The sequence below is a fragment of the Micromonospora sp. NPDC005171 genome, from assembly GCF_040608575.1.
Classification (GTDB): domain Bacteria; phylum Actinomycetota; class Actinomycetes; order Mycobacteriales; family Micromonosporaceae; genus Micromonospora.
Window position 1 is genome coordinate 1 of record NZ_JBEXIM010000032.1, and the last position, 57,179, is coordinate 57,179.

Here is a 57,179-nt window from a genome sequence, read left to right on the forward strand (position 1 = left end):
AGCTTCACGGCGGCGAGACGCTGCTCGAGGCGGTGCGCGGCCTCGAGCGCGGCGATCAGGTCCTGCTCCGCAAGGGCCCAGGCGGCGGCGTCGACACGGGCGGCGACCGCGTCGTCTGCCTGCGCCAACTCCTCGACCATACCCCGACACTAGAACAGGTGTACGACAATTTCGGTCACCATGATCGATTGAGCTGGCGGGGTCGATGGTCGGCTGCCGGGCCGTGCTGCGGCTGGAAATTCGCCGGCAGTTCCGCTTCGGAGAACGGGCGTAGGTGGATGTCGTGTCGCTCGGCCATGCCGCTGCGGCTCGGGCGGCCCCTGCGGCAAACGCTCGCGCAAGGCGGCGCAAGAAGCGCGGCCAGGAAGCGCGGCCAGGAAGGGCTGCCGGACCGGGGTTATCGCACGACCCGGGTGCCGCCCGGGTGCCGGCCCGGCCATGACCCGAGGTGTCAGTCGCGGCGGATGAGGCCGGGGCCGGCGGTGATGTCGATGTCGCCGTCCGCGATCTCGTGGCCGGCGGCGCAGCGGAGCACTGCGCGGATGGGCTCGCCGCAGTCGTGGTGGGTGGCGACGATGGACGGGCCGGTGTCGGTGGCGGCCCAGGTGTCGCCCCAGTTGCGCAGTGCGGTGATGACGGGGAGGAGTTCGCGGCCCTTGCGGGTGAGTTGGTACTCGTGGCGGGTGCGCTGCCCGGGCTCCCGGTAGGGGATTCGTTCGAGCAGTTCGGCGGTGACCATCTCCTTGAGGCGGGCGGCCATGGCGGGCTCGCCGACGCCGACCCGGCGGACGAAGTCGTCGAAGCGGCGCGTGCCGAGCAGGGCCTCGCGCATGATCAGGACCGTCGACCTGCTGCCCACGATGTCCATCGCCCGGGCCACCGAGCAGTTCTCGCTGGTCCAGGAGTCGCGATCGTCGCGTAGGTCCTTCATGCCGTCCAGCTTACCTGACTTGCGTTGAGGCTAGCCAGGTGCTTCACTGGGGCATGCTGACTTCAGCATACGCAAGTCAGACCACCAGCCTGAGGGATCTTCAGTGACCACCAGCACCGCAACACCGACCCCATCCGGGGCGGCAGCACCCGGGCCGGCGGCCACCGCCCGCTCATCCCTGCGCGGCTCCCGCCCGGTGACCCTGATCGCCATGTGTCTGGGCGCGATGATCACGTTCCTGCAGATCACCGCCACGGTTTCCGCGCTGACCACGATCCAGCGGGACCTGCGGGTCGACCCGACGACCGTGGTCTGGATCCCCAGCGCCTACACCCTGATGGTGGCGAGCGTGGTGTTGTCCGCGGCCACCCTGGGCAGCCGCTACGGGCGTAAGCGCATGTTCGGTGCCGGGGTCGTCGCGATGATCGTCGGCGCGGCCGTCGTGGCCGGCGCTCCAACCGTCGGGTGGGTGATCGTCGGGCAGTTGGTCGCCGGCCTCGGTGGGGCCCTGATCCTGCCGAACAGCCTGGCGATCCTGGGCGCGACATTCACCGACCCGCACCGACGGACCGAGGTCATCACCGCCTGGTCGGCGGCCTCCGGCATCGGGCTCGCCATCGGCCCGCTGATCGCCGGCTTCCTGCTGCGGCACTACCAGTGGCACAGCGTCTACCTGTCGACGATCGTGTTGGGCCTGGTCACTCTCGTCGTCGCCATCGTCGGGGTGGCCGAGTCCCGGCCGATCGCCGCCCGACTCGACGTACCCGGCCTGTTGCTGGGCACCGTCGCCATCGCGGCCGCCGTCTACGCGCTGATCCAGGGCGGCAAGGTCGGCTACACCAGCCCGGTGGTCTCGACGGCCTGGGTCGTCGCGGTCGTCGCACTTGTCGCGTTCGTCCTGGTCGAGCTGCGGACCAGCGCGCCAATGCTCGACGTGCGGCTGTTCCGGTCCGCGTCGTTCAGCGCCGTCATGGTCGTCGGCGCGGTGTCGCTGTTCGGTTTCACAGGCGTGGCGATCCTGCTGGTCCTCTTCCACGAACGCGCCCAGGCGCTCAGCCCGCTGGACACCGGCTGGCGGATGCTGGTGCTCTTCGGCGCCTACGTGCTGGTCGCCTTCGGTGCCGGGCGGGCGATCCGTCGTACCGGATTCAAAGCGCCGTTGACCCTCGGCCTGGTCCTCGGTGCGGTGGCGAGCTTCGCGCTGGCGAACCAGGGGCCGACCACGTCGTTCGGTCATCGCTGGGCGCTGTTCGCGTTGTTCGGCGCGGCCAGCGGTCTGGTGGTGGCCCCGGCGACGGCGGCGGCGTTGGCCAGCGTCGCGCCCGCCCAGGCGGGCATGGCCTCCGGGGCCGTCAACGCCGCCCGCCAGGTCGGCTCGGTGCTCGGCTCGTCCCTACTCGGCACGCTCCTCACCACCACGATGGTGGCCGACCTGCCGGGCCGGCTCGCCGCGCACCAGGTCGACGAACCCACCCGTACCGCTGTGCGGGCGGCGGTGGCCTCCGGTGTCAACGGCGACCAACCGCTGCCCGACCCGGTCCGGGCGGCGATCGCCGAGGCCCTGACCTCCGGCGTCCAGGCCGGGTTGCGGATCAACGGCGTCGTCTTCCTGGTCACCGCCGTGCTGGCGCTCACCCTCATCCGCAACCGGCCACATCAGCACTAGGAAGCCAAGGCGTTCAGCTCCTCGATGGCGTCGGCCGGTAGCTTCAGGTCGGCCGCCGCCATGTTCTCCCGCAGGTGCGCCACGCTGGAGGTGCCGGGGATCAGCACCGTGGTGGGGGAGCGCTGGAGCAGCCAGGCGAGGGCGACCTGCTGCGGCGAGGCGCCCAGCCGGGCGGCCACGCGGTCGAGCGTGTCGGACTGCAACGGCGTGAACCCGCCGAGCGGGAAGAACGCCGCGAACGCGATGTTCTCCGCCGCGCACCTGCCGACCAGGGCGTCGTCCTGCCGGTTGGCGACGTTGTAGAGGTTCTGCACCGTGACCACCGGCGCGATGGCCTGGGCCTCGGTGAGCTGGTCGAGCGTGACGTTGCTGAGCCCGAGGTGCCGGATCAGGCCCTCCTGCCGCAGCTCCGCCAGCGCGGCGAACTGCGCACTGAGCGGCTCGCCAGTGGTGCCCTCCGCGACGCCCACCCGCAGGTTGACCACGTCGAGCACGTCCAGGCCGAGGTGGTCCAGGTTGTCCCGGACCTGGGCCTTGAGGCTGTCCGGCTCGAGAGCCGGGAGCCAGGAGCCGTCGGCGCCGCGTCGCGCGCCGACCTTGGTGACCAGATGCAAACCCTGGGGGTACGGGTGGAGCGCCTCGCGGATCAGCTCGTTGACCACGACTGGCCCGTAGAAGTCGCTGGTGTCGATGTGCCGGACGCCCAGTTCGACGGCCTCGCGGAGCACGGCGAGTGCCTGCTCGTGGTCGCGGGGCGGGCCGAAGACACCTGGGCCGGCCAACTGCATCGCCCCGTAGCCCATCCGGCTCAGGGTGAGGCCGTCAGAAGGGGTGAGGGCACCGCCGGGAAGGTTCTCGCTCATGTCATCCTCTTGTCAGTCGTCGTCGTGACATCCGGGGCCGCGTGGAACCGGCCCTTCGACGACTCTCCGCCGGCATTCGCCCGGGCGGCAGGGCGAGCTGTTCCTGGTAGTGACACAGCCAGTCACCCGGCCGCCCGGCGATCTACCGTCGGTGTATGGACGCAACGAACCCGCTCGGCGACTTCCTGCGTGCCCGCCGGGAGCAGACCCGGCCCGAGGACGTCGGACTCGGCCCGGGCGTGGGCCTGCGCCGGGTGCCGGGGCTGCGGCGCGAGGAGGTGGCGATGTTGGCCGGCATCAGCGCCGACTACTACCTCCGGTTGGAGCAGGGTCGCGAGCGGCACCCGTCGGTGCAGGTCCTCGATGCCCTCGCCGGAGTGCTGCGGCTCGACCCGGAGGCGACCGCGTACATGATCGGGTTGAGCCGTGCGCGGTCACGCCGGGCGGCCCGACCGGCCGCCGAGCGGGTGCCGGCCAGCATCCTGCACCTGCTGCGGCAGCTCTCCATGCCGGCGTTCGTGCAGAATCGCTACCTCGACATCCTGGCCTCGAACCCGATGGCGAGGGCGCTGTCGCCCAATCTCGCCCCGGGTGCCAACCGGCTGCGCGCGGTGTTCCTGGACCCGGCGGAGCGGGAGCTGTTCCGTGACTGGCGGCAGGCGATGCAGAGCGTGGTGGGGCAGATGCGTGCCGACTCGGGCGGGGCCACCGACGACCCACGGTTGACGGCGCTGGTGGGGGAGTTGTCACTCAAGAGCGACTGCTTCCGGCAGCTGTGGGCGCGCCACGAGGTGCGCCGACGGGAGGGCGTGGTCAGCCGACTGCACCACCCCGAGGTGGGCGACCTCGACCTGTACTGCGACAAACTCGCGGTGGCGGGCGCCGACGGACAGCTTCTGGTGATCTACCACGCCGAGCCCGGTACGGAGTCCGCCCGCTCGTTGGCGCTGCTCGGCTCGATCGCCGTCAGCGCCGCGGACGACGCGCCGGACAGTCTCCGCCCCGGTGACCCGGCCCGCCTCTATCCGCTGGAGTGAGGCGGTCAGGGCCGCTGCGGGGTCGTCTGGGTGGGGATGTGTTCGTAGCGCTTGCGCATGGTCTCGCTGGCGGCTGGCCCGGCGGCGAAGACGAAGTCGGCGTCGTCGAGCGGGCGACCGGTGCTGCGGTCCACGATCACCGGGTCGGCCTCCACCCCGGTGGTCCGGTCGACGAGGATCATGCTGCGCTCGCTCGGGTCGAGGCGTGAGTTGCCCCAGGCGGCGAGGGCGACGACGACGGGCCGCAGGCTGCGGCCGAGGTCGGTGAGGACGTACTCGTAGCGGTCCGGCCTGGTTTGGTAGCGGCGGCGTTCGAGCAACCCCTGACCGGTGAGGGTCTTGAGCCGGCTGGTCAGGATGCTGGACGAGACGCCCAGGTTGGCCTGGAACTGGTCGAACCGGGTGTAGCCGTCGAAGGCGTCGTGCAGGATCAGCAGCGTCCACCACTCGCCCACGTGTCCCAGCGCGCTGGACAGCGGGCATTCGCGGTCCTCCAAGCGGATCTTCCCGGCCACAGCGGTGCCCTCTCCCGAGTAGGTGCTAGTGTCGAAGTTAGTAGGTGCTATTTCAGAAGTAACTATACGTCGAGGCGCTCAGCCACGTCCGGAAAGGGCTTCAGTCATGACCGCCACGCAGGCCGCACCGGCCATCATTCGCCGCTATTTCGAGCTGGCCGGCCAGCCCGACTCCGCGGACTACTTCGCCCTCTTCGCGGAGGACGCAGTGGTCGAGGACGAGTCCACCGAGTACCGGGGCATCGAGGCCATCCGCGAGTGGCGTCGGGCCGTGCCGCTGGTGTCGTACGAGATCACCGACATCGAGGACACTCCCGCCGGCACCGTCGTGACCGCGACGATCACCGGTGACTTCCCCGGTAGCCCGTTCGTCGGTCTCCGGTACCGCTTCAGCGACTACGACGACAGTGCGATCCGGCTGCTGCGCATCGCACCCTGACGATCAGCGCCGGCGGGCGCCGGCGGAGCGACGGAGTTGACGGCGCATGTTTGTGAGTGCACACTTACAAATATGCGATCCACCGCCGAGGCCCGCCGGGTCACTGTCCTGAACGCCGCCGTGTCGGTGTTCGCGCGCACCGGCTTCCATGCCACCCCGGTCACTGCCGTGGCCGCCGCCGCCGGCATCTCCGAGGCGTACGTCTTCCGGCTCTTCGCCGGCAAGCTCGGCTTGTTCGTGGCGGCGGCCGGGGCGTGTTTCGACCGGATCGCCCAGGCGATCGAGGCGGGTGCCGAACGCGCCGCGGGCGACAGCCCGGAGGAGATCCTCGACGCCATGGGCGGTGCCTACGCGGAGCTGATCGCCGACCGTGACCTGCTGCTCTTCCAGGTGCAGGCGCAGGCCGTCACGGACATCCCGGAGGTCGCCGAGGCGGTGCGGGCCGGCTACCGGCGGGTGGCGACCTTCGTGCAGAGTCGCGCCCAGGCCAGCGACGCGCAGGTTCAGCAGTTCTTCGCGTACGGCCAGCTGTGCCACCTGATCGTGACCGCCGGGTTGGAGCAGGTCCCGGAGCCCTGGGCTCGCGCCCTGACCGCCGGCATTCGCCACCCCTGACCGACCCCGATGCTGGGCCGCCTCGGCGGCCCACTTTTTGAGGCCAATAAGTATGTGAGTGCACACTTACAAACAAAGGAGAACCCCGATGACCACCGACACGACGATCACCGAAGTGGTGCTGCCCGGCGTGGTGGAGCCCGACGGCCTCCTGCTGCAGCAGCGAGCGATGCCCGTCCCCGCCGAGGGGCAGGCGCTCGTCCAGGTCGAGGCCACCGGCATCTCGTTCGCCGAGCAGCAGATGCGCCACGCGCTCTACCCCGGCCAGCCGAAGTTCCCGTTCGTGCCCGGCTACGACCTGGTCGGCACCGTCCGAGCGGTCGGTTTCGGCGGTGACGACGCGCTGGTCGGCACCCGGGTCGCGGCGGTCACGAAGACCGGCGCCTGGGCCACACACGCGCTTGTCGACGTCGACGCCCTGGCCCCCGTACCCGTGGGTCTGGACCCCGCCGCGGCCGAGACCGTCGTCGTGAACGGGGTGACCGCCTGGCAGATGCTGCGGGACGCCGACCTGACCGCCGGGCAGACCATCCTCGTGCACGGCGCGAACGGCGGCGTCGGGAGCGTGCTCGTCCAGCTCGGTCGACACCTCGGTCTGCGGGTCATCGGCACCGCCGCCGCGCGGCACCACGCCGGGCTGCGCGAGCTCGGCGTCGAACCGCTCGACTACCGCGACCCGGACATGGCCACCCGGGTCCGCGAGCTGTCGCCGAATGGCGTCGACGCCGTCTTCGACCCGGTCGCCGGCCCGGGCGTCCGCACCTCGTACGCCCTGCTCGCCCCCGGCGGCAAGCTGATCGTCTACGGCAACGCCGCCGCCGTCGGGACCGGCCAGTCGGTCGGGTGGGTCTTCGCGAAGCTGCTGACCCGCCTCTACACCTGGAACGCGCTGCCCAACGGCCACCGGGCCGGTTTCTACAACTTCTGGTCCGGTCGGCTCACCCGCCGCGCCGCTTTCCGCCGTCGCCTGCGTACCGACCTCGGTATCGTGCTCGATTTGCTGCGGCAGGGAGTAATCGTGCCGCAGATCGCCGCCCGCTATCCCCTCAGCGAGGTCTCCGCGGCGCTGGTGTTCGCCGAGAACCGCAGCCGGGCCGGCAAGGTGGTGCTGGAGCCCTGACCTCCGGCCGGTCCGGGGCGCTGGTGCGGCGGGCCGTGGCGAGGGCGTACGGTGAACCTGTCGCCCGGGGGACCCGGTGGCCGTCAGACGCGTCGCCACCAGCCCGCCACGGGCGTTACCGCTCATCTTCTCCATCGCCGCGACGTGCCGGTCGTGTCGGCTGATCGCGGACCGCATCCCGACCCGACCGGTCGCAGTGCCGTCGGCGTCTCGCGGTCGGTCGCCCGACGCGCGCACTCGGTTTCACCCTCCGTGCAACTTGTTCCGAACGCTCAATCAGGGGAGTAACCAGATGAGGATCGCCAGGGACCGGATCGTCGCCGCACTTCGCGACCGGGGCCAGCTGGCCCGGGCCGCCTGGGTCGAGCGTGAACTGCCCGAGCAGGTGGACCCGGCCAAGCACTCCGGGCTGCTCGCCACCCTGAACCTCAACCCGGCTGATCTCGTCGACGCGCCCACCTCGTGAGGTCGGCGCCGCTCGGGCCGGCCGCCCACGGCATGGTGATCACGACGGGCCCGGTCGCGGAGGCGACTCGGTGGACGCCGGGTGCGCGGCGGCCGAGGTAGCCTCACCGCTCGCACTACGTGCTCCCGCGAGCGGGGAGGACAGGGGGAGGTGGAGCGTGGCCGACGTCGGCGAGGTGGTGCGTTGGCTGCAGCTCAACGCGCCCAGGGGTGGGCCGGACGAGGTGTCGCAGTTGGTCGCCCGGGCGGCACCCGCGATCGGCGCCAGCGAGATCGTGATCTATCTGGCCGACTACACGCAGGCCCTGCTCGTGCCGCTGCTCGGCGCGGGTCTCGACCGGGAGCAGTTGCCGATCGAGACGACGCTCGCCGGCCGGGCCTTCACCACCCTCGACATCCAGCGCGCGCCTGACAATCCGGATCGGATATGGGTGCCACTGCTGCTCGGGTGCGAGCGGATGGGCGTACTGGAGATCGTCTCGCCGGCCGCCGCCGACCAGACGATGGACGGTCCGGCCTGGGAGGTGGCGGTCAACGTCGCCCAGATCCTGGTCAACCGCCGGCTCTACGGCGACGTGGTGGAGCGGATGCGGCGGCGGATGCCGATGCAGGTCGCGGCCGAAATCGTCTGGGGTCTGCTCCCGCCGCTGACCTTCGCCACGGACGACCTGGTGGTCACCGCCATCCTCGAACCGTGCTACGACGTCGGCGGGGACATCTTCGACTACGCGTTGAACGACGACGTGCTCAGCGTCGGGCTTTTCGACACCTGTGGGCACGGCATCAAGGCGAGCACCCTGGCCTCGCTGGTGGTCAGCGCGTACCGCAACGCCCGTCGGTGCGGCCTCGACCTGGTCGACACGGCGATCAGCATCGACCGCTGGGTGCGGTCCGAGCACCCGAACTTCTTCGCGACCGGGTTGCTGATCGAGTTGGACCGTCGGACCGGCCGGCTCAGCATGATCAACGCGGGGCATCCCGGCGCGATGTTGCTGCGTGACGGCAAGGCCGTGCGGGAGCTTCCGGGGCCGACCGTGTTGCCGCTCGGCCTGGGGCACCTGTCCCCTCGCCGACCGCGGGTGCACGTGGAGAATCTCCACCCGGGCGACCGCATCCTCGCCTACACCGATGGCATCACCGACGCCCGGAGCGCGGAGGGGGAGCAGTTCGGGCTGGACCGGCTCGTCGACTTCGTCAACCGCGCCCTCAACGACGGGTTGCCCAGCCCGGAGACGATGCGTCGGCTGGTCCGCGCGGTCGTCGGCTATCAGGACGACCAGCTCGAGGATGACGCCACTGCCCTCTTCGTGGAGTGGCGGCCACCGCACCTGCCGCTCGCGCACCTTCGCGCACTCGCCGCCGCCACCGGAGCCTGACCGCGCCGACGCGCGAACCCCGCAGTGGGATTTTGCACTCCCAGTGCACTTGTCTCCGATTGTCGGGCTGTCTAGCGTCACCTCATGGCTGACTCATGGACCTTCGCCGTGGCGCGTGACGACCTCGGGCAGACCACGATCGTCGATGGCCCCACTCCCGCCCTGGCCGACGGCGAGGCGTTGCTGCGGGTGGACCGCGTCGGCCTCACCGCCAACAACGTGACCTACGCGGTGCTCGGCGACTCGATGCGCTACTGGGAGTTCTTCCCGCCGGTGGCGGAGGGGCTCGGGCCACAGTGGGGCCTCCCGCCGCTCTGGGGCTTCGCCGAGGTGGTCGCCTCGACGGTGGCGGGGGTCGAGGTGGGGCAACGGATCTACGGTTACCTCCCGCCTGCCGGTCACCTCGTGGTGCGGCCGGACCGGGTGGACGCGTCCGGGTTCCGCGAGGCGAGCCCGCACCGGGCCGAGCTGCCGTCGCCGTACAACGCGTACCGGTCGACCAGCGGGGACCCGGCGTACCAGCGCGACCAGGAGGATCTGCTGATCCTGTTCCGGCCGCTGTTCTTCACCTCGTTCATGCTGGCCGACCAGATCGTCGACAACGACTTCTACGGTGCCGAGGCGTTGCTGATGTCGTCGGCGTCGAGCAAGACCGCGTACGCCGCCGCGTTCGAGCTGCACCGGCGCGGGCCGCGCCTCGTTGGTCTCACCTCACCGGGCAACCTGGCGTTCACCAGGTCGCTCGGCTGCTACGACGAGGTCGTGTCGTACGACGACATCGATTCCCTCGACGTGGTCCCGACCGTCTACCTCGACCTGTCCGGCGCGCCCTCCACCCGTGCCGCCCTGCGTGGGCGCCTCGGCGACCGGCTCGTCCGGGACATAGCGGTCGGGCTCACCAACCAGACGCCGAACGCCGAAGCCGCGGAGGAGGTGTTCTTCGCGCCGGTGCAGATGCGCAAGCGCAGCCACGACTGGGGCCGCGACGGCCTCGACCAGCGGTTCACCGAGGCCTGGCAACGTTTCGCCGCCGTGGTGAGCGGATGGCTCGACGTGCGGGTGGGTGCCGGGCCGGCGGCGCTGCAACACGCGTGGCTCGACGTTCTCGCCGGTCGTACGCCACCGCGGGTGGGCCACGTCGTCCAGCTCTGATCGGCGCTCAGGCGGCGATGTCTGGATTGAGCTGGAGGCGCAGCGCGGCCAGCGAGCGGGTGATCAGCCGGGACACGTGCATCTGCGAGACGCCGATCCGGTCGGCGATCTGGGCCTGGGTCAGGTTGCCGTGGAAGCGCAGGCTCAGGATCTGCTGCTCGCGTTCCGGCAGCGTGGCGAGGGCCGGCCCGAGGGCGACCCGGATCTCGACGAGATCGAACGCCCGGTCGTCGTCACCGAGAGTGTCCCCGAGCTCCCGGTTGCCGTCAGCCCCGGTCGGGGTGGACAGCGACGTGGCCCGGTAGGCGCGCGCACCCTCCAGCCCCTCCAGGACGGTCTCCTCGGACACGTCGAGGTGGGACGCGATGTCCGCGACTGTTGGCGAGCGGCCGAGGGCCTGGGTCAGGGCGCTGTTCGCCGCGCTGATCGACAGGCGCAGCTCCTGGAGGCGGCGGGGTACGCGCACCGCCCAGGTGCGGTCCCGGAAGTACCGCTTGATCTCGCCGATGATCGTGGGAATGGCGTACCCGCTGAAGTCGACACCTCGGCTGTGGTCGAAGTTGTCCACGGCCTTGATGAGCCCGACGAAGGCGGTCTGGGCCAGGTCGTCGTCGGGTGCGCCGCGTCCGCCGTAGCGGCGCGCCAGGTGTCGGGCGAGCGGCAACCACGCCTCGATGGCGCGGTCCCGCACTGCTGGGCGGCGCGGGTCGTCCGCCGGGGTCGCCGCCAGGGCGGCGAGGAGCTCATCCGGGCTCTGCTCGCTGCTCTGCTGATCGATGCGGCTGGTGGTGGCGTTGTCGACGATGGTGGCCATGTGGGTGGTCCTTCCCGCAGGCCCGTCGATCGAGTCGACCGGAAGAGTCTCCGAACCGGCTACCGCCGGGGCGCACGTACGGGCGAAGGTGCGCTGTCGCAGGGCCACGAGCACGGGCCTCGCCACCGCGTCATGTCGTTCACTTGACGACCCGGACACTACCCGAAAGACTGACTATTTACTAGCCGAAAGTATGAGGCCCGGCGTTCGGGAGGAGCGGCGCTGGGATCAGCCGCGCTGTTCCGCAGCGTCGACAGCAGCCGGTGTCGACGGGGCCGGCTTCACCGCGAACGGGTGGCGCAGTCGCCGCATCGCCTCCTCGCTGCTGTCGAAGGTCACCGCCGGTCCGTCCAGCCCGTCGCCGTTCGACGTGGCGAGGAAGAGGGCAGGTCGACCGTTGTCGTTCGATGTCATGCAGGGTTCCTGTCTCTACGAGAGGGGTGCGTCTGGGGCCTCGGCAACATCGGCCGTGCGACCCGGTGACGCTTCGGCGCACACTGGCGCCCGAATGCTGGTGTCCTGTGCACGGGCGAGCGCCCGGCGACACCGACACCCCGCACCATACCCGGCACGGTCGCTCCATATGCGTCGCCGACGGACCCGCCTCGCTTGTGGCGAGCCTGCGGCCCGGGAATTCTGTAATCCCACCCGCTGCCGCGAGTCTCCGATCTTGAGGGCGGTCAGCGCACGCAGCGTGGGCGCCGCGCGGATGAGCACACAAGGAGTGAAACCCATGTCGTCAGCCGGTCGAGCACTGCCCGATGTCGGGTTGGTCGTCGCGGCCAGGCAGGGCGACCAGCGCGCTCTCGACGACGTCGTCGCGGCCTCGCTCCCGCTGGTCTACAACATCGTCGGGCGTGCGCTGCGCGGGCACGCCGACGTCGACGACGTGGTCCAGGAGACATTGGTACGGGTGATCCGCCACCTGCCCGCGCTCAACGACCCGGCGGCATACCGGTCCTGGCTGGTGGCGATCACCATCCGCCAGGTGCGCGACTGGGAGACGCGCCGCCGCGTCGCGCTTAACCGCGACGCCGGGCTCGACGCGATCCACAACGTGCCCGACCCCGCCTCCGACTTCGCCGGGATGACGATTCTCCGACTCGGCCTCACCGACCAGCGACGGGAGGTCGCCGAGGCCACCCGCTGGCTCGACCCGGACGACCAGGAACTGCTCTCGCTGTGGTGGCTGGAGGAGACCGGCGAGATCACCCGGAACGAGGTCTCCGACGCGCTCGGCTTGTCACCCGGGCACGTCGCGGTGCGGATCCACCGGATGAAGGAACAGATCCAGAGCGCCCGCGGCGTCGTACGCGCGCTCCGCGCCCGCCCCGGCTGCCCCGACCTGGGCGCCGTGACCGCCGAGTGGGACGGCACGCCCAGCTCGTTGTGGCGCAAGCGACTGGCTCGACACGTCCGCGACTGCGCGTTCTGCGGACGGTTGGGGACCACGCTGCTGCCGATCGATCGGCTGCTCGCCGGCCTGCCACTGCTGCCGCTGCCGGCGGGTCTCGGCGCCCACCTGCCGAGCGCGACCGCGCCGGCGGCCGCCGCGCAGGCGGTCGTGCCGCCGAGCCCGACCGTCGGACCCGCCGCCGGGTCGACCCCACCCGGCGCGGTGTCCACCGATGCGGGTGGCGGCCAGAGCGTCGTCGACCTCGCGATGAACCGGCCCCGGGGTCTCGTGCCGTCCCTCGCCGCCGGTGTGGCCGCCGCCGTGCTGGCCATCACCATGGCGGTGGTGATCCTGCCGGACGATCCGGCCGCACCCTCGTGGGCGGCTCCGCCGTCCACGGCACCCAGCACCCTCGCCACCCCGAGCGTCGCGCCCTCGCCGAGCGCACGACCCTCGTCGAAAGCTCCGGTCGCGCCGGTGGTCAGCTCCGCGCGCAAGGGGGTCGGGGTGTGGAACTTCGCCGGGGCGAGTCAGGCATTGGCGAAGTCCAAGGCCAGCTGGTACTACACCTGGGGAACCCAGCACCCCGGAATCAGCACTCCGCGCGGCGCGACGTTCGTGCCGATGATCCGCAGCGCGGAGAACGTCACCGCCGCTGAGCTGACCCGGGCCAAGGCCGCCGGGCCGTACCTACTCACCTTCAACGAGCCGGACCTGCCCGAGCAGGCGAACATGACAGCCGAGCAGGCGCTGGACCTGTGGCCGCAGCTGATGGCGACGGGCAGCAAGCTGGGCAGCCCCGCGGTCGCCTGGGGCGGGCCGGACCCGCAGGGTTGGCTGGACAGGTTCATGACAGGTGCCCAGGCCCGCGGTCATCGGGTGGACTTCATCACGCTGCACTGGTTCGGCGCCGACTTCACCACCGCCAGCGCGGTGGCCCAACTTCGGCAGTACCTACAGGCGGTCCACCAGCGGTACCGGAAGCCGATCTGGCTGACCGAGTTCGCGTTGATCCGCTTCGGTGGGGGCGGTTCGCAGTTTCCCAGCCAGGAGCAGCAGGCGGCCTTCCTCACGGCGGCCACCGCGATGCTCGGCAAACTCCCCTACCTGCAGCGTTACGCCTGGTTCGGGCTACCCGCCACGGACAAGGACCGGTCCGGGTTGTTCAGCGACGGAGCCGAGGCGACAGTGGTCGGCCGCGCGTTCCAAGCCGCCCGTTGAGCGGGGACGAACGGATGGACGGGCCGCTGATGGCAGAGCGCCCCGGGTCTCGCGTGCGGGCTGGGCGGCTGGTCGGCGTCGTCGCGACCCTGGCCGCCACCGCGTTGGCCGTCGGTCTCGCCCAGGGTTGGGGTCGCTCCGACCAGGCCCTCACCGCCTCGTCGGCCACCGCGGTGCCGACCGCGCCGGTGGTGCTCAACGGCACCGACGACGCCTTCATCCAACTGCTGATTCCGATGAACGAGGGCGCGGTCGCGCTGATCGACCAGCTCGACACCCGGCCAACGGACGCGGATCCGTCGCTGTGGACCCTCCTCGGCGAACTCCGTAAGGCTCATCAGGCGGAGTTGCGGGACCTGCGTGGGCTGCTGGCCGCGGGCAACGTGCCGGAACTGAACATCCACGCGGGGCATCAGATGCCCGGCATGGTCACCGATGTCAGCCTCGCCGAGCTGCGTGCCGCGCCCGACGCCGAGGTGTCGTCCCGGGCAGCTGCCCTGATCCGGGCGCACCTCGCGCAGACAGTGGTGCTGTGCCGGGGTGAGCAGACCGCCGGGGGAAGCCCGGAGCTGAAAGCGCTCGCCGGCCGGATCCAGCAGGCGCGGGCCGCCGAGCTGAGCACGCTCGACAATCGGTTCGGCGCGCCCACCGCCGCGCCGGGCGGCTGACCTGCCGCCCAGAGGAACGGCCGATGCCCGGCCCAGCCACCGGGGAGGCAGGTCAGTCGCCGGACGCGTCGATGGTCAGGCCGGCGTCGGGTGTCGTGCCGCGAACCGGGCGCGGGTCAGGAACGCGAGTTGGGCCCGCTTGTCCGGCATGTCGATCTCCGAGTCGAAGGTGAAGCCCTCGATCTCCAGTCGGCGTAGGGCGAGGTGGTTGCGGACGTCCGGCTCGACCACGATCCGCTGGGCGGTCGGGTCGCGGAACAGGAAGCGGGCGATGGCGGGGCCGACCGCGTTGGTGAGGCTGCGGGCGAGGCGTCGGTCAGGGCTGAGCAGCAGGTGCATCCCCACGTCGCCGGGCTGGACGGGGTAGCGCTCGCCGACCGGATCCGCCTCGGGCTGATAGCTCTGGAATAGGCCGACCGGCTCCCCGTCAACCATGATCAGGTACGCGTGGTGTGTGGGCAGACTGTCCACAAAGGCGTAGATCTCGCGTACCTCGTCGAGGGTGTGCGAACCCATGCCCCAGAAGGAGTTGCGGGGGAGGGTCACCCAACCGTGCAGGAGGGCGGCGTCCCGGTTGGGGTCCACGGTCACCAACGACAGCTCGCCGAGGCCGGCGATCTTCTCCTGGTACGTCATCGGGCGCTGTCCTCTGTTCCATCCGGGGCGCAACTTAGGTTAACCTCGCCTAACCAAGGATGACCTTACCTGGAGGGGTGCGTGAAACGGAACTGGGAGGCCCTGGTCCTCAAGGCCATGGGAGGGCGGGACTTTCAGTTGACCGTCCTGAGCACCGAGTCGATCGACGGGCACTACCAGCGGCTCCTCCTGGACGGTGGCGGCCTGCTGGAGACGTGCGGGGTGCACCCCACGATGTGGATCCGGCTGTGGTTCGACAACGACGGCCGGGCACACCAGCGCGCGTACACGCTTGTCGACCCCGACCCGGCCACCGGCCGATTCACCCTCGAATTCGCCATCCACGACGGCTGTGCGGCCCGGTGGGCCACCACGGCCAAGGTCGGCGACACCATCGGCGCGACCATGCAGGGCAGCGCCTTCGAGCTGCCCGACCCCGCGCCCGAGCACCTCTACCTCGTCGGCGACGCGGCCTCCCTGCCCGCGGTGAACAGCCTGCTCGACGCCGGTGCCGACATCCCGGCGACGGTCTGGCTGGAGTACGCCCACGAGGGCGAGAAGGCGCTCGCGCTGCGGGCCCGGGCGCACCACGACGTCACCTGGGTGCCACGGCGCGACGCGGGTCAGCATCTCGTCGACACGGTCTGCGCGGCCCTGCCGACCAGCGGCACGGGCCACTACTGGGTGGCCTGCGAGGCGGCCACCACCCGGGGCATCACCCGACACCTCCGCAAGACGCTCGGCGTCGACAAGGACAGATTGACCTCCCTCGGCTACTGGAAAGCGGCATGAAGGGCCGGCTCGGCACCCTGACCGCGCTGTACGTCACCCAGTACCTCGGCGTCGGCTTCATCACCGTCGGGCTCACCGCCATCCTGCGCGACGGTGGCACCTCGCTGGACACGCTGGCCCTTCTGCAGATCGTCGGCCTGATCTGGCCCATCAAGTTCCTCTGGGCGCCGATCCTCGACAGGTACGGCTCACGGCACCGCGGCCACTACCGCTCCTGGCTGCTCGTGCTCCAGACCGCACTGGTGCTCGCCCTGCTGGCGTTGCTGCCGTTCGCCAGCCCGGCCGACGCGCTCGGCCCGATCATCGCGATCTGCGCCGCGTACGTGTTCTTCTCGGCCACCCAGGACATCGCGGTGGACGCCGTCGCGGTCCGGATGCTCGCCGACTCGGCCCGGGGGACCGGCAACGGCATCCAGGTCGCCGCGAGCTATCTCGGCAACCTGCTCGGTGGCGGCGCCTGCGTCCTGGTCTACGACCAGTTCGGCTGGGCGCCGGCGATCGGCCTGCTGGTCGCGATGACGGCGGTCGGCCTGCTGGTGGTGTGGCGGTTCCGGGAGCCTCCCCGTACCGATCGGGTGGAACGGGTCGGCACGGCCTACCGGGCACTGCTGTCGGTGTTCGGGCAACCGGGCTGCCGTCTGTGGACGTTCGGTGTGGTGCCGCTGGTCTATGTCGGCGCGGGGATGGCGTACGCCCTGGTCAGCCCGGCGCTGGTCGACGCCGGGTGGTCGTTGGGTCGGATCGGCGTCGTCACCGGGGTGGTGACGAGTGCCCCGGCCATCGTGGCGGGTCTGGTCGCGGGGCTCGGGATCGGGCGGTTCGGGCGCGGTGGCGTGCTCGTGGTCGGCGGCGTCGCGCTCACGGTGTCGACGTTGCTGCTGCTGCCGCTGATGAACGGCAGCGCGCCGCTGGGCGGGACCGTCGCCGCGCTCTGCTGCTTCATGGTGGCCTACACCATCGCCAACGTCGTGCTCTACACGGTCAACATGGACTACTCGCGGCCCGACACCGGCGGCACCGACTTCACGGTCCTGTCGTCGTTCGGCCTGCTCTGCTCGTTCGTGGCGGCGTCCATCGGTCTCGCGGCGGCCGACCGGGTCGGCTACCCGGCGGTCGCGGTCGCAGCCATCGTGCTGGTGGCCGCCGGCATCGCCGTCGGCCTCGCCCACCAGCGGCGGTTCCCGCACCGGCCCGGCCCCACCGTCGGCCCGACGGCCGAGCAGCCCACCGTCGGCTCGACGGCCGAGCAGCCCACGGTGGACGGCGTCAAGGCGGTGACGTGACCGCGGTCCAGCCGGCCACCGACACCGCGACATCGGCACGACTGCCACAGCGATGGCTCATCCTTGCCGTGCTGTGCGTCGCGCAGTTGGTGGTGGTGCTGGACAACACCGTGCTGACCGTGGCGGTGCCGGTGCTCACCACCGAGTTGGGCGCCAGCACCGCCGAGGTGCAATGGATGATCAACGCGTACGCATTGGTGCTGTCCGGGTTGTTGCTCACCGCCGGTGGCGCCGCCGACCGGTACGGTCGCCGCCGGATGCTGCTCGCCGGGCTCGTCCTGTTCGGGGTGGGCTCACTGGCCGCAGGGCTCGCCAGCACCAGCGGGCAGTTGATCGCCGCGCGGGCCGGGATGGGCGTCGGTGGCGCGCTGCTGGTCACCGCGACGCTCGCGGTGGCGATGCAGGTCTTCGACGCCGCCGAGCGGTCCCGGGCGATCGGCATCTGGGCGGCCACCAGCGCGTTGGGCTTCGCCATCGGGCCACCGATCGGCGGCACGATCCTCGCGCACCTGCCGTGGGGTGCGATCTTCCTGATGAACGTGCCGATCGTGCTGGTCTGCCTGCTCGTCGGTCGGGCGTTGGTCCCGGAGTCCCGCGGGCCGGCCGGCGGCCGACTCGACGTGCTGGGCGCTGTGCTCTCCACCGCCGGTCTGGCAGCTGTCGTCTGGGCGATCATCTCCGGGCCGGAGCGCGGATGGGTGTCGACCGAGGTGGTCGGAGCGGCGGTTGTCGGCGTACTCCTGCTCGGGATCTTCGTGTGGTGGGAGCGACGGATCGCGTACCCGATGCTGGACATGCGTCTCTTCCGGGACCGGCGCTTCGTCGGTGCGATCTCCGGCGTCGTGCTGATCACGTTCGGTGCCACCGGCGCGCTGTTCCTGCTCACCCAGCACCTCCAGTTCGTCCGTGGGTATCCCGCCTGGGAGGCCGGTCTGCGGATGGCGCCCTTCGCGCTCTCCATCGTGCTGCTCAACCTCAGTGGCGTGGTCGCGAGTGTGCTCCGTCGGCTCGGCCTGGCGGTCGCCATCGCCGTCGGCATGACGCTGCTCGCGGCGGGTCTCGCGCTTGTCACAGTCTTTCCGACCGACGGGTACGGGGTGCTGCTGGCCGGGCTGCTCGTCATGGGTGTCGGTTGCGCGCTGGCCAATCCGGCCATCGTCGAGGCGGTGATGGGCGCGATCCCGACCGCGAGGGCCGGCGCGGGTGCGGGTGTCGACGGCACCATGACCGAGGTGGGCAGCAGCCTCGGCATCGCGGTGCTGGGTGCCGTGCTGAACGCCCGGTTCGCGGCGCTGCTGCCGGCGGCCCTGGCCGGCGCCGGATCGTTTCCGGCGGCTCTCGCCGCCGCCCGCGAAGGGGCGGAACGGGAGGCCGTGACTGTCGCCTTCGCTTCGGCGCTGGAGACGGGGCAGTTGGTGGGCGCGGCCGCGGTGCTGATCGGCGGTCTGGTGGCCGCCGGGTTGCTACACCGGGCAGACCGCACCAAATCCGTTTAATTAGGATAGGCTATCCTAATAGGAACATCATGGTCGTCGACGGAGGCGGTATGCGGCTCTACCTGACCGCGCTCAACCCCACCGACGCCGTCCTGGACGGGTTCCTCCCGGCGGCGGCGTCGCTCGGGCTCCCGGCCACCGTGCTGACCGATCGGCCCGGCGAATGGCCGGCGGAGGTGCGGGTGGCGCGGTGCGCGGTCCGCGACCCGGCCGCTGTGGTCGCGGCGGCGGCACCGACCCGACCGGTGGCGCTACTGTCCAACAGCGACCATCTCCAGGAGGCCACCGCGATCGCCGCCCGAAAGCTCGGCCTGCCCGGCAAGGACCCCGACGCCGCCCGTCTCTGCAAGGACAAGGCCGCAGCCCGCCGGGCGATCGCCGCTGCGGGCCTCGATCTGGTACGCACCAGAACTGTCGACCCCGGCAACGCGCCGGAGGTGCCGACCGGGATGTTCCCGGCGGTGGTCAAACCCCGCGAGGGAGTAGCCAGTGAGGACGCCTACCTGGTGGCCGACCACGCCGAACTGGTCGCCCGGGTCGCCGAGATCCGGGGCCGGCGTCCCGACCTGGCCCTAGTGGTCGAGGAGTACCTCGACGGCGAGCTGCGCACCTTCGAGACCCTCGGCGACGGCACCGAACTGGCCTCCCTCGGCGGGTGGCGCACCGGCCTCGGCCCGCCGCCGACCTTCACCGAGGAGAGCCTCGCCTGGTCGCCCCCGGCGGAGCAGGCGCGCACCCAGCTGCGGACGCGGCTCGACGCGCTCGGGGTCGGCTTCGGCGCCTGCCACACCGAGTACGTCCTCTCCGACGGCCGGGTCCGGCTCATCGAGGTGAACTACCGCCTCATCGGCGACCGGATGGACCTGATCCTCGCCGAACTGTTCGGTGTGCCGCTGTTCGAGTACGTCATCCGGCTGCACCTCGGCGAGCCGCTGGCCGCCCTTCGCCTGCCCGACACCGTCGACCGCTACGCCCGGGTCGAGTACGTCTGCGCGGACCGGTCCGGCCGTCTCGTCGCCGCACCGGGCCCACTGGACACCGCCCACGGCGACGTCCGGCTGGGCTGCCATCCGCTGCGCGAGGTGGGCCGCACCGCCGAGCACACCGGCACCAACCGCGACTACCTCGCCGTGCTGCACGGGATCGGCCCCGACGAGGGCGCCGTCCGGCAGTCGCTGGCCGCCCTCCGCAGCGACCTTTCGTGGACCATCGTCGAGTGAGCGACGACTGCGAGCGGGAGGTCATCACCCGGGTGCTCGACGCCCTGCTGCGCGAGGATCACCTCGGTCTGCGCAGCGCCGGCCGACCGGACGGGCCCGACTGGTGGCAGGTGCCGCACCCCGCCGGCCTGCTGCGCATTCCGGTCCGGGCGGACGGGTTCCAGCAGGCCGTGCGCACCGCCGCACCGATGGTGCTGCTGGTGGTCGGCGGCGGAGACCCGCAGCGTACGGAGACCCTCGAAGGGCTGTTGACGCTGCTCGCCCCGCGCGACAACGCCGAGGCCGAGGCCGGCTGGCGGGACTTCGCCGTCGAGTGCCGCGCCGATCTGCGGGCCCGACGGCTCGCCGCCCGGAGCCGGACGCGGGTGCTCACCGAGGTGGCCGCCGAACGCGCGCTCACCCCGACCGGCCTGCCGGCGGCGCTCCTCGACGACGTGCTCGCCGCCCACCAGGGCCACCCCGTTTACCCCACCGACCGGTGCCGGCACGGTCTGCGCGACGACGAACTGCTCCGGTACGCCCCGGAGCACGCCCCACGTTTCGCGCTGCGCTGGTACGCCGCACAGGCCGAGGACGTCCGGCTCACCGGCGAACTCCCCTCGTGGTGGCCCCGCGCGGCGCGACCGGACCAACTGCTGCTGCCGGCGCATCCGATCACCGTGGCCCGCGACGTGCTCCCGGTGGTCGACCTGCCGGTGACCCCGGTGCGACCCACCCTCTCCATGCGGACGGTGGCGCTCGACAACGACCCGTACCTGCATCTCAAACTGCCGCTGCCGACAGCGAGTCTCGGCGCGCGCAACCGACGCACCCTGCAACCGGGTTCGCTCGCCGACGGCGCGGCCGTCGCTGCGCTGCTCGACCGGATCGCCACCGCCGAACCCCGCTTCGCCGGCCGGATCCGGCACGCCGACGAGAGCACCTGGGCGCACGTCGACGGCGACGAGCGACGCGGTTTCCTGCTCCGCCGATTCCCGCGCGACCTGGCCGGCGCCCAGGTGGTGCCGGTCGCGGCCCTCGCCGCAGCCGACCCGGTGGCGGGCACGGTCCTTTCACGGATCAGCCCGCAGCGGCCCGTCGGGCTGCTGGAGTCCTACCTGGACCTGCTGCTCGACTGGCACGTCTTCCTCTGGCTCCGCCACGGAATCGCCCTGGAGGCGCACCCGCAGAACATCCACCTGCTGGTGCACCAGGACGGCACTGTCGGCCTGCTCTACAAGGACAACGACGGCGCCCGGCTCGACGCGCGGCACGACGGCCCGAGCGGGCTCGCCCTGCACGACGACCGGATGTGGGCTGGTGACCCGCAGGAGTTGGCCGACGTGTTCATCACCATCACCCTGCACCTGGCCGCCGCCGCGCCCCTGGTCGCCCTGGCCGCCCGAGGACTGCCCGTGCCGACACCGGCCGAGGCGCTGGTGCCCCGGCTGACCGCCGCCCGCGACCGGTGGAGCGACGGACCGGCGGCGCGGACCTTCACCGAGCGGGTCCTGCACGCCACCCAACTGCCCGTCAAGGCGATGCTCACCGCCGGCACCCTGCTGCCCAAACAGCGGCTGGGCTGCGCCGACATCAACAAGTACTACCTGCGTACCGGCCCGAACTACCTCCGGGGGACACGATGACGGGCGCCCAGTTGCGCTCCCGGCCGGCCAGCGACACCGGTCAGCGCGCCGACCTGGCCGCCGCCCACGCCGTCTTCGGCTGCCTGCTGCGCGAGCTGGCCCCGCCGGACGGCGCCCCGACCGTTGTCGACGGCGCCGTACGGCTGCTGCTGCCGCACCTCGACGTCACAGTGCGCTGCGAGGTCGCGCGAGCCTCCCCGCTCGGCGCGCACCGCTACACCGGCCCGGTCCAACGGAGCACCGGCGGCGGACAGTGGGAAGACCTGGACGCGGACGGGTTGGCCGCCCTGGTCGCGGCGGAGCTCACCACCCGTACCGGCCTGGTGAACGACGAGTTCGTCGAGCAGGTCCGGGCCAGCCGGGACACCGTGGCCCGGCTGCTGGCCGACCGGCCGGCCGAGGATCCGACCCCCACCGGTGAGCCCGCCATCGACGCGTACGTCGACTCCGAGCAGTCGCTGGTCTTCGGCCACCCGCACCACCCCACCCCGAAGTGGCGCAGCGGTGACCCGGACAGCTGGCGGGCGTACGCGCCGGAGCTGCGCACCGCGTTCCGGCTGCACTGGCTCGCCGTACCGGACGACCTGAGCGCCGACGCCGGACCGTTCGATCCGCTGGTGGCCGCCCTCGACCCGCCGCGACCCCCGCGCGGGCACCGCGTCCTGCCGGTGCACCCCTGGCAGCTGGCGCTGGTCCCGCCCACCCACAAACGGCTGCGCCACCTGGGGGCGGCCGGTGTGCCGGTACGGCCCACGGCGAGCGTCCGCACCCTCTACGCCCCCGAGGCCGACCTGTTCGTGAAGACCAGTCTGCACGTGCGGATCACCAACTGCCTGCGCAAGAACGCCCGCTACGAACTCACCGGCGCGGTGGCGCTCACCGACCTGCTGGCCCGGGTGCCGCTGCCGGACGGGGTGCGGCTGCTCGCCGAGCCCGCCTACCGCACCGTCGACGCCCCCGGCCCGGACGAGGCGTACGGGACGATCCTGCGCGGCGGTCTGCGCCCGCACCTGCGTCCCGGCGACACCCCGGTGCTGGCGGCGGCGCTGGCCGCGACGCCGCTGGTGACACCGGATCCGGTGGCCTGGTGGCGCGCGTACGTCGGCCTGCTGGTGCCGGCGGTGCTGCGCAGCTGGCTCAGCCACGGCGTCGTGCACGAGGCGCACCTGCAGAACGTGGTCGTCGTGCTCGACCGGGACCGCCGCCCGGTACGCGTGCTGCTGCGCGACCTGGAGGGGGTGAAGCTGGACGCCGACCGGTGGGGCGCCTGGCCGGACGGCATCCCGCCGCAGGTCCGCTACGGTCCCCGGGCCGCCCACCGCCGGATCGTCTACTGCCTGTTCGTCAACCACCTCGGTGGGATCAGCGGCGCCCTCGCCGACGCCCGACCGGGAATCGAACGGCGGCTGTGGCAGGAGCTGCGGGCCGTCGTCGAGGCGGTGGCCGCCGACCTCGGTGAGCCGGCCGAGTTGCGCGCGCTGCTCACCGGGGAGCCGCTGCAGGCCAAGGCGAACCTGCTGGTCCGGTGGCGGCGCGACGCCGACCGGGCCGCACCGTTCGTGCCGGTGCCGAACCCGCTGGTTGGGCCACGATGACCCGACCGGTCTACGTCCACGACCTCGACGCGTTGGCCGGGCAGGCCCGAGCCATCCGGGCGGCGCTGCCCCGGCCGGTCGAGCTGCTGTACGCGGTCAAGGCCAATCCGGATCCCGGTGTGCTGCGCACCCTCGCCCCGATCGTCGACGGGTTCGAGGCCGCCAGCCGGGGCGAGCTGCGCAGGCTTGCCGAGGTGCTGCCGGGGCGGGCGCCGGCCGCGTACGCCGGGCCGGGCAAGACCGACGCGGACCTCGCCGCCGCTCTCGCCGCCGGGGTGCGCCGCATCCACGTCGAGTCACCCGCCGAGCTGGCGCGACTCGGCGCGCTGGCCACCGCGGCGGGCCGGTCGGCCCCGGTGCTGCTGCGGGTGAACCTGCCGGTCGACGCGCCGGGTGCGAGCCTGGTGATGGGCGGTGGACCCAGCCCGTTCGGCATGGACCCGGCCGACGCGGTGGCGTGCGCCCGCCGCCCGCCCGCCGGCATCGACGTACGCGGAATCCACGCCCACCTGGCCAGCGGACTGGACGCGCCGCTCGCCGCGACGGTCGCCGCCGCCGTGGTCGACTGGGCGACGGCCGAGGTCGACGCCGACGAGGTCGACGTCGGCGGCGGCATGACCGTCGACTACACCGACCCGGCCGCACGATTCGACTGGCAGGGCTACGGCCGGGCCCTGGCGGACCTCCTCGACAGGCATCCGGGAGTGCGGCTGCGCATCGAGCCGGGCCGGTCGGTCACCGCCCACTGCGGGGCGTACCTCACCGAGGTCATCGACGTGAAGCGTTCCTACGGCGAGTGGTTCGTGGTGGTGGCCGGCGGAACGCACCACCTGCGGACTCCGGCGGCGAAGGGGCACGCGCAGCCGTTCACGGTGCACAGGCGACGCGGTGTCGGCGGCCCCCGCACCGACGGTGGGCCGGTCACGGTGGTCGGGCAACTCTGCACTCCGAAGGACGTGCTGTCCTCCTCGGCCACCGCCGGGCCGATCGGCGTGGGTGACGTGTTGGCCTTCGCCATGGCCGGGGCGTACGCCTGGAACATCAGCCACCGCGACTTCCTGCTGCACGAGCCCCCGCTTTTTCGCACCGGTGACCTGCACGAAGTGGCCGCCGAGTGGGTGGCCCGGCCGCTCGGGAGGTGAGCCGGAGAGGCTCGACCGGCTCGGTATGTTATCGATAACATGCTATCTTTCACCCGGGAGTGAAGGGCACGCTCCCGGTCACCCGAGCCAGCCGGCGAAGACGCGCCGAGGGCCTCGCCCTCCCGCCGCCTTCCCCGGTCGGTGACCAGTCCGGGCCCCCGTCGATGCCAGGCGACCGTTGTTGGTCGTCGGACGATGTCGTGCCGGCCGCATGCCCAGCTTCCGACGCTCCACCGCAGGCAGCCCCCGGCGCCGACGGGTGGCAGCCGCACACCCCCTCGGTGCCGCTGCCAAGCCACGAGCACCAGACGCCGAACGGCAAGGAGCCCCAGCAATGCTGAGACGTAGGTTCTTCCTCCCATCCATCGCGGCCGCGGCGCTTCTCCTCGCGGCCACCACCGGCGGCGTGTTGAGCGGTGGCCTCGGTGCGACGGCGGTGGCCGCCACCAACGGCACCCTCGCGGCGACCGCCGGCTGCGGCAAGGCCCCCACACTCGCCAGTGGGACGCGCACGATTCAGAGCAGCGGCCAGAGTCGTACCTACAATCTGCGGATCCCGGACGGGTACGACCGGAACCGCCCCTACCGACTGATCTTCGGCTTCCACTGGTTGAACGGCTCGGCCAACAACGTCACCTCGGCCGGCTACTACGGGCTCCAGCCGCTGTCGAACAACAGCACGATCTTCGTCGCTCCGCAGGGTCTCAACGCCGGCTGGGCCAACACCAACGGTCGGGACCTGACTCTCTTCGACGACATCTCCCGGCAGATCGAGAACGATCTGTGCGTGGACACCACCCAGCGCTTCGCCCTGGGCTGGAGCTACGGCGGGGCGATGAGCTACGCGGTGGCCTGCGCCCGACCCACGATCATCCGCGCGGTCACCGTGCTGTCCGGCGCCAACCTCAGTGGATGCAACGGGGGCACCCAGCCCGTCGCCTACTTCGGCATCCACGGCATCTACGACAGCGTGCTGAACATCTCCCAGGGTCGGCAGCTGCGCGACACGTTCGTCCGGAACAACGGCTGCACCGCGCAGAGCCCGCGCGAGCCGAGCCGGGGCAGCCTCACCCACATCACCACCGCCTACGCGGGATGCCGGGCCGGCTACCCGGTGCAGTGGGCTGCCTTCGATGGTGACCACACCCCCAGCCCGGTCGACGGGTCGGGCAGCCCCAACGACTCCCGGACCTGGACCTCGGGTGAGATCTGGAGGTTCTTCAGCCAGTTCGAGTCGACCACGCCCCCGACCACCCCGCCGCCGACCGACCCGCCGCCCACGGACCCGCCGCCGACCACCCCGCCGCCGACCGGGGAGCCCGGCACCTGCGCCGCCACCTACCGGACGCTCAACACCTGGCCCGGCGGCTTCCAGGCTGAGGTGACAGTGGCCAACAACTCCACGACGGCCCTGAACGGCTGGACCGTGGGCCTGACCCTGGCCAGTGGTCAGGCCATCAGCAGCCTGTGGAGTGGTGTCAACACGGGCACCACCGGCAGCGTCACCGTCCGGAACGCCCCCTACAACGGCACGGTGGGCCCGAACGCCTCGACCAACTTCGGTTTCACCGCCACCGGCAACGGTGCCACCGCGCCCAGCAACGTCACCTGCACCAGCCCCTGACGGCAGGACGAGGGCCCGGAGCCAACTGGCTCCGGGCCCGCAGGTGACATCCGCCGGCGGCACTCGCCGCCGGTGCCACCGGGTCCCGCCGCCGCCGGCCGGCCGGAGCGTGTATTCGCCCTGGGCGCTCGCTAACGGACCGTACGCGCGTCGTACCGTTGCGGACATGAGCCCGGCCGTCCGACGAATCGCGATCGATGCCCTCATCGCGATCGTCGTCGCGGCCGTCGTGGCGGTGGCGATTCGAGTCGCCGACGAGCCCGGTGCCCGGCCGCCGGACGCGCGCGCCTACGCGATCGGCGCGGTGATCGGGCTCCTGTTGGTCTTTCGGCGCCGCTGGCCGCTGTTGGTGCTGGTCGGCTCGGTCAGCGCGCTGATGATCTACTACGCGCTCGAATACCCGGGCATCCCGCCCGCCCTCCCGCTGGCCGCCGCCCTCTTCTCCGTCGCGGCCGCCGGTCGGTTCACCTGGGCGCTCGTCGTCGCCGGGTTCTTCGTCGTCCTTGAGCTGATCATGCGTTACACGCTGCTCGGCGAGGGCTTCTTCCCCGCTCTCTCGGCCACCGTCGAAGAGGGCTCGCTGCTCGCGGCCGTGGTGCTGCTCGCCGAGACGATCCGCACCCGCCGGATCCGGCTGGCCGAGGCACAACAGCGCCTCGCCGTCATGCGCCAGGAGCGCCAACACGAGGTCGCCCAGGAGCGACTCCGCATCGCCCGCGAGGTCCACGACGTACTCGGTCACACGGTCGCCGCGATCAGTGTGCAGGCGAGCCTCGCCGACGACATCTTCGACAGCAAACCGGCCGAGGCGCGGGCCGCGCTGCGGAGCATCCGGGGCGCGGCCCGCGACGCGATGCACGAGGTCCGCTCGGCGATCGGCATGCTCCGCGACGCTGGCGAGGTGCCCGATCTGGCCCGCGTCTTCGCGGTCGCCGAACAGGCCGGCGTGAAGGTGCGGTCGGGGATTGCCGGCACCCCGCGCCCGATCCCGCCGGAGGTGGCGCTCTCGATCTACCGGATCGTGCAAGAGTCGATCACCAACACGGTCAAACACGCCGGAGCGACGACCGTCGACGTCACCATCACCTACGCGGGTGACGCCGTCACTGTGGAGATCGTCGACGACGGGGTCGGTGCCGCGGCGTACCGGCGGGGGCACGGGGTGGCCGGGATGCGGGAGCGGGCCACTGCCGCTGGCGGATCGCTCGCTGCCGGGCACCGGCCGGAGGGCGGGGGTTTCCGAGTGGCCGCGCGGCTGCCGGTCGAGGTGGAGGAGACGACGTGACGATCCGGATGGTGCTGGCGGACGACCAGACACTCGTGCGAGCCGGCTTCCGGGGCCTGCTCGACCACAGCGACGACCTGGAGGTGGTCGGCGAGGCGTCCAACGGTGCCCAGGCTGTCGAGATGGTCGCCGCGACCCGGCCGGACATCGTGCTGATGGACGTGCGAATGCCGGTGCTCGACGGCGTACGGGCCACGGCCGCGATCGTCGAACGGTTCCCGGCCGTGCGGGTCATCGTTCTGACCACCTTCGAGCTCGACGAGTACGTCTTCGAGGCGCTGCGCGCCGGCGCGAGTGGGTTCCTGCTCAAGGACATCGAGCCCGACGAGCTGCGCCAGGCGGTGCGGGTGGTGGCCGGCGGCGACATGCTGATCTCGCCGCGGGTGACGGGCCGGCTGGTGAGCGCGTTCGTCAGCAAGGTCGCGCCTACGCCGGTCGACGGCGGCCGGCTGGCCGTGTTGACCGACCGCGAACGCGAGGTGATGAGCCTGGTGGCCAGCGGGCTGACGAACGAGGAGATCGGTCGCCGGCTGTCGATGAGCCCCGCCACCGCCCGTACCCACGTCCACCGGGCCATGGTCAAGCTCGGCGTCCGCGACCGCGCGCAACTCGTCGTGCTCGCCTACCAGACCGGGCTCGTCGCACCCGGCAGCTAGCTACGGCCCTTGTGTCGCAGGCGGTGCCGACTACGGCGATCGCCGTACGCACCGGCCGTTCCTCGACGGATGCCGCGTGGTACGCATCCTTCGTACGTTGGCGTCATGTTTGAGGTCGGAGAGAACGCCGACGGGATCCTGGCCGGGGTCCTGTTCCTGATCTGGCTGTCCGCCGCGATCCTCGCCACCCGGCTGGCCTGGCGGCCGACGCCCGAGGCGCTCCGCAGGAGCGCCCGTCGGCTCCTGCGCCTGCTCGTCGTCGCGCTGGTGGTGCTGGTCGTCAAGTGTGTCGCGATCGGGTTGATGCTCGCCGTCGACTGGATCTTCGCCGACAACCGGGTGATCGTGCAGATGCCGCTCCTGCTGCTGCCGATGGCGGCCGTCGTCGTCTGGACCGTGCCGGGCCTGCGCGCCCTGGCCAACCGCGACGACGCACCTGTCGACGCCGAGACGCGCGCCGCCGCCGCCAGTCCCAGGTCCGTCGTGCCGGTCCAGGTGACGGCCGTGGCGACTGTCATCGGCGTCTACTTCGCGTACGTGTCCCGTCCGGTCCCGTCCTACCTCGACGACATCGCGACCCACGCCGCGCCGATCCTCCTGTCGGTGTCGGTGCTGTGGTTCTGGCAGGGGCATCGCCTGCGGGTCGTCACCGCGACCGATCTCGCACGCCGTGGCCGGCGTGCCAGCGCCCTGCGCGCCACCGCGCAGGCCGCCGTCGCGGTGCTCGTCGTCGCGGCTGGCATCACCTACGTGGCCCGGAGCAGCAGGTTGCCCGACCGGATGTCCATGACGTCCCACGACAACGTCGACTACGGCGGCGGCCCTTCGATCGGCCACGGTGGTCACGGCGGGGTCTCCGTGGACGACCTGCGTGGGCCGCGGACCGACAAGCCCGACAAGGCCTTCACCCTGACCGCGAAGAACGCCACGGTACGTCTTTCGTCCGGCACCGAGATCAAGGCGCTGACGTACAACGGGCAGTCGCCCGGGCCGGAGCTGCGGGTCCGCGAGGGCGACCTCGTCGAGGTGACGCTGCACAACGAAGTTCCCGACGAGAACGTGACCATCCACTGGCACGGTCTCGACGTGCCCAACGGTGAGGACGGTGTGGCCGGCGCGACGCAGAACGCGGTGGAGCCGGGCGGCACCTTCACCTACCGGTTCCTCGCCGAGCAGGTCGGCACCTTCTGGTACCACACCCACCAGAACCCGCTGGAGGCGATCCGGCGGGGCCTGTTCGGCGCGCTGATCGTCGAGCCGCGCGACGGCCCACCACCCGGCGAGCGGGACTTCGTCGTGCAGGCCCACGAGTGGCGTACGCCGGATGACAACATCGTCTCGTTCGGCACCAACGACACGCTGCAACGCCAGGAGGTCGCCCCGGGCACGCCGGTGCGGCTGCGCCTGGTCAACACCGACAACAACCCGTCCACCGACAGTCGTTCGCGGTCCCTGACGGTCAACGGCGCGCCGGTGCGGGTGGCGGCGATCGACGGGGTCGACGTCAACGGCCCGACTCCGCTGACCGACCCGCGGTTCGGGTTGGCGGCCGGTGGACGCTACGACGTCACGTTCACGATGCCGGCGGAACCGGTGCGCCTGACCGACCTCGCCAACCGCGACGCCGGGCTGGTCCTGGCACCACCGGGTGACACCTCGACGCCGAAGATCGTCGACGACGGCGACCAGTTCGATCCGCTCTCGTACGGATCCGGCGGCTCCCGGCCCTTCGACGCCGGCTCGTCGTACGACCGCGCGTTCACCCAACTTCTCGACGACCGTCTGTCCTTCTACAACGGCGGCCTCCACCTGGTGCCGATCATCAACGGGCACAGCTTCCCCAGGACGCCGACGCTGATGGTCCGGATGGGCGACGTGGTCAAGGTGCGGATCGTCAACCGCAGCCACCAGAACCATCCGATGCATCTGCACGGCCACCACGCGTTGGTGCTGTCGCGCAACGGGGTCCGGGCGACCGGGTCGCCGTGGTGGATCGACAGCCTCGACGTGATCCCCGGTGAGATCTACGAGATCGGCTTCGAGGCGGACAACCCGGGGCTCTGGATGGACCACTGCCACAACCTCGACCACGCGGCGAACGGCATGGTGATGCACCTCGCCTACGAGGGCGTGACGTCCCCCTATGAGCTGGGGCGCGGCACTCCCAACCAGCCCGAGTAGGCGGGACTGACGAGCCCTTCTCCACCGGCCGCTTCGGGCACAGCCAGCCGCGGTGGCCCGGTGTAGAGCACGGGAGCCGTTGAACGGGACTCCAACGGTCCTCGATGCTGTTGGGGGAGGGCGCGAACATGACTGGCAACTTCAGCGATTTCAAGGTGGCGGATCTGTCGCTGGCGGCCTTCGGGCGTAGGGAGATTGAGCTAGCCGAGCATGAGATGCCGGGTCTGATGTCGATCCGGAGGGAGAACGCCTCGCGGCAGCCGTTGAAGGGCGCGCGGATCACGGGCTCGTTGCACATGACGATTCAGACGGCGGTGTTGATCGAGACACTGGTGGCGCTCGGCGCGCAGGTCCGGTGGGCGTCCTGCAACATCTTCTCCACCCAGGACCACGCGGCGGCGGCGATCGTGGTCGGCCCGACCGGCACCCCCGAAGCCCCGGCGGGCGTCCCGGTCTACGCCTGGAAGGGCGAGTCCCTCGACGAGTACTGGTGGTGCACCCAGCAGGTGCTGCTCTGGCCGGACGGGCAGGGCCCGAACATGATCCTCGACGATGGTGGTGACGCCACGCTGCTGGTGCACAAGGGCGCCGAGTTCGAGGCGATCGGAGCGGTGCCGTCGCCGGAGAGCGCCGACTCGGAGGAGTACGAGGTCATCCTCGGCGTCCTGACCCGGTCGCTGCGGGAGGACGATCGCCGCTGGACGCGGGTCGCCGCCGGGATCAAGGGGGTCACCGAGGAGACCACCACCGGCGTGCACCGGCTGTACGAGATGCAGCAGGCGGGAAACCTGCTGTTCCCGGCGATCAACGTGAACGACTCGGTGACCAAGAGCAAGTTCGACAACAAGTACGGCTGCCGGCACTCGTTGATTGACGGGATCAACCGGGCCACCGACGTGCTGATCGGCGGGAAGGTCGCCGTCGTGTTCGGCTACGGCGACGTCGGCAAGGGCTGCGCCGAGAGTCTGCGCGGTCAGGGGGCGCGGGTCATCGTGACCGAGGTGGATCCGATCTGTGCCCTCCAGGCGGCGATGGACGGCTACCAGGTCGCGACCATCGACGACGTTGTCGAGACAGCGGACATCTTCGTGACCGCGACGGGCTGCTTCAGTGTGATTGCCAACGAGCACATGGCGCGGATGAAGCACCAGGCGATCGTGGGCAACATCGGCCACTTCGACAACGAGATCGACATGGCAGGTCTCGCGAACCGCGGGGACGTCGAGCGGATCACGGTGAAGCCGCAGGTGGATGAGTGGCGGTTCGCGGACGGCCACTCGATCATCGTGCTGTCGGAGGGTCGGCTGTTGAACCTGGGCAACGCCACCGGGCATCCGAGCTTCGTGATGTCGAACAGCTTCGCCAACCAGACCATCGCGCAGATCGAGCTGTTCACCAGCACCGACCAGTACCCGGTGGGTGTGCACACCCTCCCCAAACACCTGGACGAGAAGGTCGCCCGACTCCACCTCGCCGCGCTGGGTGTCCGCCTCACCGAACTGACCAAGGGACAAGCCAACTACCTCGGCGTCCCGGTCGAGGGGCCTTACAAGCCAGACCACTACCGTTACTGAAAGGGCCCGCCCCGCATGATCGCCGTATCTGGCTCGATCGCGACCGACCATTTGATGCGCTTCCCGGGGCGGTTCGCCGAGCAACTCATCGCCGGCAGACTCGACACCGTCTCGCTCTCGTTCCTCGTCGACGACCTCGTCGTCCGACGCGGCGGGGTCGCGGCCAACATCGCCTTCGGGCTCGCCCAACTCGGGCACCGGCCGGTGCTGCTCGGCGCGGTCGGTGGCGACTTCGGCGACTACCGCAGCTGGTTGGAGCGGCACGGCGTCGACTGCTCGGAGGTGCAGGTCAGCTCCACCGCACACACCGCCCGCTTCATCTGCACCACCGACACCGACCTCTGCCAGATCGCGTCGTTCTATCCCGGCGCGATGGGCGAGCCCGACCGGATCAGCCTCGACGGTGTCGCCGCGCGGGCTGATGGCCTCGGGCTCGTCATCGTCGCCGCGGAGAACCCGGACACGATGCTCGCCCGCGCTGCCGAATGCCGTCGACTGGGCCTGCCCTTCGCCGCCGACCCGTCACAGCAACTGGCCCGGATGCCGTCGGCCGACATCGAGGCGATGATCAACGGCGCGCGTTACCTGTTGACGAACGAGTACGAGGCGGCGCTGCTGGAGTCGAAGACCGGGCTGAGCGAAGACGACATCCTGCGCCGCGTCGGCGTACGGGTGGTGACCCTGGGCGCCAACGGGGTACGGATCACCGGCCAGGACGGCGACTTCCTGGTGCCGGCGGCGCAGGTCGGCGGCATCGTCGACCCGACCGGTGTCGGCGACGGCTTCCGGGCCGGTTTCTTCGCAGCGCTCGCCGCCGACCTGCCCATCGAGCGCGCGGCGCAGGTGGGCTGCGTCCTGGCGGCGCACGTGTTGGAGGTCGAGGGACCGCAGGAATACTCGGTCGACGCCGACGCTTTCGAGCGCCGCATCGCCGACTCCTACGGCCCCGACGTCGCGGTCGACGTGCGCGCGTTGGGGCTGGCCCGGGTGCGCTGGATCAGCACGACGCAGGCCAGCACCACCACCGCCGCCGCGACCGAGGCGGGTGTGACGGTCTCGCCGAGCAGCAGCGCCGACCAGATCAGGGTCAGTACGGGCTGGGCCAGTTGAATCTGGCCGACCTTGGCGATGCCACCCCGGGCGAGACCCGCGTACCAGGCGAAGAAGCCGAGGAACATCGAGACGACGGTGAGGTAGCCGAACGCCGACCAGACGACGGCGTCCGCCTGTGGGGGATGGACGACGGCCGCCACGGCGGTGATGGGCGCTGTGGCAGGCAGGGAGAGCAGCAACGCCCAGCAGATCGTCCGGGCGCCGCCGAGCTCGCGGGCGAGCACCCCGCCCTCGGCGTACCCGAGGCCGCAGAGCACGACCGCCGCCAGCAGGAACAGGTCGGCGAGGGACAGGGCGCCGTGCACCGCGCCGCTGGCGGCGAGGAACGTGAGCACCGACAGCAGTCCAGCGACAGTGGCGATCCAGAACAACGGTGGCGGGCGCTCGTTCGACCGCAGCACCGCGAAGACGGCCGTCATGGCGGGCAGCACTGTGATGACCACCGCGCCGTGCGCGGAGGTCTGCGTGGTGAGCGCGAGCGACGTGAACAGTGGAAAGCCGACGACGACACCGAGCGCGACGATCGAGAGCCGCTGCCACTGGCCCCGGGTGGGTCGCGGCGCACCGGTGAATCGCAGGTACGCGTACGCCAGCAGCGCCGCGCCGACCGCCCGGCCGAAGGCGACGAACCACGGGTCGAGATCCTGCACCGCGACGCGGGTGGCCGGCAGCGACATGCTGAAGGCCAGCACCCCCAGCGCGCCGAGGGCGAGGCCGGCGCCGCGTCCCGCTGTTATCGTCGCCGGGGCAGTAGCGCTACTCTGTGCTGTCATGGGCAACGGTAACGCTGTTGATTCTGTTGTTCAAGATCTGCGGAGACTGGTGGACGCGGCGGCACCCGGCACGCGTCTGCCCTCGGTGCGCGAGCTGACCGCCCGCCACCACGCCTCCCCGGTGACGGTGGCGGCGGCGATCCGGCAGCTCGTTGCGGAGGGCCTGATCGAGACCCGATCGGGCCGGGGCACCTTTGTGGCCAGTCGGCTGGCCCAGCGGAGCGCACCCGACCTGTCATGGCAGACGGTGGCGCTCGGCCCCCGCCGGCCGGGCGAGGAGGAGATGCAGGCGTTACTCGCGTTACCGCCTGCAGGTGCGATTTCGCTGTCCGGTGGTTATCTGGAGCCGGACCTTCAGCCCGCCGGTCCGCTCGGCGCGGCGTTGGCCCGCGCGGCCCGCCAGCCGTCCTGCTGGGAGCGCGGGCCGGCCGAGGGGCGCGCGGATCTGCGCGCGTGGTTCGCCCGCGAGGCCGGCACGGGGCTGCGCCCCGACGACATGGTGATCTGCCCCGGCGGGCAGGCCGCGCTCTCCTCGACGCTGCGCGCGCTGACCACGCCCGGCGACACCCTGCTCGTGGAGTCCCCGACCTACCTGGGCGCGCTGGCCACCGCCCGCGCAGCGGGGCTGCGGCTGGTACCCGTACCGGCCGACGTCGACGGCGTGCGGCCCGACCAGCTCGCCGTCGCGTTCGCCCGTACCGGCGCCCGGCTGTTCTACTGTCAGCCGCTCTACGCCAACCCGCACGGCGCGACGCTCGCCGTCCAGCGCCGAGCAGCGGTCGCCGCCGCGGTTCGCGACGCCGGGGCGTTCCTGATCGAGGACGACTACGCCCGCGACCTGGCCATCGACGGCGAGCCGCCGCCGCCACTGGCCGCCGACGACCCGGACGGGCACGTCATCTACCTACGCTCGCTGACCAAATCCGCCGCACCCGGTCTCCGGGTCGCCGCGATCGGTGCGCGCGGCCCGGCCGGCACCCGACTGCGGGCTGCCCGGCTGCTCGACGACTTCTTCGTCGCCGGCCCGCTGCAGCAGGCCACGCTGGAGTTCGTCACCGCACCTGCCTGGACCCGGCATCGCCGTACCCTGCGAAACGAGCTGCGCTCCCGGCGCGAGGCGCTGCTGTCCGCGCTGGCGCGGCACCTGCCGTCGCTGACCCCGCAGGGCGTTCCCCGCGGCGGGCTGCACCTGTGGGTCCGGCTGCCCGACGGCACTGACGACGTGGCGTTGGCCGCCGCCGCTGCCGCCACGGGCGTGATCGTCTTCCCCGGCCGGCCCTGGTATGCGGCCGAGGCGCCAGCGCCGCACCTACGTCTCACCTACGCAGCGGCCCCGGCGGAGTTGATGGACGAAGCGGTCCGTCGACTCGCTGTCGCACTCGGCCGCCCATAGCGCCAGGCGGGATCGCGACCCTGAATCGTGTAGCCCGCGAGCGGTCGTCGAGGCCGACGGTGGTGGCTGCTGTGACACCCGAACCTCTGCACCCATCTCATCGACGACCGTTCACATCTTGGCAGTGGTGCGCGCCTCCGCTAACGTCCATGGGAACGCTCCCATTAACTTAGACACATCTATGTGATCTGGAGGCAACACGTCGTGGCCATCCTCTCCTCGCTCCGCCGCAGATCGGCGGCCATCAGCGTGGCGGCCGTCGCGGGCGCCACCGCCGTCGGCGTCTGTCTCGCCGTCAGCAGTGCCTCCGCCGGCACGCTGTCCGGGTCGCTCTACCGCGACCCGAGTTCGGCCGTCGTCCGGTGGGTCGCCGCCAACCCCGGCGACTCGCGTACGGCAGTCATCCGCGACAAGATCGCGAGTCAGCCGCAGGCCCGCTGGTTCGCCAACTTCAACCCGTCGACTGTGCAGTCCGAGGTCTCCGGGTTCATCGGGGCGGCCAACGCGGCGCAGCAGATCCCGGTGCTGGCCGTCTACGAGATCACCAACCGGGACTGCGGCGGGGCCAGCGCCGGTGGGGCGCCGGACCTCAACCAGTACCAGACGTGGGTGTCCAACTTCTCCCGAGGACTGGGCAACCAGACCGTCATCATCATCCTGGAGACCGACTCACTCGCCCTGCTGACGTGCCTGAGCAGCGCCGAGATCAGCGCACGCAACGCGGCGATCTCGACGGCCACCCGGACCATCAAGTCGGGCAACCCCAACGCCAAGGTGTACCTCGACGGCGGCCACTCCACCTGGAACAGCGCGGGCGAGACGGCCAACCGGCTCCGGGCAGCCGGCGTGCAGTACGCCGACGGCTTCTTCACCAACGTGTCGAACTACAACTCCACCTCCAGCGAGGCGAACTTCGGTCGGGCGGTCATCTCCGCCCTCAACGGCATGGGAATCTCGGGCAAGCGCCAGGTCATCGACACCAGCCGTAACGGGGGCGCCAGTGGGGACTGGTGCGGCGACGACAACACCGACCGGCGCATCGGGCAGTACCCGACGACCAACACCGGCGACGGCAACATCGACGCGTACCTGTGGGTGAAGCCGCCGGGGGAGGCGGACGGCTGCCGCTACACGGCCGGTTCGTTCCAGCCCGACCTGGCCTTCAGCCTGGCCAACGGCGCTCCGAACCCGCCCACCACCACCCCGCCGACGACGCCGCCGACGACGACCACCCCCCCGACCACGACCCCGCCGACGACCACGCCGCCGACCACCCCTCCACCGAACTCCTCGCCGCCGGCCGGTGACGGCTGCTACGCGTCGTTCACTGTCAACCAGTGGGCCGAGGGCTTCACCGCGAGCGTGACGGTCACCGCCGGCAAGTCGGACATCAACGGCTGGAACGTGACCATCCAGCTGCCCAACGGCGCGGTCACCAGCACCTGGAACGCCCAGGTCAGCGGCACCAGCGGCACCGTAGGGTTCGTCAACATGAGCTACAACGGACGGGTCCTCGGCCGGCAGTCGACCAACTTCGGCTTCCAGGGCACCGGCACCGGCCCGAGCGGCGTTCTGGCCGACTGCGTGACGCGCTGACCCCACCCGATGCGGCGGCCCGGCGCGGAGCATCACTCTCCGCGTCGGGCCGTTCCCGTCCTGCGGTACGGGCCAGGGCTCAAGCGTGAGCTGCGGAACGTCCGGCCGCTTGCAGGTCGGGAAGACCACGGTCAGTTCCGTCGTCTCTCCTTCTCTTGCGGGACACCTCGTGGAAGGCGAGCAACGCGATCGCCACGGCGGTCAGCAGGCCGCCGAACAACGGGATGACGCGCACCCCCGCCGTCGCCAGCAAACCCGCGCCGATGAACGAGCCGGCCGCCAGGCCGAAGTTGAACGCGACGCTGAGGCTGGCCGACGCCATGTCGGTGGTCGACGGGGCCACCTGCATGACGCGGTGCTGGATTCCAGCGATCAGCGAGCTGAACGACATCCCTGCCACGGCGAGCAACGGGATCGTCAACGCCTTGCTCGTGCCAACCCCATAGAGGCCGAGCATTGCAGCGGTAAGGAGCCCGAGCAGAACCAGCACGACACTGAGCGGATAGCGATCCAGCACCCGGCCGACCGCCCAGGTGCCGGCGACACCGAACGAGCCCTGGACGAAGAGCAGCAGACCGAGAGATGCGGCGGCGAACCCACTGACGTCGAGGAGGAAGACGGTCATGTAGGTGAACGCGCCCATGGCGCCGGTGACCGCGAGGATGGTGGCGACGAGAAGCACGACGAAGCGGTGTCGATCCGGCATCGGCCCGATGGCGCCCGCACTCTCCTGCGGTGTGACGCTCGGCAGGAGCAGGACGACAGCGATGCAGGTGACGAAGCCGAAAACGGCCATCGCGACGAAGGCGGCCCGCCACCCGGCCTGCCCGCCCAACCACGTGCTCAGCGGCACGCCGAGGACCGGGCCGAGAGCGTTGCCGATCGACAGTCGAGCCACGATGCGGCCTCGGATGGTCGCGGGGAACATCGAGATCGCTACCGGGAACACCACCGCCCAGAAGACACCGTTGGTGGTCGCCGACACCAGCCGCGCGGCGAGCAACACCTCGTAGGAGGTTGCGAAGGCCGACACCGCCGTCGCCGCGGCGAACACACCGAGGGCGCCAGCGAGTAGCGGGCGCCGGGGCACTCGCCGAGTAACCCGGGTCAGCGGGAGCGCCACAATCATGACCACCACGGCGTACCCGGTCACCAGCAGACCGGCCTCGGACCTGGAACGTCCCAGGTCTGGCGCGATGAGCGTGAGCAACCCGATCGGAAGCACCTCGGTGGTGACGTAACAGAAAGTGGCCGCGGACAAGGCGGCGAGGGCATAGACCGCGCGTCGTTGGTGCGTCATGGCTACCTCCCAGATCCTCGACGAGGTGTAGCGAGCAGCAGCCACGCACGAGGTGTTGTGATTCCGTCTAACTGGGCTACGACGGTAGCATAGGTGGCTGTCCATCCCTCGCTGCAAAGCCGCATCCGCCTGACCGTCGGGGTGCGGGGCTGCACAGTGGAGGCGAGTTCCACCCTCGGCGGATGTCATCCTGGTCGCTTGGCAGGAATCTGGCACGAGACGTGCGGATCGACCGCGCGTCGGAGGTGGGCGCGACGAGCCCTGGGCATAACCTCCTTCGATGGTTTAGGTGGTAGCCTTGCCGGCATGCCACTCGACGTGTGTCAGCTACCGATGGTCGGCGGGCACCCGGCGCTCGATCTGATCAACACACACGAGCGAGGGGGCGAGTCGCCGCACGACTTCCTGTCCGACAGTTCCGCGTTGCTGCGCTGGTCGATCCAGGTGGGCGTGATCAGCGACGCGGAGGCCGACCAGGTGGGCCGGGCGTGGCGCGACGAGCCTTCGGCGGCGCACGCGGGACTGGCCGCCGTGCGGGACATCCGTGAAGGCCTCCATCGTGTGCTGCTCGCGGCGATCACCGACCCGGACGGTGGTACGGCGGGCGACCCCATCGCGGCCGGTGCCGCGCTGGTCGCCCTGCATCAGCGCTGGTCCGGCGCGGCCGCCCGAGCACGATTCGTGCTCGACCCGTCCCGGGTGCGGTTGGTCTACGGCACGATGCCGGCCATGGTGGTGCCCGATCGGATCACCGAGGCCGCCCTCGACGTCATGCTGACGTCCGACCTGACCCGGGTGCGCCGCTGCCCGGTGCGCGAAGGTGGCTGTGGCTGGCTGTTCCTCGATCAAAGCCGCAACGGTTCCCGCCGCTGGTGTCGCATGGCCGACTGCGGGAATGCGGTAAAGGCACGACGGCTCACCGAACGCCGCCGCGCCGCCCGGCCCTCCAGTGCGTAGGCGCTCGACGCTGGTCATCGAATATGTGCGCGCCGGGTGCTCTCCAATCGGTGCCAACCTGGTTCGGTCGGCGACTCAGCCAGTGCGGGACGAGCAGGATGGCCTCCGTCGCAACGGGCTGGTACGACCTCGGCGTATGCGAGCCGATTTCGGCTCGCATACGTTGGTCCTCCCGTAGAACTTTTTGATGGTTGCACCGCCCCCTTTGGTCATTCGGGATACGTCTTTTCCCGTGGGCGGTGCGGCAATCGTGGTACGACTGCTTCAGCGACAAGCCGACGAAGCAGGCGGGCGGGTGACGACGAATAGGGTGGCCAACCTGCTGCGCAGGCGTGAGAGTCCGCAGCGGCCGACGTTTCTGGAACTGTTCTTCGATCTCGTCTTCGTCTTCGCGCTCACCCGGATCGTGCACGAGTTGGTGTCGGACTACACCAGGGGCCACGTCGCGGAGAGGTTGACCACTTCCCTCGCCGAGAATGGCGAGACTCTGCTGCTGTTCCTGGCTGTCTGGTGGATCTGGACCCAGACGGCATGGGTGACGAGCAGATTCGATCCGTTTCAGCCGGCAATCCAGTTCGTTGTCATCACGACGATGTATGGGAGCCTGTTGCTGGCGGTCGCGATTTCGGGGGCTCTCGCCGAGACTGGCCTGCTCTTCGCGAGCACCTACGTCGCGATCCAGGTGGGCCGCACTCTCTTTTTCGCGCTCATTTTGCGGGGTCACAACCTTCGCCGCGTCAACATGCTGGCGCTCGTCTGGTTCGGCGCGTCTGCCGTGCCGTGGTTCATCGGAGCCTTCGCACCCGAGGTGACGCGTAATTCACTGTGGACGCTCGCCCTCGCGATCGACTACCTGGGGGCCAGACTCGGCTGGCCGGTCCCGGGGATGGGTCGCTCACAGGTGTCCCCGTGGTCCGGCGCGGGCGAACACCTGGCCGAACGCTACTGGCAGCTCGTCATCGTCGCGCTTGGTGAGACGATCCTGACCTCCGGGTCGAGCCTTCTACGCGGTCCTATCGTGGCTGAACGAACATTGGCCCTTACCGTGTCGTTCCTCATCACGGTGTTGCTGTGGCGGATCTACTTCTACCGAGCCGGTCAGATCCTGGGCGAGGCCATAGCGGCATCCGCCGACCCCGGACGGGTCGGTCGGTTGGCCGAATTCTCACACCTGCTCATGGTGGCCGGCATCCTTGCCACCTCAGCCGGTTCCGAACTCGCCCTCATGGATCCCACCGGAGACGCCAAACCCGCCTGGGTCGGGGCCATCCTCGGCGGGCCCGCGCTCTTTCTCGCCGGGCGCTCAGTATTCGAGTACGTGGCCTTCGCCCGGGTGTCCCGGCCACGGCCGATCGGCATCCTCGTCCTCGCGGCCCTGGCCCCGGTGACGGTCGGCCTGCCGCCACTCGGGGTCGCTGTAGCAGCTGTCGCCGTCCTGCTCGGCGTCGCCGTCTCGGACACGATCCGCGCTCACGGACGTCCCCTGGAGGAGGCTTCGCCGCCACGCTGACGTGTGCCGTTGCCTCTGCAAGTCGGCTGGTCTTCCCTCTATTGATCCTGGTGATGTGGTCGCTGTGTGGCCTCCAGCGGAAGCCGATCCGGGTCAATCCGTGCCGCCCAGGTCAACTGGGGTCGACGATGACGGTCGCAGCGCTGTGCGGTGTGATCCGCGTGTGGTCATCGGCCCACACCGCCGGGAAGCCCCCCAAGCGGGGCCGCTTCACCGTGGCGTGGCAGCAACCGGTGCCGGCTCTGCCGGGCCGGTCGGCAGCACCACCATCGTGCGCAGTGGCGATAGAAAGATCGGAACCCAGGCGACGGCCATGCCGACGGTGCCGCACCAGAGCGCGGCGCGCAGCGACACGTACTCCCCGACGAAACCGGCCAGCACCGAACCGATCGGCAGCGCCCCGGAAAGCACGAAACGCATGGTGGCGTTCATCCGGCCCAGCATCCGGTCCGGGGTGATGGTCTGCCGGAAGCTGACCAGCAGTACGTTGTCGATCGACGCCTTCGCCATCATCAACAGGTAGGCCACGGCGGCGGCCCACAGCCAGACGCCCCGGTCGGCGAAGGGCAGCAGCAGGTAGATCGGCGCCACGGTCGTCGCGGCGACTATGAGGGTCCGCCCGTAGCCGAAGCGCAGCGCGAGTCGCCGGGCGGCCATCGTGCCCAGGACCGCGCCCACCCCGCCCACGGCGAAGAAGACGCCGACCAGTCCCTCTTGCAACCGCAGCTCCCGGACGATCAGCAGCGGAACGATGACGACGATGACCGTGGAGGCCAGGTTCACCAGAGCCCCCGATGCCGCGACGGCACGCAGGGCGGGCTGTCCGGCGACGTAACGCAGGCCCTCACCGATCTCCCGCCACAGATGCCGGGGCCCGTCGGGTACGGCAGGTGCCGGCTCCGGGCGGCGGATCAGGCACAGGCAGAGAAACGACCACAGGTACGTGACCGCGTCGACGGCGATGGCCACCGGCGCCGTCAATGCCTGGACGAGCGCGCCGCCGGCCCCTCGGCCGACGATCCGGGAGACCGCCTCGGTGCCGGCGAGTCGGGCGTTACCGGCCACCAGGTGCTCGCGTCCGACGACCGCCGGCAGATAGCTCTGCGCTGCCACGTCCGAGAAGACCCGGCCCGCGCCCACCAGGAAGGCGACGACGAACAGTTGGGTCATCGTGAGGATTCCCCACCACCACGCCAGCGGCACCCAGGCCAGCAGCAGGAACCGAACGAGGTCGGCGGCGAGCAGAACGGGACGCCGACGCATCCGGTCGACCCACACACCGGCGGGCAGGCCGATCAACAGGAACGCCGCCGTGGTGGCGGCGTTCAGCAGGCCCACCTGCTCCGGGCCGGCCTGCAGGGCCACGATCGCCGCCAGGGGGAAGGCGATGTAGCTGATCTCGCTGCCGACTCGACTCACCGCCGTGCTCGCGAAGAGCAGTTCGAAGTCTCGATTCGCCATGCGGAGAGCATGGTGCGACAGCGCGACCAGCTCGATAGATTTAGACCAGGCTAAATTCCAGGAGGGTGATGCTCACCATCGGGTTCTCGGCGTACGACCTCGCGGTGATGCGGTTCGCGTTCTCACCGATGCAGGAGATCGTCGCCAGCGTCCGTGTGCTCAAGGATCCAGCGGCGCACGCCCTGCACGTGCCGTGGGTCAAACAGGTGGCACCCCGGGTGGCCGCGGCAGCTGGCGCCTTCGACCTGCTGTTCGCCCTGGTGCCGGTGCCGAGCTGGTACATCCCCGACTTCGTCACACCACCCCCGACGACGCCGGTACCCGATCTGCAGACCGAGCTGGCGGATCTCCGCCGCATCGCACCGCAACGGGTGCGCACGGACCTGGACCGGTTGGCGACACTGCGGGACCCGGCGCGGCGGAGCGCACCCGCCGGGTGGGACGACGCCCAGGCGCGCATTGACGATGCCGAGCTGCACGCCATGTGGACCGACCCGGCGGCGGGGCTGGATCGCCTCGCCCGGCAGATGAACGACTACTGGAGGCTGGCCGTCAGCGAGTACTGGCCGCGGCTGCGTAGCCTGCTGGAAGCCGACGTGGTGCACCGTGCCCGCCGCCTGGCCGACGGCGGCCCCACGAGCCTCTTCGCCGACCTGGCGCCATCCGTGAGCTGGCAGGACGACCAGCTCACGATCGTCCATCCACGCTTCGTCGGTCACCGCCAACTGGACGGCGAGGGCCTGCTGCTCGTCCCGTCGGCGTTCGTCTGGCCGACCGTCTTCTCCAGCACGATGCCACCCTGGCAACCGACCCTGACCTACCCCGCCCGCGGCGTGGCGACACTGTGGGAGAAGCAGACCACTGCGGCCGCCCCAGCGCTGGAACGGGTGATCGGGCGCTCGCGCACCCGGCTGCTGCTGGAGCTGGACGCACCAGCCTCCACCACGGAACTGGCCTACCGCACCGGACTGACGCCGGGAGCCGTCTCGCAACACCTGGGTCTGATGCGGTCGGCCGGCCTGGTGGGTGCGTCGCGCAGCGGCCGGCTGGTGCTGTACTTCAGGACCGACGCGAGCGACATGCTGCTGAATCAGGTTCGTGACTGACGCCGCCCGACCAACAGATCACTCTTGGTGATCGAATGTGCACAGTGCACCCGGGCCCGGTGATCCACGTACGACAGTGCGGGTCGATCCGGGTTCACCGAGGTCGCCCAAGGCGCGCACGTTCGCGCAACCCACTCCCCGTGGTCCTTTTCACCCAACCTCCGTTCGCGGCGACCTAACGCTGTGTTTGAACTGGCCGACGAGTTAAGTGTTGCTCCACCCCATCATTAAGCGGTGCTGACGGTGGGGACCTTGCTGATCGAACTAATAGACGGTTAACGTTGACCCAGCGTCGATCGGGCCGGTGAAAATCGCCCGGATCGGTGAGAGTAGCGAAACGGGGGAAGGATCTCGCTCTTGGACTCTGTGGAACCGCTGCGCCCTGCCGCGAAGCGGAACTCCTGATAGGTGCACCCACCCGAACTCCCTGCCCACGTGGGTTAGAGGGGTTCGGAGAGGTTGTTGCGTGCGCTTCGAACCAGCGAATGTGGCGCATCGGCGTCTGGCCTCTTATTGCGTGGCACCGCGTCTACCCGTGTGATAACCGCAACCGCAACCGCAACCGCATCTCGCGATATCGCGTCGGTTGCATGGACAACCATGCCCAGAAACAGTTAGGGGAAACGCAGAATGAATGCTCGTGAGATGACCATCGGGGGCCGTCGGGTCGCTGACGACACGGAGGCCTACGTCATTGCCGAGATCGGGCACAATCACGAGGGCAGCCTGGAGCGGGCCGAGGAACTCTTCCGGCAGGCGGCCGCCGCCGGGGCGCACGCCGCGAAGCTGCAGAAGCGGGACAACCGCAAGGTCTTCACCCAGGACATGTACGACCAGCCGTACCTCGGGCGTAACAGCTACGGGCCAACGTACGGTGCGCACCGAGAGGCCCTCGAGTTTGGCCGCGCCGAGTACGAGCACCTGGCCCAGCTCGCCGCCGATCTCGGCATCCACTTCTTCGCGACAGCCTTCGACACCGCAAGCGTCGACTTCCTGATGGACCTCGACCTCCCGGCGATCAAGATCGCATCGGGGGATCTGACCAACACGCCGCTGCTCAGCTACGCGGCCAAGGCGGGCAAGCCGATGATCATCAGCACCGGCGGCGCCAGCCTCGAGGAGGTCCGTCTGGCTTGTCGCACGATCCTGCCGATCAACGATCAGCTCGCGGTGCTGCAGTGCACGGCCGTCTACCCGGCCCCGCCTGAGATGCTCCACCTCAACGTCATCCAGGCGTTCCGCCGGGAGTTCCCGTCGGTCGTCATCGGCTTCTCCGGCCACGACCAGGGGCCCGACCTGAGCTCGGTGAGCTACGGCCTCGGCGCCCGGGTGATCGAGAAGCACTTCACCCTCGACCAGACCCGGCCGGGCAGCGACCACCACTTCTCCCTCTCGCCCGCCGAGCTGTCGACGCTGGTCACCGCCTTGAACCGGGCGCACCGGGCGCTCGGTTCCGAGGTCAAGACTCCGCTGGTCGAGGAGGCACCGGCGCTGTTCAAGATGGGCAAGAAAGTGGTGGCCGCGTACGACCTGCCGGCCGGGCACGTGCTGCGCGAGAGTGACCTCGCGTTCAAGTCGCCCGGTGACGGGCTCAAGCCGTACCGGCTCAACGAACTCATCGGCCGATCCCTGCGGCAGCCCGTCGCGGTGGACGAGCCTCTGTCGCCGGAGCTGACCATCCTGGCCGAGTCCATTCATGCTTCCTGATCTCACCGGCGAGATCGCGATGGTGACCGGGGTCCGTGGCCGGCTCGGCCCGGTCTGGATCTCGGCCCTCATCGCGGCCGGCGCCACGGTCGTCGGCCTGGACCTCAAGGTTGACGACGCGACGGGGCTGCACGGCGTCGCCGACACCGACATCGACCGGTTGATCCTGATGGAGGTGGACGTCACTGACGCTGCCAGTGTCCGGTCGGCGGTGCGACGGTGCCTCGACGGTGTGGGCGTTCCGTCGGTGCTCGTGAACAGTGCCGGCCTCGACGCACCGCCCGGGAGCAACGGCCGGAACTGGCACTTCGGCGATATTCCCGACGCGGTGTCCGGCGCGGTCCTCGACGTCAACTCGCTGGGCGTGCTGCGCATGTGCCAGGCGGTCGGACCGCTGATGGCCGAGCGGGGCAGCGGATCGATCGTCAACATCGGATCGCTCTACGGCTCGGTCGCGCCCGATCCCCGCATGTACGACCACCTGCCCGGCGACCCGCCCTTCCTCAAGCCGCCGGCCTACGGCATGTCCAAGGCGGCGGTGGCCGCCCTGACCCGTTACCTCGCGGTGCTCTGGGGCCCGCACGGGGTTCGCGTCAACACGTTGTCTCCCGGTGGCGTCCTGGGTGGGCAGGACCAGCAGTTCCAGGACAAGTTCGTCGTTCGGGTGCCGATGCGTCGCATGGCGACCGCCGCGGACCTCACCGGTCCGCTGCTGTTCCTCAGCTCCGCCCAGAGCCGGTACGTCACCGGCACCGAGCTGCTCGTCGACGGCGGGTTCGTCTGCCGCTGAGCCAACCAACCCCAACCGTGGAGGATTAATGGACGACCAGCTCTCCTGGGTGAGCCAGGCGGAGTTCACCCGTGCACTGGCCGGTGTCGACGACCGCCACGACCGCGCCCGACTGTTCGCGACCCTGTCCCGAATCAACACCCTGTACGCCGTGGCGCGAGCCGGTTCCGGCCACCTCGGGTCGAGCTTCAGCGCGGCCGACGTCGTGAGCTGGCTGCTGCTGAACCATCTGCGCCGGCCGTTCGACAGCGACGGCGACGTGTACTTCTCGTCCAAGGGCCACGACGCACCCGGGCTCTACGCATCGTTGATCGGCCTCGGTGCCCTGCCCGAAGAGCAACTGCATCGGCTGCGCCGACTCGACGGACTGCCCGGCCACCCGGATGTCGGCACGCCGCACATGGCCGCGAACACCGGCTCGCTCGGCATGGGCATCTCCAAGGCCAAGGGCATGATCGTCGCCGACCGGCTGCGGGGCGAGCGACGCCGCTACGTCGTGCTGACCGGCGACGGTGAGCTGCAGGAGGGCCAGATCTGGGAATCGCTGGCCGGAGCCGTGCATCGCGCCATGGGCGAGCTGACCGTCGTGGTGGATCACAACAAGATCCAGTCGGACACCTGGGTGCGTGACGTCAACGACCTCGGCGACCTGGAAGCCCGGTTCGCGGCATTCGGCTGGGCGGTGTTCCGCTGCGACGGACACGATCCGGCGGTGCTGGAGGAGACGCTGCGCCGGCGGGCCGAAGTGCCGGACGTGCCCGCCGTGATCATCGCCGACACCGTGAAGGGCGGGGGCTGCCCGACACTCGCTGCCACCTCGATGGGGGACGACGAGTGGCAATACCCGTACCACAGCGGGGCCCCGACGCAGGAGGTCTACCGCTCCGCGCTGGCCGAGCTCACCGGGCAGGCGCACGCGATGCTGGCCCGCTACGGGCTGGAGTCGCTGGAATTTCGACTCGTCAGCCGGCAGCCGGCCAGCGCCGGGAACGGGGCACGGCTGGTGCCCGCCTACGGAGAAGCGCTGGTCGCCCTGGCCGAGGCCGACGATCGGGTGGTCGCCTTCGACGCCGACCTGGTCATGGACACGGGCCTGATCCCGTTCTGGCGCCGCTTCCCCGACCGGTTCGTCGAGTGCGGCATCGCCGAGCAGGACATGGTTTCCCAGGCCGGCGGTGTCGCCAGCCGCGGACTGCTCCCCTTCGTCCACTCATTCTCGTGCTTCCTGCACGCGCGGCCGAATGAGCAGATCTACAACAACGCGACAGAACGGCGGCCGGTCGTGTACGTCGGCGCGCTGGCCGGCCTGCTGCCGGCGGCGCCGGGGCACTCCCACCAGGCAGTGCGGGACGTGGCGGCGGTCGCGGCGGTACCCGGGCTCGTCGTGCTCGAGCCCGCCAACCCCGCTGAGGTACGGGCGGCCGTCGACTTCTGCGCCACCTCGCCCGAGAGCACGTATCTGCGCCTCGTCAGCGCGATCTGCCCACCGGAGGTGATCGCGCTGGGCGCCGAGCCGCTGCGAGTGGGGCGGGGCCGGGTCGTCCGTGTGGGTGGACGAGTCGCCGCGATCGGGTCCGGTCCCGTCGTGCTCGCCGAGCTGCTCGCTGCTGCCGACGAGCTGCGCAGCTCGGGCATCGAGCTGACTGTCGTGGAGTTGCCATGGCACAACCGGATCGACGCCGCCTGGCTGCGTGAGCTGGTCGACGACCTCGACGGCCTGCTCGTCGTGGAGAACCACTACACGCACGGCGGGCAGGCCGATCTGATCGCCCGGCAGTTGGCCGAACTGGATCTGGCCAGCCTGCCCCGATTCCGCGGTGTCGGGCTGACCTCGATACCCCGTTGCGGCGCTGAAGCCGAGGTGCTCGACGCACATGGTCTCGACGCCCGACACCTGGCCGAGGCCGTACGCGACCTCGGCGTCGCACAGCCCACCCGCACCACCGTTGCGGCGCAGACCATCAGCGCCGCGCTCTGAGAGGGAGCCCACCATGGAGACGATCTACAACGACCTTGTCCGCCCCCCGAAGCACCTGCTCGACGGTTTCCAGGAGGTGCTCGCCGAGTACAGCCCGAGCTGTCTGGTGACCGATGCCCGCCGACGGATGGGCGCGATCGGCGGCCTTCGCTCGGTGCGGCCCGAGCACCGCATCGCCGGCCCGGCGCTGACGGTCAACCTCTCTGTCGACTGCCTGGTCGACTGCATGCCTGTGCTGGCTCGGGCGCAACCCGGTGACGTCATCGTTCTGGCCTGCCACGGCGCCACCCGGACGGCGATGTGGGGCGGCCTGATGGCCACCCTCTCGCAGAAGGCCGGCGTCGCCGCTGGCATCGTCGACGGCGCGATCCGCGACGTGGACGAAATCCGCGACCTGAACTTCCCCGTCTGGTACGGCAGCACCGTCCCGCGGCCGTCGCCCACCGCGGTGCACGACCGCACCGAACCGGTCCAGGTCAACGTCCCCGTCGTCATCGACGAGCAGGTCATCAACCCGGGCGACATCATCGTCGCCGACGAGAACGGGATCGCCGTCGTCCCCGCGGACAGCGCCGGCGACGTGCTCGAGGGTGCCCGGATCCAGATCAAGAAGGAGCACCTGATCCGGGAAAAGATCAACAGCGGCGCATCGGTGACGGAGCTGCTCGCCGAGTTCGGGCACCTGTGAGCCGCACGATGCGAATCTATCTGACCGGCGCGGACGGCATGGTCGGTGCGGCACTCCAAGCTGCCATCGCCGCCGACCCCGACACTCGTGACTGGCATGTCCACGCGGTGAGCGTCACCGATTTCGACATCGGTGACGCCTCCGCGGTGCGGTCCTCCATCCTGCGCTTCCGGCCCGACGTCGTGGTGCACCTCGCTGCGTGCGCAGTCGTCGACGACTGCGAGGCCGATCCGGCCCTCGCCATGCGGGTCAACGTCGCCGGTGTGCACCACGTGGCGGCTGCGTGCCGTGCCGCCGGAGCGCGGATCGTCTACCTCTCCAGCGACTACGTCTTCGACGGGCAGGCACCGCCAGCGGGTGGTTACCGGGAGGGGGATCTGCCGAACCCGGTCAGCGTGTACGGGATGACCAAGCTCGCGGGCGAGCGGATCGTCGCCGCGCTCCCGGACGCCCTGACCGTACGTACCTCCTGGCTCTACGGCGGTGACCGGGAGCAGACCGACACGGTCCTGGCGCTGCTGCGGCGGGCGGCGGCCGGCGACCGGATGCCACTGGTAGCCGACCAGACCAGTGGGCCCACGTACACCGCCGACCTGGCCGCCGCCCTGCTCTGGCTGCTGCGCCGACCGGTCCCGGTGACCGGCACGCTACACGCGGCGAATTCCGGAGCGGCGAGCTGGTGGGAGGTCGGCCGACTGACGCTGTCGCTGGTGGACCCGGCGCTCGCCGCGGTGGCGTCGCCAGTGCCGACGCCACTCGACGACTTTCGCTATCGGGGCCGCCGTCCGATGCACTCGGCGCTCAACGTAGACCGGATCGCCCGGCTGGGTCATCCGATGCAGCACTGGCGAGACGCGTTGCAGCGCTACTGCGCCGCGGCCCGGCTGGCCGGCATGTCCACCTAGAGCTGTTCGAGGAGACCACGATGGCACTACGCAGCCTGCTGTTCGACTTCGACGGCCTGCTCTGTGACACCGAGGAGGCGGCCCGTACCTCCTGGTGCGAGTTGTACGCCCGGCATGGGCACACCTTCCCCGGCACCGTCTGGCAGCAGATGATGGGCAACCCGGAGGGCGAGGCGGTCGCGATGCGGCACCTCGCGGACCTGATCGGGCGGCCGCTGACCGGTGAGGAGATCGCCGATCGGCGGCGCCGCAAGGCGGCGCTGGCGGCGATGGCCGGACTGCGGCCGGGTGTGGAGCAGCTCCTTGACGCTGCGGCCGAGCGAGGGCTCGCACTCGCGGTGGTCTCCGGATCCGGACACGACTGGGTGCACGGGCACCTGGTCCGCCTGAACGTGGCGCACTGGTTCACCGCCGTGGTGACCGGCGATGACGAGGGTCGGCGCAAGCCCGCCCCCGACCCGTACCTGCTGGCATTACGCGCCGTCGGGGCCAGTGCCGACGAGGCGGTCGCCTTCGAGGACTCACCCACGGGGGTGCACGCGGCGTTGGCTGCCGGTATTCGCTGCTTCGCGGTTCCGGGACCGGCTGGTGACCCGGGCGACTTCCCCGACGTACCCATCCTCAAGGATCTTGCGGCCTTCCTGCCCGAGGTGACGCAATGACCGCCCTCGCCTCGGCCGGCCAGGACCACCCCGCGATGATCTGGCGAAACGGCGACCTGGTCCCGTGGGAGTCCGCGACCATCCACGTCAACGCGGTCGGGCACGCCTCGACGGCCGCCGTCTTCGAGGGCATCAAGGCCTACCGGGCCGACGACGGCGAGCGGTTGCTGCTCTTCCGGCTGCACGACCATCTCCGCCGGCTCTACGACTCGGCCCGGATCGCCCGGCTGCACATCCCGTACGACCTGCCGGCCCTTGAGCGCGCTGTGTCGGATCTGTTGCGGGCGAACGAATTCCCCGGCAACGCGTACGTCCGGCCGTGGATCTTCCCGATGGGAATCATCCGCGAGCAGATGGTCCCCGCCGGCGCCCCCTGCGAAGTGGTCATCGACAGCTGGACGTTCGACAGTTCGCTACGCGAGCAGGCCGGCGCGCAGGCCGTCGTCAGCTCGTGGCAGCGGATCAGCGACGCCGCCATGCCGCCCCGGGTCAAAGCGTTCTCCAACTACCACAATGGACGGTTTGCGTTGATGGAGGCGCGGGCGAGCGGCCACGACTGGCCGGTGATGTTGAACTCCCGGCACAAGGTCGCCGAGGGACCCGGTGCCTGCATCGCGCTGGTCCGCGACGGTGTCGTCGTCACACCCTCGTTGACCAGCGACGTCCTCGACGGCATTACCCGGGACACCAGCCTCACGCTCCTCGCCGAACAGGGCGTCCCGGTCGAGCAGCGTGAGGTCGATCGCAGCGAGCTGTACCTCGCCGACGAGATGTTCTTCATGGGTACGGCCTGGGAGATCCTTCCGATTGCCAGCATCGACGGGCTCCCGGTCGGCGCTGGGGTGCCGGGCCCGGTGACCAAGACGCTGACCGCGGCGTACGACGGTGTCGTGCACGGCCGGGCCGGGCACGAGCAGTGGCTGACGGCGGTGTCGCGGTGAGAGCGGTCGTGGTCAACCGGCCAGGTGGACCCGACGCGCTGGAGGTGGTGCGACTGCCCGATCCGCGACCGGGCCCGGGCGAGGTGCTGGTCGACGTCGCCGCAGCGGGGGTCAACTTCATCGACGTCTACCACCGCTCTGGGCGCTATCCGCTTCCCACGCCGTTCGTGCCGGGTCAGGAGGGCGCGGGCACCGTGCTCGCCCTCGGCCCGGGCGGGACCGAACTAGCCGAGGGTGATGTCGTCGCCTGGGCAAACCTGTCCGGGTCGTACGCCGACCGCGTCGTACTTCCCGCGGACCGCCTGGTGCCGATCCCCGCCGGAGTGCCGGCCGAGCTGGCCGCCGCGGTGTTGCTGCAGGGGATGACGGCGCACTACCTGACGCACGACACGTACCGGGTTCGGTCGGGCGACCTGGTGCTCGTGCATGCCGCCGCAGGCGGGACCGGTCAGCTTGTGACCCGCTTCGCCACTCGCAACGGCGGGCGGGTGGTCGGCACCGCGTCCACTGCCGAGAAGGGCCACGCCGCCCGGCTGGCCGGCGCGGTGGAGGTCGTCGGGTACGCGGATCAAGAGGTGCTGTCCGCCGTCCGGGACCTCACCGACGGTGTCGGAGCAGCCGCCGTCTACGACGGGGTCGGTGCTCCCACGTTCGACACGGGGCTGGCGGCCCTGCGCCCGCGCGGCACACTGGCCGTGTACGGCCAGTCGGGGGGTGCGGTGCCCCCGGTGGACCTGCAACGCCTGAACGCGGCCGGTTCCGTCTTCGTCACGCGGCCGAACCTGGCGCACCACATCGCCGATCGTGCCGAGCTGCTGGAACGGGCCGCGGCGGTGTTCACGCTGGTCCGTTCGACCGGGATCGACACGCATGTGGGGCGACGCTTCGCCCTCGACGACGTCCGCGAGGCGCACCGCGCACTGGAGGCGCGCGCCACGGTCGGCAAGACCCTGCTGGTGCCGTGACGAGCAGGTTAGCCGGCCGATCTGCCGACGGGATCACCCTTCTTGGCGGTGAGCTGCGCGGCCACCTCCCGCAGGACGTCGACCGTCACGCTGATCGCCGGATGGCCGACGTTGGCGACCTGCCAGACCGCGTAGACCCGCCGGCTCGGGGCGGGCCGGACCGGCACCAGCTGGACGCCGTCGGGCACCGCGCCGAGGCCGACACGCGGGACGAGGGCGACGCCGAACCCCGCGGCGACGAGCGCGAGCTGCGTCTGGTATTCGCCGGCGGTGTGCACGATCTCCGGCTCGCAGCCGCGTTCACGCAGCGTGTGCAGGAACCAGTCGTGGCACACCGAACCCCGACTCCAGCTGACCCACTGCTCGTCGTGCAACTCGTCGAGCTCGAGGACCGGTCGCCCGGCCAGCGGGTGCCCAGCGGGCAGGGCCAGGTCGACGACGTCGTTGATCAGATCCACCTTGCACACGGTGTCAGGCAACTGGAGCGGAACGTTGAACCAGTCCTGCAGCACCGCCACGTCGAGGTCACCTCGCAGCACCAGCGGCAGAGCGTCGTCCGGCTCCATCTCCGAGACCCGCACGCCCAACTGGGGGTGAGCCGCGTGCAGCCGGCGCAGCGTCTCGGGCAGCAGGCCACGGGCCGCCGACGAGAACGCGCTCACCCGCACCGTGCCCGTCACCAGGCCGTGCAGTGCCTTCAGCTCCGCCTCGGCGCGGGTGAGTTGGGACAGGATCTGCTCGGCGTGCGTGACGAGCAGGGACCCGGCGTTGGTGAGCCGTGCGTTGCGCCCGTACCTGTCGAGGAGCGGCTGTCCCACCTCACGTTCGAGTTTGGTCAGCCGTTGGGAGATAGCGGACGTGGTGACGTGCAGCGTCTGGGCGGCTGCGCTGATCGAGCCACTGATTCCGACGGCGCGCAATGCCCGTAACTGATCTATTTCCATGACTGTGTCGATGCTAGCGGCCCGGCGCACCTTGCTCACGTGATTTACATCGCTCCCATACCCAGAGTAGCCATCCTTGAGAAAGGGCCACAATGACGACCGTCGTCTACCCACCGCGTAACCGCACTGCCAGCCCGCTGTGGCGGAACTGGTCCGGCTCCGTCGTCGCCGCGCCCGCCCACCTGATCCGGGTGACGGCAGAGGAGGATGTCGTGCGAGCCGTCCAGATCGCCGCCCAGCGTGGCCTCGGCGTCCGCGCGGCCGGCACGGGCCACTCGTTCAACCGGATCGTCGACACCAGCGGCGTACTGCTCGACTTGTCCACATTCGACGGCGTCCTGGAGGTGCGACCCGACGAGCCGTCGGTGACGGTGCACCCCGGGACGCTGCTGCGGGACGTCTGCTCGACGGTTGCCCGGCACGGGCTGGCGCTGCCCAACATCGGCACCCTCGCCGAGCAGACAGTGGGCGGGGCCATCTCCACCGGCAATCACGGCACCGGCACGCGCTTCGCCCCGCTCGCCGCGGATGTCACGGCGCTACGCATCGTGACGGCCGATGGTCAGGTCCGCGACCTCTCGGTCGCGAGCACGCCGGAACTGCTGCGGCACGCCCGCACCGCCCTGGGCGCCCTGGGCGTCATCACCGCCGTGACGCTGCGGTGCGTACCGGCGTTCACGCTGCGGGTGAGCCGCCGGTCGCTCGGGTTCGACGAGGTGGTCGATGACGTGGAGTCGTGGGCGTGCGCCGCCGACCACGTGGCGCTCTCGTGGCTTCCGTGGCAGGACCGCATGGCCGCCCGCCTGCTGTGGCGCGAAACCGCCGTCGCGGTGCGCCCTCGTCGACTGCGCCAGTACGCCACCACGCTGTCTGAGATCGGCTGCGGGCTCGTGGGACTCGCCGGCACGATCCTGCCGTCGGCCGTTCCGGCACTGACCGGCCTGCTGCCGGGTGGACCGAGCGGCGACTACACCGACGACAGCGTCCGTGTCTTCACGTTCCCCCAGCCGGTGCGCTTCTTCCCGGTCGAGTACGCCGTCGATCGGACGGAGCTGCCCGCCGCGCTGTCGGAACTGCGGACCGCCCTGCGTCGTCACGGTTGGCACACGCCGTACGCGCTGCTGGTGCGGGTGGGCGCGGGTGACGACACGTCACTGAGCCCGGCGTACGGCCGGGACACCGCGTATCTCAACGTGACGGTGCCGCGCGCCCAGGGCTACCGGCCGACGCTGCGGTTGGTTGAACGGATCATGCTGGGGGCGGGTGGCCGCCCGCACTGGGCGAAGCTGCACAGTGCGGCGGCCGACACGCTTGCCCCCCGGTACCCGCGCTGGGCGGCCTTCCAGGAAGCCCGTACAGAACTCGATCCGGACGGAATGTTCCTCAACGATCACCTCAGGCGCGTGCTCGGCGCTCAGTGATTGGTCCGCCGAGCGACGCCAGTGGTGACGCCACCGCGTGGAACGCCTCGCGCAGGTCCGGGCCCGCGAAGTAGTTGATGTCGGAGGTCAGGCCGCGCACCGAACCGTCGATGTCGTTGGCCGCCGCGCACTGTGCCAGCAGCGCCCGCTGCCGCTGCCGCACCTTGCCGGAAAACGGAAGCCCGCCGGGCTCCAGGTAGCGGATCGATCCGCCCGGATCGCGCCGGGGGATGACGGCGGAACGGGCGTGGCGACTGGCGCTGAACGGCACATCGAGCAACCCACGCTCGAACGCCGCTGCGGCGCCGCGTTGTACGTCGACGGCCTCGAGGACGGGTGCGACGAGTTCGTCGACCTCCTGCTGGATCCACGCGGCCTCCTCGGCCACCCGGTCCTCGTCGACCCGTACGAAGCTGAGCAGTGGGGAATCGGCGACGCGGGCGAGCCGCATCCCTTCGGCGTTGGCCTCCGCGGTCGGGATGCCGTACGCCTCCCGGTTGGTCTTGGTGATCAGCTTGCTGGCGCCGCCGAGCCGCGCCACCAGGGCACCGTAGAAGATCAGCGCGTCGGCCCGAACACGTCCACTGGGAAACACGCCCATGAATTCGTGCAGCACGGGGTGGACCGTGACGTCGACCGGCAGGTACCGGCGTGCCAGGACCCGGATCGACCGCAGCGCAGCAACGTCCTGCACCACGTTGCCGCCCTGCGGGTAGGCAATCGACAGGCAGCGCACCCCCTCCCGAACCGCGGCGACCGCCTCGATCACGCTCACCGCCAGGCTGATCGACGGCGGGACGAGCACGGCGGTCAGCGTGCCGAACAGCTCCCGGTCGATGACCAGGCCGGCCGCAGTGAGTTCCGCGCAGCGGGCGTCGACCCAGCGGTAGGCGTTCATCGAGTCGGTGATGGACACGTCCTTGGCGTACGGGACGTTGTAGGAAATTCCACCGCCTTCGAACGACGTGAAACCTGCCGCCAGCGACACGTCGAGCAGCGAATACGGCTCGGGTGACCCGTGGCGAACCTCCAGGGGTGCCCGCACCGCCGCGTTCAGCTCCCGCCCGCGCCGCCAACCGTGCGCGACCAACGGATAACCGTTCAGGTTCTGCGGCGAGTCACGCAGCACCTGACTCGCCTGCGCCAGCCGGTTGAGGCGGGTGTGCGAGTCGATCGTCACGGTCAGTACGTCTGGCTGCGCCTGATCGTCGAGGCGGCGCAGCAGGTGCAGCATCTCGTCGTGGCCGCCCACGCCGCAACGCGGCTGGATGGCGAGCCGGCCGAGCTCCCGTGCTCGGGCGAGCACCTCGGGCACTGTCGGTTTGCCCAGCGACCGGACGAACTCGACGATGTCCGCGACGGAGGGAAGCTCACCCTCCGTCGACGTCGACGGCTGCTTCACCGCAGCCCGAGCTCGGCCAGCTGACCCGAGGCCAGCCGCTCGAGCAGCGGCAGCAGCTCCGAGAGCTCCGCCAGGACATGATCGACCCCGAGGTCCAGCAGGCGCTGCGCCTCCTGTCCGTCCTTCTCGCTGCCGACGGAGAGGTTTCCGCCCACGATCACCGGCAGGCTCAGTTCGCCGGCGGCCCGTACTGCCGGCAGTTCGGCGAGATCGTCGCGGGCGTGCCCGTTGAGCGAGCCGATGAGTGCCGCGACGGCGTCGGGATGTGCCCGGTGGGCCTCGACGAACTCGGCGATCGGCGTGCAGGTGCCGAGGTTCACCACCTGGTAGCCGCGAGCCCGCAGCAGATGCGCGATGAGGTGGTTGGCCACGGCGTGCGCATCGCTCGCCGCGACGCCCAAGATGATTTTCGCTGCCATTGTCTCCCCTTGGGAACGGTCGGCTCACGCAGCCGGAACGGTACGAATCCGTACTGCGTCGTGCAGTTCCTTGCAGCGCCGGGCGGCCGCCTCCGCGTCGCGGTCCGAGACGACCACATATCCCATCCGGCGGTCCCAGCCGATTTGGATCTCCGGCACCTCGTCGCCCTCGCTGACCTGGATCACCACCGCGGCTGGCTGGTCCATCACGTCCTCGAGACGGGGGATGCCGATCACGGTCTCGCCGCGTGGAATCCGGGTCACCGGCACCCCGAGGACGGTCGCGTCACCCAGATCCGCCACGATGCCGGGTGCCGGCTCCAGGAAGCGCAGGGCGGATCCGCCGATCGGTGTCGGTGACTCGTGGGGCAACTTCTCCAGGCCGAGCGTCACCGACAGGAACCAGCGGGACTGGTGCCGTCCGTACGCGCGGCGGACCAGCTCCGGCACTCCGCCGCCGGCCATCCGGCTGTGGGATTCGAGCAGCCGTGGGCCACGCTCGGTGATCACGAATTCGGTGTGCGATGGACCCTCGAGCAGGCCGACGGCGTCGAGCAGGGCAGCGGTCTGGCGGCGCAACTCCTCATCGTGTGCCAGTGCGAGCGGGCTCGGCACCTTGAAACCCACCTCGACCAGGTTGCGGTTGAGGATGTACTCGGTGTAACCGAGCACGAGGTGACGACCCTCGGACGAGAACGACTCGACGCTGATCACCGGGCCCTCGAGGAACTCCTCGGCGATGGCCGCGGTACGGCCGGCCGCATCGAGCCGCTCCCACGCCACTGCGGCCTGCGCCGGCTCGCGGACGACGTGAACGTTCGCGCTCGCCGTGCCGTCGGTCGGCTTCACCACCACGGGACCGCCCACAGCGGCCTGGAAGGCGACCAGCTCGTCGGCGCTGTGGACCGCCTCGTAGCGGACGGCGGCGGCATCGTCACGTATGGCCGCACGGGTCAGGGCCTTGTCCTTGAGCGCGCGGGCTGACTCGACACTGTTGCCGGAGAGACCCAGGCGCTCGGCCACGACCGCGGTCGCGACCGCCCCGTCCTCACTCGTGGTGATGACGCGTACGAACGGTCGCTGGGCGTGCAACGGCGCGAGCACGTCGAAGATGGCGTCGGCATCGGTGATGTCGGCGTGCACGATCCGTTCGCAGAAGGCGTCGAACGCGGGCTCGTGCTGGTCCGCCCCGTGCACCAGGACCACGTCGACATCCAACTCCCGGGCGTACATGACCGCGTGCGCACGACCGCCCACCACGGCGACCCGCACCGTCATGACCGGCTCCCGTCCAGCGAGTCGATCTTCGTCCGTAGCCGGATCGTCGCCACCAGCTCCGCGAACACCTCGTCGAGCTGGTCGGTGCGATCCGCACTGAAGACCACATGGCCGTGGCCCTGGAAGGTACGTGGCGGCACCTGGAGGAAGTCGCCGGGCTGCTTGTAGATCTCGATCTCGTGCACCCGTGGGTCCCGAGTCGCCGCGTCCACTCCCTCCACCTCCGTCAACGTTCCGGCCTCGTCCGGGAAGATGTTCCAGAAGCCGACCGGGGTGGCCGCCATCGGCGGGGCGACGTCCGGGTCCTCGCCGTACGCGAGATGCAGAACCGCGTCCACCAAGTCGATATCCGTGCTCAGCTGCACCGACCGGTAGATCGGGCCACCGCCCATCCGCGCCGCCGCCTCCAACAGCACCGGTTCACGCCCGTTGCGCAGGCGGAACTCCACGTGCGTGGCGCCGGTGGTGATGTTCAACGCGCCG

The 57,179-nt window shown here is 70.6% G+C and carries 50 protein-coding genes and 1 pseudogene (1 of these 51 running past the window's edge); 37 read left to right on the forward strand and 14 right to left on the reverse strand.

The window, feature by feature from the left end; all coding sequences use genetic code 11:
- Nucleotides 1-451: 451 nt before the first annotated feature.
- Nucleotides 452-931, reverse strand: a complete 480-nt coding sequence (locus ABZU74_RS26525) for a helix-turn-helix domain-containing protein (RefSeq protein WP_355429070.1) — start codon at nt 929-931, stop codon at nt 452-454.
- Between the two features lie 103 nt (nt 932-1,034).
- Between ABZU74_RS26525 and ABZU74_RS26530 the strand changes: the two genes are divergently transcribed.
- The gene (locus ABZU74_RS26530) at nt 1,035-2,597 is read left to right on the forward strand and encodes an MFS transporter (RefSeq protein ID WP_355429073.1); all 1,563 of its coding nucleotides are present in this window, start codon (nt 1,035-1,037) and stop codon (nt 2,595-2,597) included.
- Here ABZU74_RS26530 and ABZU74_RS26535 read toward each other — a convergent pair.
- Entirely contained in the window at nt 2,594-3,460 is an 867-nt protein-coding gene (locus ABZU74_RS26535) for an oxidoreductase (RefSeq protein ID WP_355429075.1), read from the reverse strand. The genes ABZU74_RS26530 and ABZU74_RS26535 overlap by 4 nt on opposite strands.
- A 155-nt stretch (nt 3,461-3,615) precedes the next feature.
- Here ABZU74_RS26535 and ABZU74_RS26540 point away from each other — a divergent pair, with 155 nt between their 5' ends.
- On the forward strand, nt 3,616-4,497 hold the full coding sequence (locus ABZU74_RS26540) for a helix-turn-helix transcriptional regulator (RefSeq protein WP_355429078.1): 882 nt from the start codon (nt 3,616-3,618) through the stop codon (nt 4,495-4,497).
- A gap of 5 nt (nt 4,498-4,502) precedes the next feature.
- Here ABZU74_RS26540 and ABZU74_RS26545 read toward each other — a convergent pair whose 3' ends face one another.
- The gene (locus ABZU74_RS26545) at nt 4,503-4,994 is read right to left on the reverse strand and encodes a helix-turn-helix domain-containing protein (RefSeq protein ID WP_355429081.1); all 492 of its coding nucleotides are present in this window, start codon (nt 4,992-4,994) and stop codon (nt 4,503-4,505) included.
- Nucleotides 4,995-5,118: 124 nt separating this feature from the next.
- Here ABZU74_RS26545 and ABZU74_RS26550 point away from each other — a divergent pair, with 124 nt between their 5' ends.
- The 6 genes from ABZU74_RS26550 (at nt 5,119) to ABZU74_RS26575 (ending at nt 10,179) form a co-directional block, all read left to right on the forward strand.
- The gene (locus tag ABZU74_RS26550; protein ID WP_355429084.1) at nt 5,119-5,451 is read left to right on the forward strand and encodes a nuclear transport factor 2 family protein; all 333 of its coding nucleotides are present in this window, start codon (nt 5,119-5,121) and stop codon (nt 5,449-5,451) included.
- Nucleotides 5,452-5,523: 72 nt separating this feature from the next.
- Nucleotides 5,524-6,066 (forward strand): TetR/AcrR family transcriptional regulator, encoded by a 543-nt coding sequence (locus ABZU74_RS26555; protein ID WP_355429087.1) that lies wholly within the window; start codon nt 5,524-5,526, stop codon nt 6,064-6,066.
- A gap of 88 nt (nt 6,067-6,154) precedes the next feature.
- A complete protein-coding gene (locus ABZU74_RS26560) occupies nt 6,155-7,186 on the forward strand; it encodes a medium chain dehydrogenase/reductase family protein (protein WP_355429090.1) in 1,032 nt (343 codons plus the stop codon).
- 292 nt (nt 7,187-7,478) lie between these two features.
- Complete coding sequence (locus ABZU74_RS26565) at nt 7,479-7,652, forward strand: hypothetical protein (protein ID WP_355429093.1); 174 nt, start codon at nt 7,479-7,481, stop codon at nt 7,650-7,652.
- Nucleotides 7,653-7,809: 157 nt separating this feature from the next.
- Complete coding sequence (locus ABZU74_RS26570) at nt 7,810-9,027, forward strand: PP2C family protein-serine/threonine phosphatase (RefSeq protein ID WP_355429095.1); 1,218 nt, start codon at nt 7,810-7,812, stop codon at nt 9,025-9,027.
- An 84-nt stretch (nt 9,028-9,111) separates the two neighbouring features.
- The gene (locus ABZU74_RS26575; RefSeq protein WP_355429098.1) at nt 9,112-10,179 is read left to right on the forward strand and encodes a DUF2855 family protein; all 1,068 of its coding nucleotides are present in this window, start codon (nt 9,112-9,114) and stop codon (nt 10,177-10,179) included.
- Between the two features lie 7 nt (nt 10,180-10,186).
- Here the strand turns inward: ABZU74_RS26575 and ABZU74_RS26580 are convergent, their stop codons facing one another.
- The gene (locus ABZU74_RS26580) at nt 10,187-10,993 is read right to left on the reverse strand and encodes a SigB/SigF/SigG family RNA polymerase sigma factor (protein WP_355429102.1); all 807 of its coding nucleotides are present in this window, start codon (nt 10,991-10,993) and stop codon (nt 10,187-10,189) included.
- A gap of 228 nt (nt 10,994-11,221) precedes the next feature.
- Nucleotides 11,222-11,407, reverse strand: a complete 186-nt coding sequence (locus ABZU74_RS26585) for a hypothetical protein (protein ID WP_355429105.1) — start codon at nt 11,405-11,407, stop codon at nt 11,222-11,224.
- Nucleotides 11,408-11,726: 319 nt separating this feature from the next.
- On the opposite strand from ABZU74_RS26585, the gene ABZU74_RS26590 reads away from it, so the two are divergent.
- Both ABZU74_RS26590 and ABZU74_RS26595 read left to right on the forward strand, forming a co-directional pair.
- Nucleotides 11,727-13,610: a sigma-70 family RNA polymerase sigma factor gene (locus tag ABZU74_RS26590; protein WP_355429108.1), complete on the forward strand. Its 1,884-nt coding sequence runs from the start codon at nt 11,727-11,729 to the stop codon at nt 13,608-13,610.
- Between the two features lie 53 nt (nt 13,611-13,663).
- Nucleotides 13,664-14,278 carry a DUF305 domain-containing protein gene (locus ABZU74_RS26595; protein WP_355429110.1) on the forward strand — a complete coding sequence of 205 codons (615 nt, stop codon included), beginning with the start codon at nt 13,664-13,666 and terminating at the stop codon, nt 14,276-14,278.
- Nucleotides 14,279-14,353: 75 nt separating this feature from the next.
- Here ABZU74_RS26595 and ABZU74_RS26600 read toward each other — a convergent pair whose 3' ends face one another.
- A complete protein-coding gene (locus ABZU74_RS26600; RefSeq protein WP_355429113.1) occupies nt 14,354-14,914 on the reverse strand; it encodes a GNAT family N-acetyltransferase in 561 nt (186 codons plus the stop codon).
- 81 nt (nt 14,915-14,995) lie between these two features.
- Between ABZU74_RS26600 and ABZU74_RS26605 the strand changes: the two genes are divergently transcribed.
- The 13 genes and pseudogenes from ABZU74_RS26605 to ABZU74_RS26665 form a co-directional block, all read left to right on the forward strand.
- The gene (locus ABZU74_RS26605; protein WP_355429116.1) at nt 14,996-15,706 is read left to right on the forward strand and encodes a siderophore-interacting protein; all 711 of its coding nucleotides are present in this window, start codon (nt 14,996-14,998) and stop codon (nt 15,704-15,706) included.
- On the forward strand, nt 15,703-16,989 hold the full coding sequence (locus tag ABZU74_RS26610) for an MFS transporter (RefSeq protein ID WP_355429119.1): 1,287 nt from the start codon (nt 15,703-15,705) through the stop codon (nt 16,987-16,989). Before ABZU74_RS26605 ends, ABZU74_RS26610 begins: the two co-directional genes overlap by 4 nt.
- Nucleotides 16,986-18,485, forward strand: coding sequence for an MFS transporter (locus tag ABZU74_RS26615; protein ID WP_355429121.1), 1,500 nt, complete (start codon nt 16,986-16,988; stop codon nt 18,483-18,485). Before ABZU74_RS26610 ends, ABZU74_RS26615 begins: the two co-directional genes overlap by 4 nt.
- 50 nt (nt 18,486-18,535) lie before the next feature.
- Nucleotides 18,536-19,705, forward strand: coding sequence for a siderophore biosynthesis protein (locus ABZU74_RS26620; protein ID WP_355429233.1), 1,170 nt, complete (start codon nt 18,536-18,538; stop codon nt 19,703-19,705).
- Nucleotides 19,702-21,330: an IucA/IucC family siderophore biosynthesis protein gene (locus tag ABZU74_RS26625; protein WP_355429124.1), complete on the forward strand. Its 1,629-nt coding sequence runs from the start codon at nt 19,702-19,704 to the stop codon at nt 21,328-21,330. Before ABZU74_RS26620 ends, ABZU74_RS26625 begins: the two co-directional genes overlap by 4 nt.
- Nucleotides 21,327-22,925, forward strand: coding sequence for an IucA/IucC family protein (locus tag ABZU74_RS26630; RefSeq protein ID WP_355429126.1), 1,599 nt, complete (start codon nt 21,327-21,329; stop codon nt 22,923-22,925). Before ABZU74_RS26625 ends, ABZU74_RS26630 begins: the two co-directional genes overlap by 4 nt.
- On the forward strand, nt 22,922-24,067 hold the full coding sequence (locus ABZU74_RS26635; protein ID WP_355429129.1) for an alanine racemase: 1,146 nt from the start codon (nt 22,922-22,924) through the stop codon (nt 24,065-24,067). Before ABZU74_RS26630 ends, ABZU74_RS26635 begins: the two co-directional genes overlap by 4 nt.
- 334 nt (nt 24,068-24,401) lie before the next feature.
- On the forward strand, nt 24,402-25,691 hold the full coding sequence (locus ABZU74_RS26640; protein ID WP_355429132.1) for a cellulose binding domain-containing protein: 1,290 nt from the start codon (nt 24,402-24,404) through the stop codon (nt 25,689-25,691).
- Nucleotides 25,692-25,857: 166 nt separating this feature from the next.
- The gene (locus tag ABZU74_RS26645) at nt 25,858-26,976 is read left to right on the forward strand and encodes a sensor histidine kinase (protein WP_355429134.1); all 1,119 of its coding nucleotides are present in this window, start codon (nt 25,858-25,860) and stop codon (nt 26,974-26,976) included.
- Entirely contained in the window at nt 26,973-27,632 is a 660-nt protein-coding gene (locus tag ABZU74_RS26650; protein WP_355429137.1) for a response regulator transcription factor, read from the forward strand. Before ABZU74_RS26645 ends, ABZU74_RS26650 begins: the two co-directional genes overlap by 4 nt.
- A 105-nt stretch (nt 27,633-27,737) precedes the next feature.
- On the forward strand, nt 27,738-29,813 hold the full coding sequence (locus ABZU74_RS26655) for a multicopper oxidase family protein (RefSeq protein ID WP_355429140.1): 2,076 nt from the start codon (nt 27,738-27,740) through the stop codon (nt 29,811-29,813).
- 128 nt (nt 29,814-29,941) lie between these two features.
- On the forward strand, nt 29,942-31,387 hold the full coding sequence (ahcY, locus tag ABZU74_RS26660; RefSeq protein ID WP_355429143.1) for an adenosylhomocysteinase: 1,446 nt from the start codon (nt 29,942-29,944) through the stop codon (nt 31,385-31,387).
- A 15-nt stretch (nt 31,388-31,402) separates the two neighbouring features.
- A pseudogene (locus ABZU74_RS26665) lies at nt 31,403-32,356 on the forward strand (carbohydrate kinase family protein); the annotation flags it as partial.
- Here ABZU74_RS26665 and ABZU74_RS26670 read toward each other — a convergent pair.
- Complete coding sequence (locus tag ABZU74_RS26670; protein WP_355429146.1) at nt 32,326-33,273, reverse strand: DMT family transporter; 948 nt, start codon at nt 33,271-33,273, stop codon at nt 32,326-32,328. The pseudogene ABZU74_RS26665 and the gene ABZU74_RS26670 sit on opposite strands and share 31 nt — an antisense overlap.
- Between ABZU74_RS26670 and ABZU74_RS26675 the strand changes: the two genes are divergently transcribed.
- Together ABZU74_RS26675 and ABZU74_RS26680 are read left to right on the forward strand one after the other, a co-directional pair.
- A complete protein-coding gene (locus ABZU74_RS26675; RefSeq protein WP_355429149.1) occupies nt 33,272-34,666 on the forward strand; it encodes a PLP-dependent aminotransferase family protein in 1,395 nt (464 codons plus the stop codon). The two genes, ABZU74_RS26670 and ABZU74_RS26675, sit on opposite strands and share 2 nt — an antisense overlap.
- A gap of 204 nt (nt 34,667-34,870) precedes the next feature.
- Nucleotides 34,871-36,262, forward strand: coding sequence for a glycoside hydrolase family 6 protein (locus ABZU74_RS26680; RefSeq protein ID WP_355429236.1), 1,392 nt, complete (start codon nt 34,871-34,873; stop codon nt 36,260-36,262).
- Nucleotides 36,263-36,341: 79 nt separating this feature from the next.
- Here ABZU74_RS26680 and ABZU74_RS26685 read toward each other — a convergent pair whose 3' ends face one another.
- Complete coding sequence (locus tag ABZU74_RS26685) at nt 36,342-37,562, reverse strand: MFS transporter (RefSeq protein ID WP_355429152.1); 1,221 nt, start codon at nt 37,560-37,562, stop codon at nt 36,342-36,344.
- 306 nt (nt 37,563-37,868) lie between these two features.
- Between ABZU74_RS26685 and ABZU74_RS26690 the strand changes: the two genes are divergently transcribed.
- Together ABZU74_RS26690 and ABZU74_RS26695 are read left to right on the forward strand one after the other, a co-directional pair.
- Entirely contained in the window at nt 37,869-38,519 is a 651-nt protein-coding gene (locus tag ABZU74_RS26690) for a CGNR zinc finger domain-containing protein (RefSeq protein ID WP_355429155.1), read from the forward strand.
- A 310-nt stretch (nt 38,520-38,829) separates the two neighbouring features.
- Nucleotides 38,830-40,029: a low temperature requirement protein A gene (locus ABZU74_RS26695; RefSeq protein ID WP_355429158.1), complete on the forward strand. Its 1,200-nt coding sequence runs from the start codon at nt 38,830-38,832 to the stop codon at nt 40,027-40,029.
- Nucleotides 40,030-40,239: 210 nt separating this feature from the next.
- Here ABZU74_RS26695 and ABZU74_RS26700 read toward each other — a convergent pair whose 3' ends face one another.
- Nucleotides 40,240-41,490 carry an MFS transporter gene (locus ABZU74_RS26700; RefSeq protein ID WP_355429161.1) on the reverse strand — a complete coding sequence of 417 codons (1,251 nt, stop codon included), beginning with the start codon at nt 41,488-41,490 and terminating at the stop codon, nt 40,240-40,242.
- Nucleotides 41,491-41,558: 68 nt separating this feature from the next.
- Here ABZU74_RS26700 and ABZU74_RS26705 point away from each other — a divergent pair, with 68 nt between their 5' ends.
- The 9 genes from ABZU74_RS26705 to ABZU74_RS26745 all read left to right on the forward strand — a co-directional run bounded on the left by ABZU74_RS26705 (nt 41,559) and on the right by ABZU74_RS26745 (nt 51,232).
- Entirely contained in the window at nt 41,559-42,596 is a 1,038-nt protein-coding gene (locus ABZU74_RS26705) for a DUF5937 family protein (protein ID WP_355429164.1), read from the forward strand.
- A gap of 645 nt (nt 42,597-43,241) precedes the next feature.
- Nucleotides 43,242-44,303 carry an N-acetylneuraminate synthase family protein gene (locus ABZU74_RS26710; protein ID WP_355429167.1) on the forward strand — a complete coding sequence of 354 codons (1,062 nt, stop codon included), beginning with the start codon at nt 43,242-43,244 and terminating at the stop codon, nt 44,301-44,303.
- On the forward strand, nt 44,293-45,093 hold the full coding sequence (locus ABZU74_RS26715) for an SDR family oxidoreductase (protein ID WP_355429170.1): 801 nt from the start codon (nt 44,293-44,295) through the stop codon (nt 45,091-45,093). The genes ABZU74_RS26710 and ABZU74_RS26715 overlap by 11 nt, the downstream gene beginning before the upstream one ends.
- 28 nt (nt 45,094-45,121) lie before the next feature.
- On the forward strand, nt 45,122-47,071 hold the full coding sequence (locus tag ABZU74_RS26720) for a transketolase C-terminal domain-containing protein (RefSeq protein ID WP_355429173.1): 1,950 nt from the start codon (nt 45,122-45,124) through the stop codon (nt 47,069-47,071).
- A 13-nt stretch (nt 47,072-47,084) separates the two neighbouring features.
- Entirely contained in the window at nt 47,085-47,759 is a 675-nt protein-coding gene (locus ABZU74_RS26725; protein WP_355429176.1) for an RraA family protein, read from the forward strand.
- Nucleotides 47,760-47,767: 8 nt separating this feature from the next.
- Entirely contained in the window at nt 47,768-48,664 is an 897-nt protein-coding gene (gene rfbD / locus ABZU74_RS26730; RefSeq protein WP_355429179.1) for a dTDP-4-dehydrorhamnose reductase, read from the forward strand.
- 20 nt (nt 48,665-48,684) lie between these two features.
- Complete coding sequence (locus ABZU74_RS26735) at nt 48,685-49,326, forward strand: HAD family phosphatase (protein ID WP_355429182.1); 642 nt, start codon at nt 48,685-48,687, stop codon at nt 49,324-49,326.
- A complete protein-coding gene (locus tag ABZU74_RS26740) occupies nt 49,323-50,267 on the forward strand; it encodes a branched-chain amino acid transaminase (protein WP_355429185.1) in 945 nt (314 codons plus the stop codon). Before ABZU74_RS26735 ends, ABZU74_RS26740 begins: the two co-directional genes overlap by 4 nt.
- Nucleotides 50,264-51,232, forward strand: a complete 969-nt coding sequence (locus ABZU74_RS26745; protein WP_355429188.1) for a quinone oxidoreductase — start codon at nt 50,264-50,266, stop codon at nt 51,230-51,232. The genes ABZU74_RS26740 and ABZU74_RS26745 overlap by 4 nt, the downstream gene beginning before the upstream one ends.
- A gap of 8 nt (nt 51,233-51,240) precedes the next feature.
- On the opposite strand, the gene ABZU74_RS26750 is transcribed toward ABZU74_RS26745, so the two are convergent.
- Nucleotides 51,241-52,176, reverse strand: coding sequence for a LysR family transcriptional regulator (locus ABZU74_RS26750; RefSeq protein WP_355429191.1), 936 nt, complete (start codon nt 52,174-52,176; stop codon nt 51,241-51,243).
- 92 nt (nt 52,177-52,268) lie between these two features.
- Between ABZU74_RS26750 and ABZU74_RS26755 the strand changes: the two genes are divergently transcribed.
- Entirely contained in the window at nt 52,269-53,597 is a 1,329-nt protein-coding gene (locus tag ABZU74_RS26755) for a D-arabinono-1,4-lactone oxidase (RefSeq protein ID WP_355429194.1), read from the forward strand.
- Here ABZU74_RS26755 and ABZU74_RS26760 read toward each other — a convergent pair.
- The 4 genes in view from ABZU74_RS26760 to ABZU74_RS26775 are tightly spaced (at most 24 nt apart) and all read right to left on the reverse strand, a layout consistent with a single transcriptional unit that may run on beyond the window.
- On the reverse strand, nt 53,572-54,999 hold the full coding sequence (locus ABZU74_RS26760) for a methylaspartate mutase (protein WP_355429197.1): 1,428 nt from the start codon (nt 54,997-54,999) through the stop codon (nt 53,572-53,574). The genes ABZU74_RS26755 and ABZU74_RS26760 overlap by 26 nt on opposite strands.
- Nucleotides 54,996-55,418, reverse strand: coding sequence for a cobalamin-dependent protein (locus tag ABZU74_RS26765; RefSeq protein WP_355429200.1), 423 nt, complete (start codon nt 55,416-55,418; stop codon nt 54,996-54,998). Before ABZU74_RS26765 ends, ABZU74_RS26760 begins: the two co-directional genes overlap by 4 nt.
- Before the next feature lie 24 nt (nt 55,419-55,442).
- A complete protein-coding gene (locus tag ABZU74_RS26770) occupies nt 55,443-56,696 on the reverse strand; it encodes an ATP-grasp domain-containing protein (RefSeq protein ID WP_355429203.1) in 1,254 nt (417 codons plus the stop codon).
- Nucleotides 56,693-57,179 carry the 3' portion of an ATP-grasp domain-containing protein gene (locus tag ABZU74_RS26775; protein ID WP_355429206.1) on the reverse strand. The gene runs 803 nt beyond the window's last position, so the window shows 487 of its 1,290 coding nt (coding positions 804-1,290); its start codon lies beyond the right edge, outside the window; it ends in the stop codon at nt 56,693-56,695. Before ABZU74_RS26775 ends, ABZU74_RS26770 begins: the two co-directional genes overlap by 4 nt.

Excerpts from the sequence above, each read along its gene's own strand:
- ABZU74_RS26755 (WP_355429194.1), top strand. The coding sequence starts at position 52,269 with ATGACGACCGTCGTCTACCCACCGCGTAACCGCACTGCCAGCCCGCTG.
- ABZU74_RS26705 (WP_355429164.1), top strand. The coding sequence starts at position 41,559 with ATGCTCACCATCGGGTTCTCGGCGTACGACCTCGCGGTGATGCGGTTC.
- ABZU74_RS26655 (WP_355429140.1), top strand. The coding sequence starts at position 27,738 with ATGTTTGAGGTCGGAGAGAACGCCGACGGGATCCTGGCCGGGGTCCTG.
- ABZU74_RS26590 (WP_355429108.1), top strand. The coding sequence starts at position 11,727 with ATGTCGTCAGCCGGTCGAGCACTGCCCGATGTCGGGTTGGTCGTCGCG.
- ABZU74_RS26635 (WP_355429129.1), top strand. The coding sequence starts at position 22,922 with ATGACCCGACCGGTCTACGTCCACGACCTCGACGCGTTGGCCGGGCAG.
- ABZU74_RS26735 (WP_355429182.1), top strand. The coding sequence starts at position 48,685 with ATGGCACTACGCAGCCTGCTGTTCGACTTCGACGGCCTGCTCTGTGAC.
- ABZU74_RS26710 (WP_355429167.1), top strand. The coding sequence starts at position 43,242 with ATGACCATCGGGGGCCGTCGGGTCGCTGACGACACGGAGGCCTACGTC.
- ABZU74_RS26725 (WP_355429176.1), top strand. The coding sequence starts at position 47,085 with ATGGAGACGATCTACAACGACCTTGTCCGCCCCCCGAAGCACCTGCTC.
- ABZU74_RS26645 (WP_355429134.1), top strand. The coding sequence starts at position 25,858 with ATGAGCCCGGCCGTCCGACGAATCGCGATCGATGCCCTCATCGCGATC.
- ahcY (WP_355429143.1), top strand. The coding sequence starts at position 29,942 with ATGACTGGCAACTTCAGCGATTTCAAGGTGGCGGATCTGTCGCTGGCG.
- ABZU74_RS26535 (WP_355429075.1), bottom strand. The coding sequence starts at position 3,460 with ATGAGCGAGAACCTTCCCGGCGGTGCCCTCACCCCTTCTGACGGCCTC.
- ABZU74_RS26555 (WP_355429087.1), top strand. The coding sequence starts at position 5,524 with ATGCGATCCACCGCCGAGGCCCGCCGGGTCACTGTCCTGAACGCCGCC.
- ABZU74_RS26770 (WP_355429203.1), bottom strand. The coding sequence starts at position 56,696 with ATGACGGTGCGGGTCGCCGTGGTGGGCGGTCGTGCGCACGCGGTCATG.
- ABZU74_RS26740 (WP_355429185.1), top strand. The coding sequence starts at position 49,323 with ATGACCGCCCTCGCCTCGGCCGGCCAGGACCACCCCGCGATGATCTGG.
- ABZU74_RS26585 (WP_355429105.1), bottom strand. The coding sequence starts at position 11,407 with ATGACATCGAACGACAACGGTCGACCTGCCCTCTTCCTCGCCACGTCG.
- ABZU74_RS26550 (WP_355429084.1), top strand. The coding sequence starts at position 5,119 with ATGACCGCCACGCAGGCCGCACCGGCCATCATTCGCCGCTATTTCGAG.
- ABZU74_RS26750 (WP_355429191.1), bottom strand. The coding sequence starts at position 52,176 with ATGGAAATAGATCAGTTACGGGCATTGCGCGCCGTCGGAATCAGTGGC.
- ABZU74_RS26720 (WP_355429173.1), top strand. The coding sequence starts at position 45,122 with ATGGACGACCAGCTCTCCTGGGTGAGCCAGGCGGAGTTCACCCGTGCA.
- ABZU74_RS26765 (WP_355429200.1), bottom strand. The coding sequence starts at position 55,418 with ATGGCAGCGAAAATCATCTTGGGCGTCGCGGCGAGCGATGCGCACGCC.
- ABZU74_RS26610 (WP_355429119.1), top strand. The coding sequence starts at position 15,703 with ATGAAGGGCCGGCTCGGCACCCTGACCGCGCTGTACGTCACCCAGTAC.
- ABZU74_RS26715 (WP_355429170.1), top strand. The coding sequence starts at position 44,293 with ATGCTTCCTGATCTCACCGGCGAGATCGCGATGGTGACCGGGGTCCGT.
- rfbD (WP_355429179.1), top strand. The coding sequence starts at position 47,768 with ATGCGAATCTATCTGACCGGCGCGGACGGCATGGTCGGTGCGGCACTC.
- ABZU74_RS26700 (WP_355429161.1), bottom strand. The coding sequence starts at position 41,490 with ATGGCGAATCGAGACTTCGAACTGCTCTTCGCGAGCACGGCGGTGAGT.
- ABZU74_RS26540 (WP_355429078.1), top strand. The coding sequence starts at position 3,616 with ATGGACGCAACGAACCCGCTCGGCGACTTCCTGCGTGCCCGCCGGGAG.
- ABZU74_RS26690 (WP_355429155.1), top strand. The coding sequence starts at position 37,869 with ATGCCACTCGACGTGTGTCAGCTACCGATGGTCGGCGGGCACCCGGCG.
- ABZU74_RS26580 (WP_355429102.1), bottom strand. The coding sequence starts at position 10,993 with ATGGCCACCATCGTCGACAACGCCACCACCAGCCGCATCGATCAGCAG.
- ABZU74_RS26525 (WP_355429070.1), bottom strand. The coding sequence starts at position 931 with ATGAAGGACCTACGCGACGATCGCGACTCCTGGACCAGCGAGAACTGC.
- ABZU74_RS26565 (WP_355429093.1), top strand. The coding sequence starts at position 7,479 with ATGAGGATCGCCAGGGACCGGATCGTCGCCGCACTTCGCGACCGGGGC.
- ABZU74_RS26560 (WP_355429090.1), top strand. The coding sequence starts at position 6,155 with ATGACCACCGACACGACGATCACCGAAGTGGTGCTGCCCGGCGTGGTG.
- ABZU74_RS26600 (WP_355429113.1), bottom strand. The coding sequence starts at position 14,914 with ATGACGTACCAGGAGAAGATCGCCGGCCTCGGCGAGCTGTCGTTGGTG.
- ABZU74_RS26620 (WP_355429233.1), top strand. The coding sequence starts at position 18,536 with ATGCGGCTCTACCTGACCGCGCTCAACCCCACCGACGCCGTCCTGGAC.
- ABZU74_RS26685 (WP_355429152.1), bottom strand. The coding sequence starts at position 37,562 with ATGACGCACCAACGACGCGCGGTCTATGCCCTCGCCGCCTTGTCCGCG.
- ABZU74_RS26640 (WP_355429132.1), top strand. The coding sequence starts at position 24,402 with ATGCTGAGACGTAGGTTCTTCCTCCCATCCATCGCGGCCGCGGCGCTT.
- ABZU74_RS26670 (WP_355429146.1), bottom strand. The coding sequence starts at position 33,273 with ATGACAGCACAGAGTAGCGCTACTGCCCCGGCGACGATAACAGCGGGA.
- ABZU74_RS26675 (WP_355429149.1), top strand. The coding sequence starts at position 33,272 with ATGGGCAACGGTAACGCTGTTGATTCTGTTGTTCAAGATCTGCGGAGA.
- ABZU74_RS26630 (WP_355429126.1), top strand. The coding sequence starts at position 21,327 with ATGACGGGCGCCCAGTTGCGCTCCCGGCCGGCCAGCGACACCGGTCAG.
- ABZU74_RS26575 (WP_355429098.1), top strand. The coding sequence starts at position 9,112 with ATGGCTGACTCATGGACCTTCGCCGTGGCGCGTGACGACCTCGGGCAG.